Below are 57,671 nucleotides of genomic sequence, written 5' to 3'. Positions count from 1 at the left end.
ACCACTATTTAATGAGTGTTGAGTTTGAATTCTTGGGTCATTGAAGAGCTTGAGCAAACGTTTATCAGTATGCTCTATCTCATCAATTAGAAATGATATCTCATTATCTGATATTATTTGTAATTTATGATTTTTCGACTGGTGATTTTCTGTCAGCGCTAGATGAACAATATTTTCTTTTGTCAGGCCCTGTACATTTGTAGAGTTTTGAGATTCAGTACCACGTAGTTTCTCAAGTTCACTTCCATTTAATGTCAGTGCGGCTAATGTTGTATCAATCGTCAATTTACCTAAACTAGAACTTGCATTCGGGGAGATTTGTGAGATGTTTTCAATTTTCTGTGTTTTTATTGAAAGTTTTTCACTGTGTGAACCTGACCTGATAAAGTTTCGAAGTGTCACGGTGCCAAACTCAACTGTAAGGTTTGCCAGTTCTTGGGGATGGAGTATGGATATTTCACAAGGTTGATCACAACAGTCAAGTATAAGGCCGGATTTTTCATGGTGTAACAGTGCTTGTATGCCCTTTAACTGCTCTATATGATCTTCTGTGTGTGCAGTCAACTTTATTAAGCACCACAATCTGTCTCTAAATATAACTGGAATTGTGATTCCTTTGTTGTTTATATGATTCACTTTGGAGTCTATTAAAAATTTTCTATTTTCTGCATCGAACATTATGGTGTTATGCCAAGGCGTTTTGAATTGCCGTTCCTCAAAGAGGAACAATGAGTATTTTATACCGTTCATAGGGTGTTGATGAATGCTTAAGCGAATACACTGCTCAAGCTTGACTTTTAAAAAGTTATCGAGAGCTCTTCCCTGAACCATCATGCCTTTAGCAATCTCAGAGAGGCGTTTTTGACGCGCCTTATTGGAAAGTTTGGATAACACATACTTCTGATCATGGCTCATGAATTTTTTTAATCCAAGGTATGTGCTATTCATGTTCTTGTTATTTTCTCTTAGTTTGGAGAAGTTATATTCGTAATTCTTGTCCCCATATATTTTTCTTAAACCATCAAAATATTCATGTTCATTAAGTTGGTCGAACTCACTAAAATTTTCAAAATTTAATATTTTCAGTGAATTGCTACAATTCATTTTCTCTACCATCGCTTTGAGACCTTCAGAGTAATCGTAATGGTTTTTCAGGTTGACGGATATATAGTCTGAGAATGTATGGTAGTCAGAGAAAATATAGAAAGTCACTCCTGGCGCATATATAGCCTGAATGTCGCGAATGATCTTAACAAATTTTCTTAACGCTAAATATTCTCCAATATCTGGATTTTTTCCTAAAACTTTATCCGAATTATTCGTTTTACATGGGAATGCAGGTAGCAGAAGCTTTACCTTATTTTGCGCGGCAACAAAGCTCCCAATTTTTTCTTTTAGCTTTGTAAATCCATCAGGTGTCGCATCTGTTTGACTAAGTAGCTGGTCGAGTAGTATGCGTAATATTTTTTCTATGTATATATCATTTTTTGTATGCTGCATAATATTTCCTATAATTATTTTTAGAATTATTGTTGGTGTGACTGAATGTTATTTAAATCACAAGTGGTAGAAAACTGGACTTTACCTTTTAAGAAATTTTTCGGTTTTCGATTCTCTTTGATAACAGTTTGTGTGCTCAGTGCATTTAACAATATGATATAGGTCCTATATCCGAAAGTCCCGCTTGACAGCAATTGAAGGTCGCGGCTGCTGCTTAGCAGCCCTTGAAAAGGACTAAGTTGTTCATTACGAACTGCGCCTAACATCTGTAGCCTTCACGTTTCATAAGACTTTTACAGGGTTATCCAACGGCACTTTAAACCAAATTACCCTATTTTTTGATAACTATTCAATTAGAACATTTTTTAAATGTGAAGTATTTCTAATAGATTGAGTTCATATTTTATGAATCTCATTTTGATAACATGATTTCAGCTGTTGATGCTGTGAAAAGGTCTACCAGAAATTGAATTGATGTAGTCGATGTGTATATAAATTGCGTAACTATATGGACAATCATTCACAGTAGTATAAAGGATTGAGCTCTAATCGATTAATTTTGATGATTTGTGATCTTCAGAGGTGTTCTTACTATTTTTTTACGCGTTAGTGAAGATTAAATATTTTTAGTATTTGATCATCGAAATTTTGATCTCCATCAGCGGAATAATATGAAATGACAGTTTAACGGCTCTCTACTGCAATTTAATATTTAAAGGAGAGCTCGTGAGTCATGTGCACACTCTCTAAGGTGCTTATGAATTAGCATGGTATCTACACTTACGAGTACGTCTAAGAGTTACCATTTTGGAGGGATATCATTAATGAATGATGAATAATTCAACGTAGTGGAAATGATAAAATATGCTTTTTAGAAGTGCTTTTATGTGGCCTTTAGCTTAAGCGGGGCATTTAAGTCGATATTTAATCTTATCGAAAAGTTGCCTAACACAAACTCAAGGCGAGCTCAAACGTTGCGTCTATTTTTTTCTTTATTTGTCTTGTTTATTATTGTATATTCTAAATAGTCAAGCGTACCAATTATTTACTTTTCAGACGGTCATCCTTCTCTTGACTGCCCTTTGTGGTTGGGCATTCTATTTAATCAATTTTCGATTTTTCAGGGTTTGATGTTTCATATTGATATCGTAAATATGAAATATGTTTTCAAGTTTACTGGCAGATTGTAAGTTTTTATAAGTCTGTTTCCGAATTCTACCAGGGCCACTAGATTCACAAGCTTTTGAGGTTTGAGCGTTTTCTCAATTTACAATTTGTCTATTCGTGTATGTTTGTAATTGTTTGTAATTGAATGGATGTTTGAGGGTGTTGATAACTGGTTTATATAGTTGAATGCTACCTATTAGTGAGACTCCTTAAGTCCCTAGCCGGAAAATTAATGTAACTATATGGACAAAATTACTATCTTTTAAAGATATTTTTAAAAAAATTTTGTCCTGATTTTTAAGGATGGTTGAGTATCAGACTTAGAGGTAATCTTAGTGTATAGGATTGCTGTCGATTGGATTTTAGGAAAGGGAAGTTTAGATGGTGTTGAGTAATTTATTTTCGGCAAGAATAATCATAAAGAGCCTACTAGCAATATCTATTGCTTTACAATCTAGCATGGCATTGCCTGATAGTAATCGTACTGATTTCGATGTCGATGATGATGGCCTTATTGAGATTTTTGATGTGGTCGATCTCAATGAGATTCGAAATAGCTTAGATGGTGCGTCGTTATATGGTGTCAGCACTGGTTGTCCATCTACGGGATGCTCTGGATTCGAGTTGGCTTCGAATCTAAATTTTGATACTGATGACGATGGAACTTTCGATAAAGATGACATTTACTGGAATAATGGAGCTGGTTGGGAGTTAATTGGAAATATAGATAACCCGTTTACAGCAGTGTTTGAGGGAAATAACTTTACAATTTCCAACTTATATATCAGGGTTGAGGATGAACTCTCCTTTTCAGCAGGTGAGTACTCTTTATTATTTGGGGCTCTCCTAAATGCAGTTGTACAAAATACAGTTATTAATGGCACTATATTTTTTGAGGGAGGAATTATTGTAGAGGACTCTTTACCTCAAGTGGTGAGTAGCCACTCCTCTAACAGTAATGTCATTTTATGTAACTCTGTTGATAACTTTGCAGAAGATGGACTGATTTGGGGGGGGCGCTCTTAGTTCAGAGAGCATAGGAATCGGAAATGTAGAGGTTGTGGATGCTTGTAGTGCCGGAATAATAGTCATAGGAGGTTCAGTTGATGAGGTGAGCCTTTCTAGTGAGGAAGGTGAGGATAGAGTTATTGCATCCGTAAGTAATGAAATTAATGATTGTGTAGGTGTTATTGGAAATATTCCGGACCCGGATCCCTCGATTATTGGTGATATATCCAATTTTCCTTGGAATTTTCCAGTGGAGTTAACCCCTAATAATGTTAATTTTATTCCGAACTTTTCTATATTATTTTCACAAAATGGAATTTCTCCAGCACTATTTTATAGTGATGCTGGTGAAGTTATGTTAGAAGCAGAGGTATTTGACTTTGGTAATACTATATAACTATAGCTGGAGTAGTCCTATGCTTACACCGCTTAATGGCTATAGTGAGAGTGCTTTTACCTTCGACCCGACTGACTTGCGTGGAACTTACAAGGTCGGTTTAACAGTTACGAATACTCGTGGAGGAGAGACAACTTCCAGCATACTTATTCGTATCGACAAATCAACTCCTTCTCTGGGTGAAAACTCAGATACCGACGGTGATGGTCTCAGTGATATTTTGGAGAGCGTAGCGGATTCGGATAGAGATCGAATACCTGATTACATAGATAAGAAGGGGCCTGCTAACCTTTTGCCAGTCAGTGTTACCGGAGTTCATATGCAAAGTGCAAAGGATACTACCCTTTCTCTTGGGGATAGCGCTTATGCGGCTGGTAAACATATAGGCGGTATTACTCTGAAAGATATTGATCAATTCTATAATGACAACCTTGCTAGCCAAAATAGCTATCAATTTCTACACGGAATTTTTGATTTTATCGTACGGAAGATTGAGATCGGAGAGAGCACCCAGGTTGTCATTCCGCTGAATGCGGCACTTTTGGCTGATTCAAAATTTACAACATATCAGCAAGGTGTAGGCTGGATGGATTTTGTTGAAGATGAGAAAAATAGTGTTGCTTCAGCACCAGGTTCTCTGGGTGATTGCCCTGAGCCGGGTAGTAACAACTACGGGTCCGGCTTGGTTGAGGGGTATCATTGTATTCAGCTTACCATTCAAGATGGTGGTCCTAACGATACAGATCGAGCGATGAATAACGCTGTGGTAAGCCTCGGAGCGATAGTTACAATCGGAGTAACTTTTCCGGATATCACTATCAAGTCTGAATGGATGGAGAAGACCGAGTTTCATGGAAAAGGTGAGAACGTGGTATTGGCCCTGATACTTGAAAGTGATTCGCCGGATGCTTTACTGAATGGCTTTACTTTAAAAGCCAAGGGAGAACTGAATGAGGTCAATGATCTGGAAATGGTTCACTTATATTTTGATCGTAATAGTAATAGTAATAGTAATAGTAATAGTAATAGTAATAGTAATAGTAATAGTAATAGTATACCGGAAGGCTCTGAATTGGTGAGTAGTGCTCAGTATGCGAATGATGATGGAATCCTGACTTTTACACTGGCTAAGGATTATCAGCTTCCAATCGGTGAAACACATTGGCTGGTCACCTACACTTTTTAGGTTCAAAATAGCGGTTTTAATAGCCACTTAGGGGCAAAATTCAAGGAAAAATAATGAGTTTGAATCAGTTGGGATTAAATATCTTATTCAGTGTGCTATTGATGTATACCTTAACAGCCTGCAGTGATTCTTCTAATGATACTAGACAATTTGAACCTGCTTCCCCATCTGCTAGTAAGATGTTCTCTGTCGGTGTGGAGTCTGTCGTAATCAAACGTCTAAGCACCAATGAGGAAGTGGGTGTGGATACCTCGGCAGCTAAAAGTGAAGGTCTAATTTATGAGTCAAATTTATAGTGACAGCTACTATCTATGATAAATTACATTTATTGATTGAAAGCCTCAAATTTTGAGGCTTTCATATTCATTCATCATGCATGGGTACATTAGCCTTATAGAAGCCAATTTTTCCCAGGAGTGTCTCGTAGAATTACTGTAAATTCTTGTGTTAAGCGGGGCCGATCAGGCAGCGCTGTGGTCTGCGATTGTTGCTTCATCTCCTTCCGTGAATTTTTTACCACAATATATGGCGTATTTAGCTGTGAAGGGTATGTCTCGGAAGTCTCTTTCGGTAGACGGCAACCTCTCAGTGACTTTCGTTTTTTGTATTGAGGTGTGGGACTTTGGATTCATTACGGTGGGCCAAATTTCATCTTTACAAACGCATGGGCGTTACCAGCCTTTATGAAATAATTTACACCTATGGAAGCAAAATACTATTTGGATTTTTGTGCCTTTGACCTTCATGGATAAATCGACTATCAAAACTATGTAGTTGTCGTTAGGAAGTTAGCTGAATAAGCAGGTCGATTTTATTGAATTCGCTCTTTATTCCTAAGACTACTCCTTTTGGGGTAATGTACTTCATCGAACTAGATGGTAAGTTATTACATGTGTTACGGGTTGGCTTTTGGCGAGTGCTAACAACACCCTACCTTAGCATCTTTTATTTATCCTTGTATTTCCAGGGATAAACTGACGATTGAAAGTCGTTGGATCTGATTTTTGGGGTGGAAATGTTTGCAGGCTTGCAATAGCCAGTCAACAGGTTTTGTACTGTACGAGTGCAAAAGGCCAGCAGTCGGAGTCTCTGCCTGCTGGCCACTTTTTGACAACGTCCGTTTTTGCAAGGCCTGCTTCAACATTAGCTTGAGCTTTGTCCGGATGGGGATTTTTCAAGCTCCTCTCGGTATCGCTCTCTGATTTTTTCCAGTCCCTTTTTTTAGATAATCTTCTGATATGTGAATTGAGATCACACACCATTGTATTTGGTAGACGATGTACTGATTGATTTATTCACTGATAAGGCTTTACCTGCTATCGAGCTTTCTTCAGGAATCTTTATTCTCCCTGTGGGCTAGTGATTTCTGACAGCGTATTCAGATTCAGCAGGGAGTAAGCTCAACGATAGGCATTATAAATAGAATTTAGATCTTGATAGTATTACGCTCTTACTAAAAAGAGGGAAGGAAAGAATACACTGTGCTCGGGACCGTATGAGGCATGGATGCCGATTGCGAGCTTACAGGGATGTATTCACAGCGCGTCTTGAGTGTAGTGTATTCTTTCCTACTGACATAGTAGTAATTAAGCGCATACACAAAAAAGTCGCCCTTTGCCCAGATAGTGGGAGTTAGTGGCGGGATTTAATGTACCAATTGATCAGGATTTGCGCTGGCGTATCTCAGAAGGTAGTGACCTGATGCTTCACTCCAAACATATCCACGGCTGCCAGTTTCGGCTGGTTAAGTTTATTGAGAGTTCTCCGTCGGCATCTATGTGTGGGTGGAAAGATACAGCACCGATATCGAATGGAGGTAATGTAGAAATTTATGTACGCTCTCCATAGGAGGCGATGCCATATATGGTACACCGTCATGTACTGTAACATGAAGATTCAGGAATGATGATGGAGTTCGCCGTATCCTGCAAGAGTACTCTCAGTCCAGCATTTCTTTAATGGCGTTTACCTGGTTTTAACGATTTTACTTTGCGGTCTTCTTTATATTGTAGTTTCATAGCCTTTTTAATCAGGTTCTGGAAGTTTGGGCACTCCAGCTGGTTATCCTCCGGGCAGTTCGCCACGTGCCGCAGACCGTCGCGCATGGCCTTCAGGCGACGTATGTTTTTATCCAGCTCATCGGCTTTCTCGATCAGCTGCTCCCGATCAATATTCGCTTTCCCGCTATAAGTGAACATAGTGGCTATTTCTTCTAGCGAGAAGCCCGCATAACGCGCGAGTGAGATTAACGAAAGTTGTTCAACTGCGCTGATAGAAAATACTCTGGTGAGACCACGTCTGCGGATGGACTTAATTAGTCCTTTTTCCTCATAGTATCGCAGTGTTGACGAAGGCAGTCCGGTACGTTGTGACAGTTCACGAATGTCGATTTCCTGTTGATCACCCATCTATATTGACCTCAAGTTGACTTTAAGTTGTATCCTAGTTTTCATTGTGACGCCTGACAAGAGGGGGAGCGGGGAAAAGCAGTGAAAACTGGTAGAACGGAATGGAAAATGTGAAAAAAATGTATATTTAACATTTTATCATGAAGTCTAGAGAATCTAATTACAGAAAAAGTAATGGCACGGTATCTCGGGTGGTTTAGGTACCTACTCCTCAATTAATAGCCTACGCAAGCCATATTAATGCCTTATGTTTATAGTAAAAAGACTATTTGAATCATCCGCAAAACGCAAATCCAGTGAGTCCTTCAGCAGGGGAATCCTTATCGCTTTGTGCCTGGCCACTTTACTCAATGCCCTGGCAATAAGTAGCGTTAACATCATATTGCCTAAAATGGTTGCCGAGTTTGAGACTACCTATGAGCGGGCACAGTGGATCATTATTGCATTTATGATTTTCCTCACGGCTACCCTGGCTGTCGCTGGGAGGGGCAGTGACACCCAGGGTAGAAAGAAAATATTTATGCTGGGTATCATGATGTTTACACTTTCGACTTTTCTTTGTGGTATATCGTCGGATATTTGGATTTTAGTTTTTTTTCGCTCACTGCAAGGAATAAGTGCGGCGATGTTCACTGCTGTTTCCATGGCGATTGCCAGCGACACTTCGCCCAAAGCGAGAGTGGGAATGGTTGTGGGACTGCTAGGTAGTATCTCTGCTCTAGGAACTGGCACAGGCCCTTTGCTTGGTGGGTTGCTGTTGGAAATTCTCCCATGGCAGGCAGTATTCCTGATTAAAGTGCCTTTCGGCGTTATTATTTACTGGCTAGCGCAGAAGTATTTGCCTGAGGATGGCATATTTATTAAAAATGTCCAAGGGAAAAATACAATTTGCTCGAGACCTTATGGGGTATGGATGACGATTACGCGTGTGCAGAGATGTATTCATACCGTGTTATCAGAGAAATGCATTCCTTACCTCCGGTCCATTATTAATAAAGCAGAGCAGGGCCATAGTCCAACCAATACTTTAGCGGCTCTCTATATTTTTATGGCGGTTCTTTTTTACACTTTATCGATAAAGCCGGTCAGTGGCGATTATGGTATTTCCAATGTTGTTACAGGAGCACTTTCGGGTTTATCGCTGTGGCTTTTTTGTTTAATTAGGCAGAAATTGCTACATGATAATTCGATACAAAAGCCCATCGCGTATGCACTATACACTAATTTTGCAACTAATTTTCTTGTCGCTACTTCGGTAGTGAGTTCCTTGGTTGTCGGTCCTTTCTATTTGACACTTGCGCTGAGTTTGGATTTTTCTCAGGCAGGGATGGTAATGTCTGTTGGCTCCTTCGTTGTCGCTATTTGCTCGAGTATTGGCGGACGCTTGGCAGATCGATTCAGGTCACGTAGTACTGTGATTGCTGGGCTGGTTTCTCTGTCGTTAGGCGCTTTAGGTATGACCAACTTAGAAGTTGCACACGGTATACCAGGTTATTTGATTTGCTCAGTAGCAATGGCTATAGGTTATGGTATTTATCTGTCTTCCAATAACGCCTTTACCATGAATAGCGTTGACGACAATGTAAAGGGCAATATTTCCGGGTTGCTTAACCTATCCAGAAATTTGGGGTTGCTCACGGGTGCATCGCTAATGAGTGTAGTTTTCGAAGAAACCTCACAGTTGTCATATATAGATAATGCCAATACGGAACTGATGGTGGCTGGTCTCAACCGAGTGTATTCCATTGCCTTTCTACTCCTGGTGATTGCACTTGTTGCCCAGGCGACATCAATATTGGTTAGCCATAGAAATAGGAGGGCGGATTCATCTTAGTTTCTTTTACCTTCTTTGTGTTTCTGTTCAAGGATATATCTCAAATTATCCAGCTGCCAGCTTATTTTCCTAATTTTTAACATCATTTTTAGGGTGAATTTACAACCTGTAACTTATTTGGATAATGGGTTGACTTAAAGTTTACTTTAAGTTTTATCCTGTTTTTCTTGTGATCAGCGTTTGCTGTGTCGGTGTATTTTTTATTTATTGAACTGCAAATACTTATTTAATCCAGATCACTATTTTACTAACTGCACAAAAGGAAAAAGTTTATGCCTAACGATACGTTGAGCAGCTGTATCATAGATCTACGTAAATATTGGAGTGGTTTAAATTCAAACACTATCATACGCTGCCGCGAAGTGCTTACTAGGCTAGCAGCTACATCAATTTCAGAACATTGGCTTGCAGAGCTGCACGAAAGGCGGGCGGCCGCAACAGAGTTGTATCGGGATTCTGAGCAGGGGTTTATTTTGCTAGCACATGTAGAGCCATATGACCTTTATCGGGATCCTCATAACCACGGTAATGGCTGGGTGTTTTATGCACTTCAATATGGAGAGGTGCAGATGTCCACCTATGGCGCTGTAGGCGGAGAAGGGGCTGAAGGGCAGCTAATTAGTCGCGGTGCATATATTATGACTCCGGGAGAGTGCAGTGTTTTCCTTCCGGGGGATATTCACGATACCCGCTGCGTGTCCGAGTACTCCCTGATGTTTCGTTTGACCAGTTGTGATTTTTCCGAGGAAAAACGACGAGGGAGGTTACAAAAATATAACACCGCTAAACAATGCCCTGATTAGGTCGTTAACCAGACCGAAAAATAATTTTTATGCTGTATATCTAATTGAGCAATCAACCTCTAAAGCTAAAGTGCGACTTTAACTTTGATCAAGTAACAGGTGATGATTTCAGGTTGGCTTTGAAGGGTTTTGGATCAGTGCATTCAATAAATGACTGCCTGGTTTGGTGGATAACCCATAATCACATAGGGTTATTAATTAAAAAACTATGATATCTACCTATTAACTATTGGTCTCAATTGAGTGAAAATAAACACTTCGATCAAAGTTGGAGTGGGATATCCGGGGCGGTTTCGCTTTTCGGTTATTTTAAGGTCAAGTAATTGAGCGAAACCAGGATGTGCCTTCATTGCTAGGGCTGGTTGTCGACCGAGTTACCAATAAGGATCGGTAACAGGTTTAGATTCTGTGAGTCGGGAAAACCCTTTCGATTGCTGGGTTAATTGTCTCGGGAGAAATAACCTCCCATTTTGTAAGGAGAAAGGATTGTGATACCCATTGTTGACCGCGCCAGCGCGGAGTCCATTGCCCCAATTTGGCGAATGCCATTTCGCCCCTTTTTTTGGGGAGGGGCCCTTTGGAGTATGATCGCCCTGTTGGTCTGGCAGCTGCAGCTCTCCGGTTGGCAACTTCCGGCACTGCGACTAGGTGTTATCTGGCACTCCCATGAAATGTTGTTCGGGTTTGCGGCGGCGGTGGTTGTAGGTTTTCTCGGTACCGCGATGCAAACCTGGACTGGAATACCTTCGCCCAAAGGCCCCCAGTTAATAAGCTTGGTGGGGCTATGGTTACTGGCGCGTCTGGGCTATCTGTTTGCAGTTGTGCCCCTGTGGATGCCGGTCTGTGCAGAAGTGGCGTTTTTCCTGTTGGCGGCTTTCCTACTGGGGGCGCGGGTCTTGCGTACCCGGCAGTGGCGTAATCTGTTTGTGCTGCCAGCGATGTTGGCATTTGCTGGTTTGTCGGCCAGTCATTGGTTGTTGCCCGGTGCGCAGAGCAGGGTAGCTATGGTGGCGCTATTACTGGTCACAGCGATTATTGTGGTAATTGGTGGTCGAGTCATTCCCTTCTTTACCGCTAGACGCTTTCAGTTGAGCCAGCGCGATAAACTTCCGGTAGTTGAATGGGGAACGCATATCGCGGCGATCTCACTACTATTGTGCGTAGCTATAGATTTACCCCAGGTTATTTGGGCTGTTTTCGCCCTGACACTTGGTGTCTTGCAGTTGATACGGGTGTTGCGCTGGCATCCAACCAAGATCTGGGGGGAGCCCATGGTTTGGTCCCTGCACCTGAGTTATTGGCTGGTGGTCTTGGGGTGTTTTTTGGCTGCATTGGCCTGGAGCGGGGTGGCCCCCGGCTGGCAAAGTCCCGCATTGCACGCGTTTGCAGTGGGAGGAATCGGTGGATTGATCCTGGCTATGGCAAGCCGTGTGAGCCTTGGGCATACAGGTCGACTGTTAAAGGCTCCGCGCCTGATGCCACTAGCATTTGCCGCACTGATATTATCCGCGTTGGCCAGAATTTTCTGGGCGCCGGCTCCTAGCGGTTTCCTCGCTGCAGTTATCGCCTGGATCGTGGGTTACTCTCTTTTCCTGATATATTACACCCCGGTGCTATTCCAGCCACGTACAGATGGCCATTCGGGATAATAAGGTGGCAGTCCGCTGAGGGGGTGCTCCAGCGGACATGATCCTGTTTGGTTAATTGCTGTCGGCTTTGTCAGTTTGGGGGAAGGTTTCAAACTTTAACGCCTTTTCCAGGTTCTGATCCCAGTCAGCCTTACTGGCCATAAAAATATGTGCGGTGGGTTCAATGGGGATTTTGCAGTCCAGGCTACCGGCAGGTACTGCCAAGTAGCTCCCCTCTTTATCTATAAATGGAAGTGCCGAGCCGCAGTTACTACAAAAGCTTTTCATATGTCGGGTTTTGGGGAGTTTGAACACCATAACTCGCTGTTCTCCTGCAGTCCATTTCAGCTTTGCCGAAGTTGAGAACAGGCTGGCCGCATGAGCGGAGCCTGTGTCTTTACGGCAGTGGCTACAGTGGCATAAAAAGAAGCTTTCAAAATTGCCTTCCACTTCGAAGTGAACTTCACCACAGAGGCACGAGCCTTTTTTGTTCATGAGGGGATTCCTTGTCTTTACATGGGGGTTAAGGGTAGTGGTAGGTAAAAGATGGCAAGCCTGCTGCCCCAACAGGTTTTTAGATTGGTAAATTGTGGAGAAGGGGCGTCGAGCTGGTGCGACCTATGTTGGATGCGGGCTGAGGGCGCTCAGCTCATATAATTATCAGGTTTAGGCTAGCAGGGTAAATGATAAATAGCAATTTAGTTATACCTCAATAATACCTTTGAGGTATTGGATGGCCTTGCCGGAGATGATTACCCTGTCTCCCTTTAATTGGCAGAAAATCAGACCACCTCGCTTGGATGCTTGAAATGCAATGAGTTCAGGCTTGCCCAACTTTTCAGACCAGTAGGGGGTCAGCCCAGTATGAATAGACCCCGTTACTGGGTCTTCTGCTCCTCCATTCGATGGCCAAAAGTATCTTGAGACAAAATCGTATTCTTTAGAGTGGGCTGTGACCACCACATCATAGGGCGCGAGATTTTTGAGCACTTCTGGGTGCTGCTCTAGCTGGTAAATATCCTCTTCTTTCTCGTATATGGCGAAATAAGCTTGGCTGTTGCGTAGGACCTCGGTAGGTTGTATGGATAATCCTTTAATTAGGTCATTAGGCACTTGCTCTACCGGCTTTGGTGGCCGGTTGGGGAAGTCCATAACAACCCGCCCATCGTGACTACGAGTAATTGGCATTTCCCCCACGGCTTCCGCGAAAAATCGCAGCGTATTTATTTTGGGATTCTTTGAGAAAATTACAAAAGCTGAGGCTAGGGTTGCGTGCCCACAGAAATCGATTTCGGCCACTGGAGAGAACCAGCGAATTTGGTATTCATCTGGGGCTTGCTTGAGTAAAAATGCGGTTTCCGACAAGTTGTTCTCTGTCGCGATAGCCTGCATCAGGTGATCTCCCAGCCACTGGTTTGTAATAATTACCGCAGCGGCACTGCCGCCAAACCGTGTATTCGTAAAGGCATCTATTATATTTATTTCGAGTTCCATGAGTTAGTCTTTTGGTGGTTGGCTTTCTCAATTAAAAAGGTCAATTATGAAAGAGCAAATATGGCGCCCCAGCTATTTAAACAATTGTTTGGCAAGCGGAGAAGTATGCTGGTTTCCTGATCTGTATCAGGAATGTCGTAGGCGTTCTTTTTTAAAGTTTGCGACAATCTAGGGTTGCAATGCGCTTTACTGGATAAAAATCTGGTGCTTCATGTTATTGCTGACTGGATATCATTATTGTTGTGGAATGGGGCTTGCTCTAGGGGGGCAGATGTTGCAAACAGATGTGGCTATTGTAGGAGGCGGCCCCGCAGGCTTGGCTTTGGCTGCGATGTTGGCCCGGCGCGACTGTAGGGTAACGCTTTTGGAGCGTCAGGGCGAGGAGGGCTTGGTCAATCCTGAGGATGATGGTCGTGAAATAGCACTCACCCATAAATCGGTTAGAATTCTGGAAAGCCTCGGAGCCTGGCAGAGGCTTCGCGGTGACGAGATCGGCGTCCTGCAATCGGCGCAGGTAGTTGATGGGAATTCTCCCTCCAGCCTGAACTTTGATACCCATGGCCGTGGGCCTTTAGGGTTTATTGTACCCAACGCGGCGATTCGACGTGTCCTTTTCGAGGTGGTAAGTGAGGGCAGTGGCGATATTCAACTACGTAGCGACTGTACGGTAATCGCCACTAAAGCGGATGGCAGTCGCCGGTTGTTGAGCATTGATGGCAAGGATGACCTTGGCGCGGCACTGGTAGTGGCGGCGGACAGCCGTTTTTCAGAAGTGCGACGCATGGCGGGAATTGGCGCGGATATGCGTGATTTCGGCCGTGTGGCAGTTGTTGGTCGAGTGCGCACTGAGCAGGAGCATGGCGGGATTGCACGGGAGTGCTTTCGATATGGCTCTACCCTGGCTCTTTTGCCCCTGGCGGAGCCCAATATTTCCTCTGCGGTGGTTACGGTTCCGGCCAGTCGCGCGGAGGAAATGATGCGGTTTTCCGATGCGGGTTTTGCTGCCCATGTACAGCGCGAAAGTGCAGCAACGCTTGGTTCGATAGAGTCCTGTAGCAAGCGTCACAAGTACCCACTGGTAGCAGTGTACGCACACCAGTTTTTTTCCGAGCGTTTTGCCCTGATTGGGGATGCCGCTGTGGGAATGCATCCGGTGACTGCGCATGGGTTTAATTTGGGGCTTGCTGGGGCGGATACACTTGCCCGTCAGTTGGGGGGCACCGCTCGCCTGTACCAGCCAGCCCGGCTTAGGCGTGCGCTATCTCGTTATCAGGTCCAGCATCGCCTTGAGTCTCATCCTATCTATACGGGCACAAATCGGGTGGTTGATCTGTTTACTGACGATCGCCTTCCGGCAAAGCTTTTACGCAAGGCTGTGCTGCGGGTCAGCGAGCACTTGCCACCTGTTCGGCGAGCTATAGTGCACCAGCTCACCCGCTGATTAGTGTGTGGGAAGCTTGAATGGGCAGTGCAATGATATGGGAGTGCTGGAGCTTGTTTGTGTAGATGGGGTTTTTCTATACGATTTAATCCACGGGTTTTGCGGTGGGAGTAGTTTGGGCGACAGGGTTTAGTTGTTCAGGGGCGGGGGCGAATGACTGTTTGTGTCCCGGTGCCTGATAATTAAAGCTTAAGTTGTTGGCCATCTGATGGCGATGGGTGCCTGTACACTCCCGGGTGATGTGGAAATAGCGAAAGGGCCTGCTTGCGGGATTTTCTTCCTTTTCTATACTCATCTGCGAGGCGTATAGAGAGGGGTTCTACACGCAAAGTAAAAACAAATGCCAATTACGGCTTGACTCACCGGGGTTGTAAACATAGAATGCGCAGCCTCTTGAGTGGTTGGGTTAGCCCCGCCGCAGGGAAACGAAGGTCAACCAGGCTTCGTTTCTTGGAGTTGTTGCGGGGTGGAGCAGCCTGGTAGCTCGTCGGGCTCATAACCCGAAGGTCGTAGGTTCAAATCCTGCCCCCGCTACCAAATTTGCTTATTAAGCAAATAATCTGATTGCGCATTTGTTGTTGCGGGGTGGAGCAGCCTGGTAGCTCGTCGGGCTCATAACCCGAAGGTCGTAGGTTCAAATCCTGCCCCCGCTACCAAATTTGCTTATTAAGCAAATAATCTGATTGCGCATTTGTTGTTGCGGGGTGGAGCAGCCTGGTAGCTCGTCGGGCTCATAACCCGAAGGTCGTAGGTTCAAATCCTGCCCCCGCTACCAAATTTTGCATTTACGCATACTGGCTGCGTGAATGTGCGGTCAAAGCCCCGTCAGGGGCTTTTTCGTATCTGCAAAAAAAGTTGCAGATATTTTTCGAAGTGGGCCGCAGGCCCATTTTTTGTATGTGGTGACGTAAATGGCGAGCAAACGCGAATTGCTGGAAGAGCTTCTGGCGCCGGTGGTGGCATCGCTGGGGTGCGAACTGTGGGGTATTGACTACCAAACCCATGGTCGCAACGCGCTGCTGCGCATCTATATCGACTCCGAAGACGGTATCGCTGTAGAAGACTGCGAAAAAGTAAGCCGTCAGGCTAGTGCTGTGTTAGATGTGGAAGATCCCATCAGCAGCAAGTACACGCTTGAGGTTTCTTCGCCAGGGCTTGATCGCCCCCTCTATAAACTGGAGCAGTACGAGCGCTTTATTGGCGCCCAGATCGAAGTTCGCCTGCGCATGCCGCTGGATGGCCAGCGCAAGTGGCGTGGACTTCTGGCCGGTGTAGAGGGCGATGAAGTGGTTCTGCGCGTGGACAGTGAAAATGAATACCTGTTGCCGATCGATAGTATCGAGAAGGCAAACATTATTCCCCAATTTACCAAGTAACCTGTAGGAGCCTGAGCTCAGGCGATTTTGAGGCACAGTTGCATGAACAAAGAGATCTTGCTGGTAGCCGAGGCGGTATCCAACGAGAAGGGCGTTGACCAGGAGATTATTTTCCAGGCCATCGAAGCGGCACTGGCAACGGCCACGAAGAAGCGCTACGACGAAGATTCAACCATTGAGGTAATCATAGATCGCCGCAGTGGCGACTATGAGACTTTCCGCAGCTGGGAAGTGGTCGACGATGAAACCCTGGCGGAGTTGGGTACCCAGTTCACCCTGGAAGAAGCTCACGAGAAAGATACCGAGCTGAAAGCAGGTGATGTCTACCGCGAGCAGGTGGAAAATGTTGAGTTTGGACGCATTGCTGCGCAGACTGCCAAACAGGTGATCGTACAGAAGGTACGTGAAGCCGAGCGCGCTAAGGTTGTTGACGAGTACCGCGATCGCGTTGGCGAAATGGTTAGCGGCACCGTAAAGAAGGTGACCCGCGACTTTATTGCCGTAGACCTGGGTAATAATGCCGAAGCGCGTCTGCCCCGCGACCAGCTGGTAGGCCGCGAGATCTTTCGACTGGGCGATCGCGTACGTGCAATTCTGCTGGAAATTCAACCGGAAACCCGCGGCCCACAGTTAATGTTGAGTCGCTCCTGCCCTGAGATGATTATCGAGTTGTTCCGCATCGAAGTGCCGGAGATTTCCGAGCAGGTTATTGAAATTAAAGGTGCGGCTCGCGACCCCGGCCTGCGCGCCAAGATTGCTGTAAACACCAATGATGGCCGTATCGATCCGGTAGGTGCTTGCGTAGGTATGCGCGGCGCTCGCGTCCAGGCGGTCTCCAATGAACTGTCTGGTGAGCGCGTGGATATTGTGTTGTGGGATGATAACCCAGCGCAATTCGTAATTAATGCTATGGCGCCGGCAGAAATCGAATCCATCGTTGTCGACGAAGACACTGGCTCTATGGATGTGGCAGTAGCCGAAGAAAATCTCGCTATGGCTATCGGCCGCAGTGGCCAGAATGTACGCCTCGCCTCCGAACTGACCCAGTGGCAGATCAACGTCATGAGCAGTGACGATTGGCAGAGCAAACAGGAAGCTGAGTCCAGCTCCATTATGCAGGTGTTTATCGACCGTTTGGATATCGATGAAGACGTGGCTGGTGTCTTGGTAGATGAAGGCTTCACCTCCCTGGAGGAAGTGGCCTATGTACCGATTGAAGAGATGATCGGGATTGAGGGTTTCGACGAGGATATCGCTGAGGAACTGCGCGCTCGTGCCAAGGACTCCCTGCTGACTCAGGCGCTCGCTTCTGAAGAGAAGCTGGATGCTTCCGAGCCCAAGGAAGACTTACTCAATATGGACGGCATGGAGCGCCACTTGGCCTTCCAGCTGGCCAGCCGCGGAATTGCCACTATGGAAGACCTGGCTGAACAGGCGGTGGATGACCTGCTCGATATCGATGGTCTCGACCAGGAGCGCGCTGCAGCGCTGATTATGAAGGCGCGCGAGCCCTGGTTTGCTGATGACAGCGGCGACCAGGCTTAAACGCAAAGACACAAGACATACGTATAAATAACCCCCTCCGACCAAGTGACTTTTAGGAGAGAGAATGGCCGAAGTAACAGTTAGCGAACTCGCCAAATCGGTTGGTGCCACCGAAGACCGTCTGCTTAAGCAGATGAAAGAAGCGGGTTTGCCTCACACCTCTGCGGATGCGGTGGTGTCAGATGAGGAAAAGCAGGTCCTGCTCAGTTTCCTGAAAAGCAGTCACGGGGAGCAGGGCGCGACCCCGCGCAAGATCACCTTGAAGCGCAAAACCACGACTACGCTGAAAACCGGCTCTGGCACCGGCCGCAAGACTGTGAACGTAGAAGTTCGTAAGAAGCGTACTTACGTGAAGCGCCCGCAGGCGGAGCTTGAGGCCGCAGCGAATGTTGCTGAGGGTGCGCCTGAAGCGGAGGAGGTGATTTTGAATTCTGAGGCGGAAGCCGAGGCAGCCGCAGAAGCGGAAGCGCGGGCAGCGGCGGAAGCCGAGGCTGCCCGTCGCGCGGCTGAAGAAGAGGAGGCACGCCTGAAAGCTGAAGCTGAAGCCAAAGCCGCAGCTGAAGCTGAGGCCAGGGCGGCGGCTGCAAAGAAAGCAGCGGAAGAGGCGGAAAAAGCCAAAGAGAAGCCCACAGAAAAAACTGAGAAAAAAGCTGAACCTGCAGCGCCAATTCGCTCGAGCTATGTAGATGATATCGAGGCGATGCGCATCGCCGCGATGGAGCGCCGCAAGCAGCAAGCGGAGCAGGAAAAGCGCGAGCTTGAAGAGAAAAAGGCTAAAGTAGAAGCCGATCGACGCGCGGCTCAAGAGAAAAAACAGAAAGCGGCTCAGGCTGCCAAGGTGAAGCCAGCGAAAGCTGCTGAGAAAACTGAAGAGGTTAAGCCAGCCCTGCGTCGCAAGCTGGAGGCTGCCCCAACTGAAGCAGAGCGCACCGAGGATGAACCGCGTAAACGTCGCGGGCGCCGCTCCAAGTCCGGCCCGAAAAAGTCCAGTAAGACCGCATTGTATGAGCAGGCGCTGGAGGTATTTGAAGAGGATGAAGCAAGTAAACGTAGTACGCGTTCCCTGTCCCGTCCGAATCTGAAGATTAAACCGACACACGGCTTTAAGCGGCCCACGGAGAAGCAGGTGTACGAAGTACAGTTGGGCGAAACCATTACTGTAGCCGAGCTGGCCAAGCAGATGAATGTAAAGGCGGGTGAGTTGATCAAACGCCTGATGAAGATGGGCGAGATGGTCACCATCAACCAGAGCCTGGATCGCGAAACCGCTCAGTTGCTCATTGAGGAGCTGGGTCACAAGGTTGTTCTACGTTCTGAGACCGAACTGGAAGACAGCCTGCTGGCTCAAAATGAATCCCTGGAAGGTACTGAAGTTAGCCGTGCGCCTGTGGTTACTGTGATGGGTCACGTAGACCACGGCAAGACATCGCTGTTGGATTACATTCGTAAAACCAAGGTGGCCTCTGGCGAAGCCGGCGGTATCACCCAGCACATCGGTGCCTATCGGGTAAAAACGAGCCAGGGAGAGATTGCCTTCCTGGATACTCCGGGCCACGCCGCCTTTACCGCCATGCGCGCCCGCGGAGCCCAGGCTACTGACGTGGTGATCCTGGTTGTTGCTGCCGATGATGGCGTAATGCCACAGACAGAAGAGGCGGTTAACCACGCCCGCGCTGCCGGTGTACCGCTAGTCGTTGCCGTAAACAAATGCGATAAGGAAGCGGCTGATCCAGACCGTGTGAAAAACGAACTGGCGGCGAAAGACGTGATCCCGGAAGACTGGGGTGGCGATACCCAGTTTATTAATGTCTCTGCGCACACTGGCCAGGGTATCGATGAGCTGCTTGAAGCGGTTTCCCTTCAGGCGGAAATGCTGGAGCTGCAGGCCAAGGTGAACGTACCGGCCACCGGTGTAGTGATCGAATCCCGTCTGGAGAAGGGGCGCGGCGTGGTCGCTACCCTGCTGGTGCAGAACGGCGAGCTGAAGCGCGGAGATATCGTACTGGCGGGCCAAAGCTACGGTCGCGTTCGTGCGATGACCAACGAACTTGGTAAGCAGGTGAAAGAAGCTGGCCCCTCCACCCCGGTGGAACTACTGGGCCTCGATTCAACTCCGAATGCCGGTGATGAATTCATGGTCGTTGCCGATGAGCGCAAGGCTCGTGAAGTAGCCGAGCAGCGTGGGGAAAAAGAGCGTCGCGAACGTATGCAGCGCCAGCAGGCCGCCAAGCTGGAAAATATGTTTGCAGACATGGAAGCTGGCGAGCGCAAAGTGCTGCCAGTTGTGATCAAGGCCGATGTGCGCGGCTCCCTGGAAGCGATTTTGGGTGCACTCGCAGATATTGGTAACGAAGAAGTATCTGTAAACGTAGTGTCCAGTGGTGTGGGTGGTATTGCCGAAAACGATATCAACCTGGCGCTGACCTCCGGCGCCATTGTTCTGGGCTTCAATACTCGTGCCGATGTTGCGGCAAGAAAAGTGGCTGAGACTGAAGGGGTGGAGATTCGCTACTACAGTGTGATCTACAACCTGCTGGATGAGGTGAAGCAGGCTCTGTCTGGCATGCTGGAACCTGAAGTACGTGAAGAGATCGTGGGTATTGCCCAGGTGCGCGATGTATTCCGTTCTCCGAAATTTGGTGCTATTGCTGGCTGTATGGTTACCGAGGGCACTGTATACCGTAATAAGCCGATCCGCGTTCTGCGCGACAACGTTGTAATCTACCAGGGTGAGCTGGAATCTCTGCGTCGCTTCAAAGACGATGTGCAAGAGGTGCGCAACGGTATGGAGTGTGGTATCGGGGTGAAGGACTACAACGATGTGAAGCCCGGTGACCAGATCGAAGTCTATGACATCGTCAAGGTTGCCCGCGAACTGTAAGATTTACAGCCCGAATGATAAACAAACCCGCCCGGCTGTTGCCGTGCGGGTTTTCCTGTCTTTGAACCGCCATTCGCTATAGGTAAAAAATGGCAAGAGAATTTCACCGCGCTGACCGGGTTGCCGATGCCATGCGCCGCGAACTGGCGCAGCTGATTCAGCACGAAGTGCGCGACCCGCGTTTGGGTATGGTCAATGTCAACGATGTTGAAGTTAGTCGAGACCTGACTACAGCCAAAGTATTTGTCACCTTTGTTGGGGAGGATGATCGCAGCAAGATCAATACTTCCATCGAAGTATTGAATAAGGCTGCAGGCTTCCTGCGCAGCCAGTTGGCGCGCTCAATTCAGATGCGAAGCATTCCGCGCCTGCAATTCCGCTACGATGAGACTTCGGTACGCGGCCAGGCACTTTCCGCACTGATCGATAAGGCGGTGCGCGAGGACCGCAGGCATCAAGATGACGAAAGCGATTCCAAGGAAGATTGATCCATGGGACGCAGACCAAAATGGGGCCGGCCAGTGCACGGCGTGCTGTTACTGAACAAGCCCGCCGGTATTACTGCCAATGACGCCCTGCAGAAAGCAAAACGACTCTTTTTTGCCAATCGCGCTGGGCATACAGGAGCGCTGGACCCGCTGGCGACCGGAGTGCTGCCGATTTGCTTTGGTGAAGCCACCAAGTTTTCCCAATATCTGTTGGATGCAGATAAGCGTTATCGCAGCACTTTTGTTTTCGGTATGACCACTACCAGTAGTGATGCCGATGGAGACGTGCTGGAAACCAAAGATGCTTCCGGCCTTACTGAGAAAGATGTGGTAAAAGCCATGGAGGCATTTCGCGGTCGCATCAAACAAGTCCCCTCCATGTATTCTGCCCTCAAGCACAAGGGGCAGCCGCTATATAAGCTGGCCCGTCAGGGGCTGGAAGTGGAGCGCGAGGCGCGCGAAGTGGAGATATTTGAATTTGAGTTGCTGAATTTTACTCCCGGTATCGAGCCCCGTGCGGAAGTGGAAGTGCACTGTTCCAAGGGCACCTATATTCGCAGTATTGCCGAAGATCTTGGGCGGGCTTTGGGCGTCGGCGCCTATGTTGAGCAGTTGCATCGCAGTGCTGCGGGCCCCTATGACGAAGCGGATGCATTCACCCTGGATGAACTCACTGAAGAGCGCGGTGAGGGCAGGGCGGAAGTACTGGATCACCACTTGTTAACAGTGGACTCCCCCGCCTCCTCTCTGCCAAAGCTCACTCTACCTGACGACTCTGGTTACTATGTACGTCAGGGGCAGCCGGTAATGGATTTACAGGTCTATCGTATTGGTGCGGAAGGTGATATGGTGCGCCTCTTCCTGGAAAATGGCGATTTTTTGGGCGTAGGAGAAATTACTGACGACGGGTGCGTAGCGCCTCGGCGTCTGGTAAGTGGTACTTAAGCAGAAAACGCTATATTGGTGAGAGCCGATAGCGGTTGAGGCGAGGGTATCGCAGTGGGCTAAGTCCACAACAGTGAGTAGCTGGTCTGTAAATATGCACGGGCCAGCCGAATCTTTAAAGCATATTACGACGAGGTTATTCGTTATGGCACTGACTGCAGTAGAAAAAGCAGCCATCCTGAAAGAGCACGGCCAATCTGAAGGCGATACCGGTTCTCCGGAAGTCCAGGTAGCCCTGCTGACTGCCAACATCAACAAACTGCAGGGTCACTTCTCTGCGCACAAGCAGGATCACCACTCTCGCCGTGGTCTGATCCGCATGGTAAACCAGCGCCGCAAGTTGCTGGACTACCTAAAGCGCAAGGATCTGAGTCGTTACGCACAGCTGATCGCTAAGCTCGGCTTGCGTCGCTAAGACCCTGGAATGCCCGCCTCTGGCGGGCATTCTTTTTTAATGCTTGCTGAAAAGTGACGATGTTGTCATTTTTCGGAAGTTGCACTGTACAGGCCGGCAGGAAAGTTTCAGCTGACGGTGCAGTGCTTGCACCAGCCCCCCTGGCTGGCGGCGGCACATCCCCGTGTCGTCCTGAGAGAGGCGTTTGGATACCTCGCTCGGGCAACCATTGTAGGGGTTACTGGAATGGGCCAGTAACCGTAAGGAAATAGGAAAAAAACTAGTGAATCCAGTAAGCAAAACTTTCCAGTACGGACAACACCAGGTGACTATTGAAACTGGCCGCATTGCTCGCCAGGCTACGGGCTCAGCCCTGGTTACCATGGGTGAAACCATTGTTCTGTGTACCGTTGTAGGTGCCAAAGAAGCTAAGCCTGACCAGAGCTTCTTCCCTCTGTCGGTGCACTACCAGGAAAAAGCCTACGCGGCTGGCAAGATTCCCGGTGGCTTCTTCAAGCGCGAAGGCCGCCCGTCTGAAAAAGAAACCCTGACTTCCCGTCTGATCGATCGCCCGATCCGCCCGCTGTTCCCGAACGGCTTTATGAATGAAGTTCAGGTGATGTGTACCGTTCTCTCCGCGGAGAAGGACATGGACCCGGATATCGCTGCCATGATCGGCACTTCCGCAGCGCTGTCTGTTTCCGGTATTCCCTTCGCTGGCCCCATCGGTGCTGCGCGTGTGGGTTACACCCAGCAAGACGGCTACCTGCTGAACCCGGGCTACGAAGCTCTGAAGACTTCGGAGCTGGATATGGTCGTTGCCGGTACCAAAGACGCCGTACTGATGGTGGAGTCCGAAGCCCAGGAGCTGCCGGAAGACATCATGCTGGGTGCCGTACTCTACGCACACCAGGAAATGCAGGCCATTATCAAGGTTTGTGAAGAGCTGAAAGCGGAAGCGGGCAAGCCCCAGTGGGACTGGCAGGCTCCGGCGGAAAACACCGAGCTGAAAGCTGCCCTGGACGCTCAGTTTGGCGAGAAGGTTGCCGAAGCCTACCGCATCACCAACAAGCAAGAGCGCAGCACCCGCCTGGCGGAACTGCGCAGCGAAGCTGCTGAAGCCCTGGCTACTGAAGAAATTAGCGCCGATCTGGTAAAAAGCTACTTCGGCAAGCTGGAGAAGAAGCTGGTGCGCGGCGCTGTAGTGCGTGGCGAGCCCCGTATCGACGGTCGCGACAGCAAGACTGTACGTTCGATCGCTGTGGAAGTTGGCGCTCTGCCCAAGTCCCACGGCTCTGCGCTGTTCACCCGTGGTGAGACCCAGGCTCTGGTAGTGGCTACCCTCGGTTCCACTGGCGATGCACAGATCATCGACGCCCTGGAAGGTGAGCGCAAAGACTACTTTATGCTGCACTACAACTTCCCTCCCTACTCTGTAGGTGAAGCGGGTCGTGTCGGTGCCACCGGTCGTCGCGAAATCGGTCACGGCCGCCTCGCTCGTCGCGGTATCGCTGCAGTTCTGCCGAGCCCGGACAGCTTCCCCTACACCGTGCGTGTGGTTTCCGAAATCACTGAATCCAACGGTTCCAGCTCCATGGCTTCCGTTTGTGGTTCCAGCCTGGCGCTGATGGATGCGGGTGTTCCGCTGAAGGCACCGGTAGCCGGTATCGCTATGGGCCTGGTGAAGGAAGACGAAGGCTATGCGGTTCTGACCGATATCCTCGGTGACGAAGACCACCTCGGCGATATGGACTTCAAAGTAGCGGGTACCGCTTCTGGTGTGACCGCGCTGCAGATGGACATCAAGATCGAAGGTATCACCGAAGAGATTATGGAAACCGCACTGGAGCAGGCCCTGCAAGCGCGTCTGCACATTCTTGCGGAAATGAACAAGGTGATCGACTCCTCCCGCACCAGCGTGAATGAGAACGCACCGCGCTACGCGACCTTAAAGATCCATCCGGATAAGATCCGCGACGTGATCGGTAAAGGCGGTGCGACTATCCGTTCCATCACCGAAGAGACAGGCGCCTCCATCGATATCGAAGATGACGGCACTATCAAGGTCTTTGGTGAAGACGGCGAGAGCCTCGAGGCGGCAGTTACCCGCATCGAGGAAATCACTGCGGAAGCTGAGATTGGCGCTATTTACGAGGGTACTGTGGTACGTATCGTGGATTTCGGAGCATTCGTTAACTTCCTGCCGGGTAAAGACGGGTTGGTGCATATCTCCCAGATCGCTGAAGAGCGTGTTAACGCAGTGACTGACTATCTGAGCGAAGGCCAAAAGGTATTCGTTAAAGTGCTCGACGTAGACCAGCGTGGACGCATCAAGCTCTCCATCAAGGAAGCCAAAGCCGACCAGGCCGCTTCTGCAGAGGAGAAGCAGGGTTCTGAAGAAGCATAAGCCTTTAGAGACCCGAAGAACCCGGCTTTGAGCCGGGTTTTTTTTTGCAGTTTTTTAGGGTGGTTAGGGCCCTTATAGGCATTTGGTCGGGAGGTTTTTCGGTTAGAATTCCAAGAAAAAAGGGGAACACCTTGCACAATTTTTGGCTTCTCGACCTTCTGCTGGGACTCGCCTGCCTGCTGGTGGCCAACCAATACTGGTACTTTACACGCGAGCGCTTCCAGTCCGCTGCCTTGATTATTGTCGCTGCGCTTTTGTGTATGTCCCTCGCCGCGTTGGTGGGTGCCTACCGCTACGGCATTGATCCGGGAATCACTGAATTGCATCGGGCACTCACACGGCTTTCCGGCCTCGCTTCTTTTCTGCTAATCGGTTTGGGCTTGCTATGGGCGCGGATGGCACTTTCCTGGGGCGCGGATAATCGAGCGCCCGCCTACATAGTAATGGTGTTGGTCTTGGCCAGTGCGATTGGCCTCAGCGAGAGCGGCATGTTGATGCCCCAGGCGGTTGTTGATCTCTACTCGGCCCTGGGATTATTACTCTGGATATTGGTAGCCCTACTGGAACTAATGGCGCGGGGTAAGCTTTCGCGTAACCAGGCTATATTGCTCGGTGGTGGAGCGGCACTGGTTGCGGTAAACGCGCTATTAATTGGCACTGGTTCTTCGCGGCTACTGGGTTTGGCGCGTACTAACTGGTTCCATCTGCTTTTGGCTGTTTCAGTATTCTCCCTGCTGTGCGCACGGCCTTTGTTTACTATGGATAAATCTAGCGATGAGTGAGATAACAACCCAACTGCAAGGGGGGTGCCATTGTGGCGCCGTGCGTTTTCGTGCGCTGCACCGGCGCAACGACGATGAAGCTCTGGTGGTCCATGCCTGCAACTGCTCTATGTGTGAGAAGCTTGGTTACCTGCATCTGATAGTGCCCGCTCAGAACTTTGAACTGCTCAGTGGAGAGGAAGCCCTTAGCTGTTATACCTTTAATTCTGGTGTGGCTAAGCACTATTTTTGTCGGTGTTGCGGAGTAAAGCCCTTTTACATCCCGCGCTCAAATCCGGACGGTTACAGTATCAATGCACGCTGTTTGGATGAACAACCTCAGGGGCTCCAGGTAGAGCCCTTCGATGGGCAGAATTGGGAGCAGCATGCGGCGGCGCTGGCCCACTTGAGTCAAACTCAATAATAATCCACCGCCTTCTAATTTTTTACAGCACAGCAGCTAAATGGAGCTAATTTAAAGCTATCTGGTATTCCCTTTGGAGTCTTTGAGGGGAGCATAACGAACGGAAGCTTATGGCCAAGAAACCTGGGCAAATTCGTGCAATATTGCTTGATCGAAAGGGCTCAGGCCGTGAAATAGGTTGGCCTGAAGTAGAATCCTGGCACCCCCGCCAGGGTTTGCTGTGGCTCCATTTTGATAACACCGATGAAGATGCTGTCGATTGGATACGTGACTACAGTGGATTGCAGTCAGTAGTAGCCGAGGCTCTGTTGGCAAAGGAGATACGGCCGCGCACCCTGGCTGTCGATGATGGGCTTTTCCTGGCGTTGTGTGGGATTGACCCGAAACACAAATCGCGGCGGGAAAGTCGTGTCTCTATCTGTCTTTGGGTCGAGGAAAACCGGGTTATTAGTAATGGCAAGAGGCGCCTGTTGGCGGAAGAGGATTTAATCTCCCGCTTACACAGCGGTTGCGGGCCGCGGGGAAGTGCGGCGCTGGTGGTTTTCCTGGCAGATCTACTTGTGTTGCGCATGGGGGATCGGGTTGATGACTTTGAGGAAAAGGTCGATGAACTGGAAGATCAATTGCTGGATCGGGCAGTAAAGGGGATGGGCACTAACTTAGTTCAGTTTCGCAAGAGGACGATCGCCCTGCGTCGTTATCTGTGCCTGCAGAGAGAGGTTTTGACGCGAATGCAGCAGGAGTCGGCTCCCTGGTTTGATGATGGGAGCCATACCTTACTGGCGGATATCAATGAGCGCCTACAACGGCACATTGATGATATCGATACTGTGCGAGAGCGTGCTGCTATCGCTCAGGAGGAGCTGCTAAACCGTACTTCCGATGAATTGAACAGCCGCATGTATGTCTTATCGGTGGTAGCGGCGGTTTTTCTACCGTTAAGCTTTTTAACCGGGTTGTTTGGAATTAATGTTGGTGGGATTCCATGGGCGCAATCCCAGCAGGGCTTTTTAGCGTTTTGTATTTTGCTGGTAATTGCTGTTACCGGGCAGATTGCCTTTTTCTACTGGAGAAAATGGCTGTAGGTCCACTTTCCTCAGACCGCTTCCTGGCCTGTTTCAGCCAAAAATAGTCACCATCTGTCGGGACAGTGCGACAAGTCGGCCATCTTTATCCCATAGACGCGCTTGGATAACCGCGTAGCCATCCTCTGCCTGTTCCACTTCCGCTAAGTACTGCCACCAGTCGCTCGCCTTATGATTGGGTAGTGGCTCCATAAACTCCAGGGTCCAGGTTAGAGAGCTGGCCGGAGCAGGTGTTTTAAGCATCGGCAGGGTGGCGGGTGGCCAGGCGTCGATCAGGGCCAGGAGGTGGCTGATGCCCACTGTATTTTCACTGCCATCCTTAAAACGCACCCAACCGCCTAGCTGGCGTTCTTTTGTGCCACTGAAAGGCAGTTGGCCGATAGCGATACGGTAATCAAATTTCTGAGTGAACTCCGGCACTATACCTTCGAAGTAGGGCAGGGCCACGCATTTGTTCGGCTCATCAAATTCCGCTGCGGCTGCCTCATTGACCTCTACTGAGGAATCCCTGCCTCGACCATAGCTAGCCAGCCCCGCGAGCACGACCGCGTCGTTTTGGCGCAGATGGCCCTGCATTTGGGTAACAGAGCGCCCGGCACGTAAAATTTCGGCTGAGGTTTGCACGGCCTCTGCGCCCACCGGGGCAACAAAAGAGAAGGTCACTGAGCGCAGACTGCTGTCCTGGGCTACCTCTATTGCCATTTTTTCGTGGAGCATGGCAGCTACTAATCCGCCAAATGTGGCGCGCCCCTGGGTCCAGCCCGGCGGAACTGAAATGCCGTCCTGGCCCAGATTCCACTCGAGGAGAAGTTGATCGAAAGTCATAGTGTTACCGCTGGGAGGGCAGCCCCTGGGGGAGCTGCCGGGAAGGGTACCGGGATAGTTTGGGCCCCGGCTTAATGAAAATATTAATTGAAAGAATGTGAGTCGTCAGGGAAGACGCCGAGCTTGACGTCTTCGGCATACTTGCGCAGGGCCCCGGGAATATCTTCGGCTTCCACCAGAAAGTTCTTGGAGAACTTCGGCGGCTGTTCTGTGAGACCGAGAATATCGTTAATAACCAGTACCTGGGCATCGGTGTCGCGACCAGCACCAATACCGATAGTGGGCATAGAGACCGTTTCGGTAATGCGCTTTGCCAGTGTGGATGGGACACACTCGAGTACCAGCAGGTCAGCGCCCGCCTGGTCTAGTAGGATGGCATCCTCAAGCATTTGCTCAGCATGCTTTTCATCGCGGCCCTGTACACGGTAACCACCGAGTTTGTGAACCGACTGAGGTGTGAGGCCTAGGTGGGAGCAGACGGGGATGCCGCGGTCGGTGAGCATTTTGACGGTTTCGACTAGCCAGGCGCCACCTTCAATTTTCACCATATGGGCACCGGCCTGCATGATACGCGTAGCATTGGCGAGTGCCTGTTCTGGGGTGGCGTAGGTCATAAACGGCATATCGCCCATAATCAGGGACTTTTTATTACCGCGGGCCACCGCTTCTACATGGTAAATCATCTGTTCCATAGTCACTGGTACAGTGCTGTCGTAGCCGAGTACGGTCATACCCAGGGAGTCACCTACCAATACTGTTTCTACTCCGGTCTTCTGTGCCATGGCTGCCATAGGCGCATCGTACAGAGCGACGGTAATAAATTTCTCGCCGTTCGCTTTCATCTTGCGCAGGGTCTGAACGGTAACGAGCTTTTCTAATTCAGAGGGTGCATACATAACGATTAACTTCCCGGGTTGTAGTAGTGTCGGCCCTTGGTCACTGTGAGCATGTACTCGACCAACCGGCGGTAATCCTCTGGGCGATCGACAATATCGATCTCCTCACTATTGACGATCAGTAGCGGCGAACTGTCGTAGTAGTGAAAGAACTGTGTGTAGGCGTCGTTGAGTGTCGCCAGGTATTCGTTGCTGATAGCGCGTTCCGCAGGGATGCCGCGATTGCGGATACGGGCCTGCAGGACTTCCAGTGGGGCTTGTAGGTAGATCACCAAGTCCGGCTTTGGCGCTTCCAGAGTGAGGTGCTGGAATACCTGTTGGTAGAGGGCGAGTTCATCGGCATCCAGGGTTACCTGGGCGAACAGTTGGTCCTTCTCAATCAGGAAATCCGCGACCCGCACCGGCTCGAACAAGTCGTCTTGGCGCAGCGCCTGGATCTGTTGTGAGCGCTGCAATAGGAAGTGCAGTTGGGTCGGCAAGGCTGCATTCTTGGGGTCGCGGTAGAAGCGTTCGAGGAAGGGGTTTTCTTCCGGTAACTCCAGTAGGGTGTCGTAGTTGAAGGTGGTGGCGAGCTTTTTGGCCAGCGTGGTTTTGCCCACGCCGATATTGCCTTCCACGGCAATAAATTTCGGTAGCGTCCTGTCTGACAGGCCGAATTCACACGGATTGGTTTCGCTATTGTCGATAACCACGTGTTCGACTCCTCTTGTTGGGGCGTCTTCCCTGATGGGCTGCAGGCGCAAAAGTACTATCAAGCGGGGCTTTCAGTCGAGTACTTTTACCGCAGTGTTGAAGACCGCTCAGATTTTGTTCAGGCGGTTGTGTGGGCAGTCTTGTAGAAGTCGCTGCAGAGTCTTCCCGGTTGGCAGTTTCAACTTGGGTTCCAGTTCGGATAGTGGCAAGAGGACAAAGTTGCGCTCAGCTATACGGGGATGGGGTACTTGCAAGCGCACCTCATCAATCTGCTTTTCTCCAAACAGCAATATATCCAGGTCGAGAGTGCGCGCTCCCCAGCGCACAGAGCGTTCGCGCCCGTGGGCAGCCTCGATGGACTGCAAGTGGTTTAGAAGCTCAATGGGGGAGAGCGCAGTTTCCAACTCTGCTACAGCGTTGACGTAGTCCGGTTGTTCGCCTGGACCTATAGGTGCACTGCTGTAGAAACTGGAGCAGCGCAGCAGGCGGCTGCTGGGGATTTGATCTATGGCTGCCAGTGCGCTACGCAATTGATTCTGCGGTTGCGCCAGGTTGCTGCCGAGCCCGATAAATACTTTTTCCATTACTCGGCCGCCTTGGGCCTGCGTCGGCGTCCGCCACGGGAGTTACGCCCGCGGCGATTGCCTCCGCCATTGCGCTGTAGCTTCCGTACCATCTGTTGGCGTTGCTCGTCGTCGGCCTGCTGGAAATCGGTCCACCATTGGCCCAGCCCAGCTTCAATTTCACCGCTCCCCTCGCGCAGCAATAGGAAGTCATAGGCGGCACGGAAACGCGGGTGTTCCATCAGACGCTGCGCACGACTACCTCCGCGCTGAGGCAGACGGTGCTGAAGGTCCCAGATTTCGCGCATGGGGATGGAGAAACGTTTGGGAATTGCGGTATGTGCTAGCTGACTACTGGTGATTTTCTGTGCGGCCTGCGCCAGTGCCGGCGCCGGCGGAATGCCTTTGCCTACCAGTTTGCTCTGTTCCTCATTCACCGCAGGCCAGAGCAGGGCAGCGTAGAGGAAGGCGGGAGTAACGCGCATATCCGCCTGTATACGCTGATCAGTATTACGTAGCGCGCTTTGGGCCAGCTCCAGCGCCGCGGGGCTCTTCTCTATTTGGGTGGCGTTATCCGGGAATAGGTGCTGCCACAGGTGGTAGCGGTGTAGTAACTTAAAAGTGCGCTCGCCCTGCCCGCTCATAAGCAGCTTGAGGATCTCATCAAAAAGCCGGGCTGGAGCGATATTGCGGAGCAAGGGGGATAGCTCCTGAAGTGGGGCTTCTGTATTGTGCTCAATAGCGAAGTCCAGCTTGGCGGCGAAGCGCACTGCGCGCAGCATCCTTACCGGATCTTCTTTGTAGCGGATGATCGGGGCTCCAATCATGCGAATCAGGCGTTTCTCGATATCCTCCACACCACCGGTGTAATCGTGGATTGCAAAACCGTCGGTAGTGTAATAGAGCGCGTTGACGGTGAAGTCCCGGCGCATGGCATCGCTTTCGAGGTCGCCGTAGACATTATCACGCAACAACATGCCGTGCTCGGACTGCCTAGCCTCGTGATCCTCTCCTTCGCTGTGGTGCCCACGGAAGGTGGTTACTTCAATGACTTCACGACCGATGCGTGCGTGCAGGATGCGGAACCGCCGCCCCACAATGCGCGCGCCGCGAAAGAGCTCTTTAGCCTGCTCGGGGGTGGCGTCAGTAGCCACATCGAAGTCTTTGGGGTGGCCGCCGAGCATCAGGTCGCGGACACCGCCGCCAACAATATAGGCTTGGTATCCTGCCTCCTGTAGACGCTTCATGACCGTCAGGGCCGCGCGACTGATGTCCCGGCGGGAGATGTTGTGATCGTTGCGGGCGATAACCCTGGGGCCTTTGGTGGCCGGCTTGCGCCAGCGTTTGATACTACTAATCAAATTATTGAGCATACGGCTGTCTGTCTTGACTACTGCCATTCGAAAATGACCGGAAAAGCCCTGCTGGTGCTCAGGCCACACTTCCGGTGGCGGCAGGCTCTATACCCGCTCTTTCCTTGCCCCTTTTGATAAGGGGATTGTCTGCGGCACTGCTGGGGCCTCATATACCTGGGCGTGCCCAGGGGCAAAGTCCGTAACCAGAGGTGCCAGAGGGGCATCTGTCGTCAGTGAGTCGGACTTGCGGGCGCGATTCTAACACACGCAAAGGAATGCGCCCGCAATCTGCGGGTGCCGGGAAGTTTGAGGAAAAGGTTATGGGAATTATTATTACCAGTATGAAGGTAGCGGCTTCCTTGCGCTCTTAATTTGCTATCAAGCAAACACCCTCTCCCAGGTACAATTCAGTCAGTTTGCAACGCGCTTGTTGTTATTTTTATTCTTCTTTGAAGTTTATTGTTATTATTTATTGTTGTTCTTTCGGTTTTGGCCTCTCATTGCTTTTATTATCGGCCTCCCCATTATTCTTATTGTGTTTCGCCCGCTTATTGTGAGTTGTTATAGGGCTTTTAACGGTCATTTATTTTTATTGTTGGCCGTTTTTAAATTTTGTACTAAGGATAAAGCACTTAGTGTGCCAACTTTTAAAAATCCTTAATAATCAATAAGTTATATTCTTTACGAAATTTGACGGAACTTTTTCCGGGCCCATTGCGTTACGGAAGGTGCGGCAATTGTTACTTGTGGGGCAGGCTGGGTAACACTTTCAATTGTTACCTAGTGGGGATCGCTTGGTGTGTCGGGGGGCTAGAAGGTGCTGGAGAAGATGGGAATGTGCAGGTAGGAGTACCTGCACAGGGTGCAGATTAGAGTTTCTCAGACTTCGGCGACCGCGCTACGGCGGGCCTTCTTGCGGGGAATCCCCAGCTTTTGCCGACGCTCCCACAAGCACTTGCGGCTGACCCCCAGCTTCTTTGCCAGGTCCGTTTCGCTCATGGTGTCCTGATGCTCGATCACGAAGCGGGCAAAATAGTCTTCCAGAGACAGATCTTCGCGAGGGTCTGTATGTGAGTTCCTGGGGCGCGGGACATCGGCAGTTTCGTCTATCGGCACCAGGTCCAATTCAATATCCAGGGTTTTGTGGTCAATTTCCCGGCTGTTGCGGTCAGTTAGGATCACAGCGCGCTGGATAGCGTTCTCCAATTCGCGCACGTTACCGGGCCATGTATAGGTTGTGACTGCTTGGATTGCCTCTGGGGATAAACGCAGTAATGGGCGCTCAATTTTGGTGCAGAACTTTTCCAGCAAGTGCTCTGCCAGTGCTAGCACGTCTCGACCGCGCTCGCGTAGGGGAGCCAGGGTCATTTGCACCACATTGATACGGTAGTAAAGGTCCTCACGGAATTTGCGTTCCACAGCCAGTTGGCGCAGGTTGCGGTGAGTCGCTGTTACCAGGCGCACATTCACTTTGCGCGATTCAATGGAGCCGATAGGACGGACTTCACCCTCCTGGATTACGCGCAGCAGGCGCGCTTGGGCCTCCAGGGGCAATTCACCGATCTCATCGAGGAACAGGGTGCCACCATCGGCGGCAGCAACAAGGCCCTCGCGGGCGCTCTGGGCGCCGGTAAAGGCGCCTTTCTCATAGCCGAACAGCTCAGACTCAATCAGGGTTTCGGGGATAGCGGCACAGTTCACTGAAATCAGTGGCTTGCCGGCACGGCGGCTCTCTTCGTGGATGGCTCGGGCCACCAACTCCTTACCGGTACCGGTCTCACCATGCACCAACACAGTGGCGTCGGTGGGGGCTACCTTGTGAATACGGCCGTAGAGCTCGCGCATCACTTGGCTAGTGCCGATCATGCCAGCGATGGTGCCGGTGTTTCCTTTGTCGGTGGAGGTCTGGGCGCGGCTCTGTTCAGCCTTGCCGATTACCCGACGCACCGTGGCTATCATTTCGTCGTGATCGAAAGGCTTGGCGATGTAGTCAGCGGCCCCCATGCGCATAGAGTCCACCGCAGATCTGAGGCTGGCGTAGCTGGTCATGATCAGCACCGGTACTTCCCCCGCATGTTTGAGCAGGTCGGTGCCGGGAGCACCAGGCAGGCGCAGGTCAGAAATTACCAGGTCTACTTCATTGACCCGATATTTACTCAGGGCCTCGCGTACGGAGCCTGCCTCACTGATCTTGTAGCGATGTCGCTCTAGTAGTTTGCGCAGCGCCGTTCGAATAATGGCTTCATCTTCGACGATCAGGATGTGGCTCATGTGTTACGCCTGGTTACAAAACACTCAATAAGCGCCTAGTTTTACCTGAGTGCCGTTTCTATGCAACTCAAAAACTGCGAATTGGGATGATTTTGCACAAAATATGATCAGTTTGGCTGCCGATGCTCAGGCTGCCAGTGGTAGCTGAACGATAAATTTGGCGCCTCGGCCTGTCTCCCGGTTGGCCGGGCTCACCAGCTCCAGCTGTCCTTCATGCTCCTCAACAATGCTGTATACCATCGCCAATCCTAAGCCTGTGCCCTCACCGGGCTCCTTGGTGGTGAAGAAAGGTTCGAGAATTCGGTCGCGATTTTTGGCGGAGATTCCGGGGCCATTATCTGTGACAGAGACGCAGGCACTGCCGTTTGCAACATAACCCTCGATTAAGATGTGTCCGCCATCGGGACTGGCGTCCCGGGCATTGCTGAGTAAGTTGATAAACACTTGGATCAGGCGTTGGTTGTCACCTGGGGCGATCAAGTTCTCCGGCACTGTGTTATCGAAGCGCACTTCGGTCTTATCCCTTTGCAGGGACAGCAGGTGCACTGCTTCCTGCACGCAAGCATACAGATCCACAGGGGCACGTTCGCTCTCCTGGCTGCCGCTATGGGAGAAGTTGACCAGCGAGTGCACTATGCGGCTGATGCGCTGGGTCTGGCTAAGAATCTGGTCGGCGGTCTCCAGTACCTCTGGATTATCGCTGTCAAACTGGAGGTTTTGCGCCAGACAGGCGATGCCGGTTACCGGATTACCCACTTCGTGGGCGACTCCGGCGGCAAGGCGTCCCACCGAAGCCAAGCGCTCGCTGTGAATCAGCTCCTGCTCTAGTATCTGGGTTTCGGTGGTATCTTCGAGCAGTAGCATCTGGCCGTCGCCGCGGTCATCGCCGGTGCGGTCGTTGCGGCTGCGCCTTTGGCGGGTCTTGTGCAAATTGAGCCAGTGGCTGTTGCCCTCCAGGCTCACCTGTTGCTTGAAACGGCTGGCATCGGTGGATTCCGCGAACTCCGCCAATAGGCTGCGCCAGGGTTGCACCAGATATTCCAGCTTGGAGCCGATTACCTCACTGGCCGTGATGCCGGTGAGGTCCTGCATCGCGTAGTTCCACAATAGGATTTCGCCATCGCGCCCAAGAGAGCAGGCGGCCATGGGAAGTTCTTCCAGCATCTGCCGGTGGTAGAGGCGCAAGTTATTGAGTTCGGCGGCGAGTCCAGTGAGCTGGTGCTTGTAGCGGCCCAGGCGGGTCTCGATCAGGTGGATATCCTTATTGGCAGGTTGATCACTGTTTTGGAAGGGGAAGTGGCGATCGATAATCTGGCCGGCCAGAACTCGTCCGAGCAGTCCTGATAAGTTGGCCTCCAACCGGTTGCGCAGTTGGCGTAACGCGTAGGGGCGGCGCTCATTGTCCGGTAGCTTGAGCTGGCTGAGAGCGCGTTTAACCTCTTTATTGGCTGTGGCCGCTCCGAGGCTTTCCGACAGGCGCAAGCGGAAGTCCGCCGCAGACTCCACATCGAGCCCGAGGCGAAGAGCCTGAGCGATGGTATCGTCACTGCACAGATCTGCGGCGTACTGCTCCAGGCTGCTGGTATGGGTGAAGAGAGATAGCCCGATAAACAGCAGGATATTGACCCCAAGTGAAAGTGTTGTGACCTGGGTCCAGATGGACATCCCCAGCGGTATCTGTATGGCGGTACCGGGCAAGCTGATGCCACTCATATCGAAAATTGAGGGTAGCATCAGGCCACAGCCCCAGATCAACATGCCCCCCAGCAAACCGCCAATAAAACCACGCCGATTACCACGAGGCCAGTGGATTACTGCGAAGATACCCGGTAGGAACTGCAGTGAGCCAATAAATGCCAGTAAGGCCAAGTTTGATAGGGACAGACGATTGTTTAACAGCAAGTAGAAGGCGAACCCGGCGATAAATAGCGCGGCAATCAGGGCGCGACGCAGCCATACCAGCTGGCGATACATATTGTCTTCAGAGTGCCAGCGGGTACCTGGTAGTAGCCAGTGGTTCATTACCATGGTGGACAGTGCCAGGGTGATCATGATCAAAGCGCCAGTGGCGGCAGAAAGACCGCCGATAAAAGCGAGGGTGGTAAGTAATGTCGATCCACTGGCACGCGGCACCGCCAGGGAGAAATACTGCACTGGCTCGGCTACATCGAGAGCGAAGCCCGCCCACATAATCGGGAAGATCGGCAGTGCCATCAGCAACAGAAATAACGGGAAGCCCCAACTGGCGGTGCGCAATGCCTGTCCTGTGGGGCGCTCGGCAATGCTCAGGTAAAAAATATGCGGCATGGCCACAGCGGTGGCGATAAATACCAGCAGCAGGGTGTGTGAAGAGCCCTGCTCAATGGGGGTGTAGAGCAGCTGCTGCATATCATTGTTTTCCAACAACCACTGATCGAGGCCTGCGAAACCGCCGAAAACACCATAAACTGCATAGCCGCCCACCGCAGTGAGAGCAACCAGCTTCACCAGGGATTCCAGCGCCATGGCACTGGCGAGCCCCTCGCCGCGCTCACGGGTGGCGCCGTACATGCTGGTAAAGACCGCCAAGAGAACACAGTAGAAAAAGGCGATCAGGTTCTTGCTGGAAACACCACTATCCGGTAGCCCCAGGGCGGTGACACTGTCCCGAGATAGCAGTGCCAAAGTTTCTGACACCGCTTGGATTTGCAGTGCTACCAGCGGTAGCAGAGCCAGCAGCATAAACAGGGTGGCAAGGGTGCCTACTTGACGGCTGTGATAGCGAAACACCAGTAGGTCCGCGGGGGAGTAAAGCTGGTAGCGTTGTGCCAGGCGAGCCAGGGGTTCGAGTGCTACCGGGGCGAACAGAAACATGGCGCCGGTGCCCAGATAGTAGGCCAGTACGCCGTAGCCATACTGCCAGGCTAAGTCGACAATGCCGTAGAAAGTCCAGGCGGATAGGGATACCCCTAGAGAGAGTACGTATACCAGGGGGTGGCGTACCCAGCGTGAAGGCAGCCAGCCCTTTGAAGTTGCAAAGGCCACAAAGAACAAGGTGGCTATGTAAGCAACGCCGATCAGGGCGATATGGGCTATCTCAAAGCTCATTCGACTTGCGCCTCCACTGGATAAAAATCGCCAGCAGGATCAAGGCAAACCAGAGGATAAAGGGTCGATACCAGGCGCCAACAGGATTGATCATCCAGGTAAATATGGTGGGGGAGAATACATAGCCCACCAGCACAAATAGAATTAGCAGGGTGCGGTTGCTCATAGTTAGCTTTGGAAGCCCGCCTAGGGAAAAGAAGTTATTGGTCTATCAAGTTCACTTGGGGCATAGGAGCAATCCCATTGCCATGGCAAAGGCGCATCACTTTGGAGCGGACGCCGCAAGCGCAAAAATGTTAATTGTCCCCGAAGCTTAGTGCAATTGCCGGTCGCGCTTATCAACTTGGTGGCGCTGCCAGCGAGCCGTGGCCCACCTTAGGATATGCTCCGGGGCTTCCTGCTCCAACGAGTTGGGCACATGAAAGCCGAGAAACCTCAGGGCTGCACACAGGTTGCCTGCTGCTTTTTTGTCGTCAATAGCCGGCGCGTGGTTTTGCTTACTAAGCTTTTGCTGGCCGCCAGGCCCCATTACCAGCGGCAGGTGCCCAAAGGTCGGTGGCTCGGCGCCGAGTATACGAAACAAGCGTATCTGTGCGCCGGTGGTGTCGAGTAGGTCGGCGCCACGAACAACTTGAGTAATGCCTTGGGCAATATCGTCCAAGACCACTGCCAGTTGATAGGCGTAGAGGCCGTCGCGGCGCTTAAGGATAGTGTCTTCGCGTAGCGACTGGCGCTGTTTCCCACACCATATATCCTCAAAGCGTTCCTCGCCACCGGCGCATTGCAGTCGCAGGGCATAGGCTCCAGTGGTTGCAGGTCTTGCCCGGCAACCCAGATTGTCATGCCCACCATTTTGGCGAATCTGATTGCGCGAGCAGTAGCACGGGTACAGAAGTCCCTGTTCGCGCAGCTCTTCAAGGGTCCCCTCATAGAGTGCGTGGCGTTGACTCTGCCATTCGACTGCGCCGTGCCAGTGCAGGCCGTGGGCTTCCAGGGCATTCAGGATACGGGTAGCTGCACCGGGCTCTTCGCGGGGGGGATCCAAATCCTCCATGCGCAGCAGCCAATGGCCACCGTGGGAGCGGGCATCGAGATAGCTGCCGAGCGCACACACCAGCGAGCCAAAATGCAGGGGGCCGGTCGGCGAAGGGGCGAATCGACCGATATAGGGAGAAGTACTTTTCAAAATGACAGAAGGCGGTCCTGTCGGCCGCCGAATCGAACTGGGCGATCATTAGTGACCGCCGTTATGTAATCGGAAGAGATCAACCTGAAAGCTGTTTTTCCTTGATTTCCGCCAGAGTCTTACAGTCGACACAGAGCGTCGCTGTAGGGCGCGCTTCCAAACGGCGGATACCAATATCAACCCCGCAAGCTTCACAAAAGCCGTAGTCATCCTGGTCAATTAGCTCCAGGGTGGCGTCGATCTTCTTGATCAGTTTGCGCTCGCGATCACGGGTGCGAAGTTCAAGGCTGAACTCCTCTTCCTGACTGGCGCGATCGGCGGGATCGGGAAAGTTTGCGGCCTCGTCTTTCATGTGGGAAACGGTGCGGTCCACTTCCGCCATCAGTTCGGCCTTCCAGGCTAACAGCAAGTTGCGGAAATGCTCCTGCTGCTTCTCATTCATGTACTCTTCGCCCTTAGTCTCCTTATAGGGCTCAAAGCCGTGCAGAGAATCGGTGCTCGCAGCAGTTTTGGGCATAGTCGTTGCCTCTCTTTCTATACGGGCCCCCGATAATGGGGGCGATACCACCAAATTCAATCTAGCCTAGACCGTAATCTTTTTGATTGGTGCTTTTTTCACCTGTCAAAAAGCTCATAGCGGCAGGCTAATCCTTATTCCGGTTGCCGATACCGCTGGCGACCGAGAGCGAGGAAGCTATCAAATCTGCGCGATTCGCGCCACCAATAGTTGTCTGCTATTTTGTGGCGCCGAAATGTACAAGAGTGCCAGCCCGTGAAGTTTATTCCCCAGTTTCAACAGGCAAGCCTGTTACGTCGCTACAAACGTTTTCTCGCCGATGTGGAGTCGCCCGAGGGTGAAGTTTTTACTATTCATTGCCCTAATACCGGCTCTATGAAGAGTTGCTGGGTTGAGGGTGCCGCTTGTTGGTACTCGGATTCCGGCAACCCCAAACGCAAGTATCGCCATACCCTGGAGATCACCACTACTCCCGAAGGTGCTCTTGCTGGTGTGAATACCGGGCGCGCTAATGCCTTGGTAGAAGAGGCAATACTTTCCGGAGTGATCAGTGAACTACAGGGCTATGAATCTCTGCGTCGGGAAGTGCGCTATGGAGACGAAAACAGCCGTATTGATTTCCTGTTGTCTGGTGATCAGGGCGACTGTTATGTGGAGGTCAAGAACGTCACCCTGGCAGATGGGGCCCGTGGTTATTTTCCCGATGCGGTAAGTGCTCGAGGCGCCAAACATCTGCGCGAATTACAAAAACTGGCGGAGAGCGGCGTGCGCGCAGTACTTCTCTACTGTGTGCAACACAGTGCTATTGAAACTGTGGAGGCAGCGCGAGAGATTGACCCCACTTATGCTGATGCCCTCGACAGTGCTGTATCTGCCGGTGTGCAAGTGCTCGCTTATAAGGCGCAGATAGGTGCTGAAGAAATTGCCCTGGTACAGCCTTTACCATTCCGTTGATATGGGGCCTGGCGGGGCCGCTTAAGCTAGCCTGGCGACTGTCCCCTATTGTGGCAGCAGGGCGTAGAGCCCATCCTGGGCATACTCAACTGGCACTGGAGTTAGGGCATCACCGGTACAGGGGCCGGCGATGCACTCGCCAGTTTCTATCAGGAATAGGGCGCCGTGGGAGGCACACTGGATCAGCGCGCCATCCGGATCTAGAAATTGGTTTTCCTGCCAGTCGAGATTGATGCCGCGATGTGGGCAAGTGTTGCGGTAGGCATAAACCTCGCCATCTTTCATTACGGCAAATACATTGTCAGTACCGGCGGCGGTATCGCCGAGGGAAAAGCCCTTGGATTGTCCTTCGGTTAATTCATCGTAGCGGCACAGGAAGTATTTCTGCATAAAGTCGGCTCTGGACTCTGTTATTAGTTTATTGCGGCGCCGCGAGTGTAATCGACGTATAGCGTATTGTCCCGTCGCGCATGATGCCCAGGGTAATTTCGTCACCAACTTGATGCTTCTCCAAGGCATTCAACAGATCGTCGTAGCTGCGGATGGGTTGCTGCTCAATCTCGACAATCACATCCCCCAGCTGCCAGCCCCCCTGGCGAGTGCGATAAATGCCTTGTAAGCCCGCCCTTTCGGCAGGTAAGCCGGGCGCTGTGCGCAATACCGCCACGCCCTCAAAGCCATAGCGACTGCTCCACTGGTCCGGTGCGGACTCAATACCAATTATTGGGCGCACCAAGCGGCCGTGGTCGATCAGCTCCGGTACGATTTTCTTGACGGTATCCACCGGGATGGCAAAGCCGATACCCACACTAGTGCCACTGGGGCTGTAAATTGCGGTATTCACTCCGATCAAGCGGCCGAGAGAGTCCAGCAGTGGGCCGCCGGAATTGCCAGGGTTAATAGCGGCGTCGGTTTGTATCACATTACGGATAGTGCGATTGTTGGCCGCTTGAATTTCGCGGCCCAAAGCACTCACCACTCCGGTAGTAAGGGTGGTGTCCAGGCCGAAGGGATTGCCGATGGCGAGTACCTTGCGCCCAACAGCTAGGTCACTGGAGCTGCCAACGACCAAAGGGTTAAGCCGTTCTTTTGGCGCTTCAATTTTCAATACGGCCAAATCTTTTTCCGGTGCTGACCCCACCAGGTTGGCCGGCCACTCGCTGCGGTCTTGCAGGGTGATGGTGACCTTGCGTGCACCTTCAATCACATGGAAGTTGGTTACCACATGCCCTTGTTCATCCCAAATAAAACCGCTGCCGGCCCCTTTGGGTACCGCTTGCAGCCGCAGGGTCCTGCGATCGCGCACCAGGGTTTCATTGGTGACATAGACCACAGACGGGCTGGCGAAATTAAACACCTGCATGGTGTTGCGTTCGTCGTCGGTGGCAAAGTCCTGAACCTGTGCAATAGGGGAGGAAGTGAAACAGAGAAGTAGGGCGGAGAAAATGATTGGCAGAGTTTTGTGCGCTGTCATGGATGGCAATCTTTGCTTTGTCACTTTGCCGGAAAGTTTACCTCGCTCGCGGTATTGGAGAAAAGATAGCGGCGTTATTGCAAACCTGTATCTGCCAAGGGCATATTTATCCACATGCCTTTATGCGCCAAACCCTCTTTCCTGCCTGTGGATAAATATGTAGTTAATGACTTTACTCGGCGACTCAGATTTTACTTACGGAGGTTCTGTAAAGCCAGGATTCGGTCATCCAGAGGCGGGTGGGTGGCCATCAGTGCACCCATATTTCCGAAAATGCCGAAGGCTTTCATATTGCCTGGCAGCGGTTCTTCGTGGCCCCGTTCCGATTCCACCTTGAGCCTCTGCAGGGCGGCTATCATGGAGTTGGGGCCGGCCAGGCTGGCGCCGGCGTGATCTGCCCGGTACTCCCGGCGGCGACTGAACCAGGCAACGATAATCATGGCGAAGAAGCCAAAGACAATATCCATCACGATAGAAGTGACGTAGTAGCCGATCCCGAGTCCCTGCTCGTTGCGCAATATAACCCGGTCCACAAAGAAACCGACCAGGCGTGCAAAGAACATCACAAAAGTATTCACCACGCCCTGTATCAATGCCAGGGTCACCATGTCGCCGTTGGCCACGTGGCCGATCTCATGTCCGATAACCGCCCGTGCCTCTTCACGGCTGAAACGCTGTAACAGCCCGGCGCTTACGGAAACCAGGGCGCTGTTGCGGTTCCAGCCGGTGGCAAAGGCGTTAGCCTGGGGCATAGGGAAGATACCCACATCCGGCATACCGATATTGGCTTTGCGCGATAGCTCTCGAACCGTTTCCACCAGCCATTGTTCATCGGCGCTGCGGGGTTCGGTGATGATTTGAGTACGGGTGCTCATTCGCGCGATGGTTTTAGACAGCAGCAGGGAGATAAAAGAGCCGCCAAAGCCGAATAGGGCGCAGAGGAGAAGCAGAGCACCCAGATTCAGGTCGATACCATTGGCTTGGAGGATACCTCCTATGCCAAAAATATTGAAAATAATGCCAACCAGAACCAGGACCGCTAAGTTGGTCAGTAGGAATAGCCCAATTCGCAACATCGGCTCTCTCCGTCTAATAGTCCTTAGGCAAGTTTAGATAGGCTAGGGCATTTTGTGTGACAGTCGTGCGGTGAGCTGTTTTTTGAGCCAGGGCTCCCAGCGCCCCCTGGGCAGGGGAGAGAGGGCGCCATTACATCGGTGATATGCTGATTAATCGGAGTTCTGCGTGGCCAGCAGGCGGTCGGCCTCGTTGGCCAGTTGTTGTTTTAGGTCGGGGTCAAGGTCGTTCCAATGTACATCCATCAGGGCACCTTGCAGGGCGTAGAGCATCACCCGGGAGGCATTGATACCGCGGTTTCGAATACTGATGAAGGCCTCTACCGGGCCTATGCGGTGCAAGTCTTCATAGGAGCGGATACCGATAGAGTGCAGGATATTGACGGAGGCGAGGCCCAGGTTTTTCAGTTTCAGTAATTCTGATTGACTCGGATGCATTCAGATTTCCCTACATAGGTTAACGTCCAGTTAATACGATCACTCCTTCGATCGCGCGGCTGAACTTAGCATAAATTGACTGTCGGCCCACAAAAGATAACCGTCGGTGCCTGAAATACAGCGCTTGTTGCCCTCTCCAGCAAATCCTAGTCGACGTGCTTATTCCTTGCCGCTATTTGATAGAGTAGGCACCTGGGGTTTTTTCACTTTAGCCTGCATTACAAAAATCGCCTGCTTACGGGAGTCAAATGTTATCCGCACCGCTTCAGCGCATTCTCTTTGGGCTCACTGATGAGCATGTCATTCTCGATCCCGTTTCGGGTCAGTTGCTACACCCCGAGGCCCTGGTGGCTTTCCAGCGCTTGCGGCGCGATGCTCTCGATGCGGGCTTTGATCCAAGAATTGTCTCAGGTTTCCGTAGCTTTGAGCGCCAGCGTACTATCTGGAATGGTAAAGCGCAGGGGCACAGGCCCGTACTCGATAGCGAAGGGCTAGCGCTGGAAATTTCCAGTCTACAGCCGCGGGACCTGGTTATGGCCATATTGCGCTGGTCGGCGCTACCGGGCGCTTCCCGCCACCATTGGGGCACCGATTTCGACATGATCGATGCAGCTGCCCTGCCTGCAGGCTACGACGTACAGTTGACTCCCCAAGAAGTGGCCGATGATGGCATCTTCGGCCCGTTTCACCTTTGGCTGGATCAGCGTATCACCGCCTCGCAGAGCTACGGCCTTTTCCGCCCCTTTGCCCTGGATCGTGGTGGTGTGGCTCCGGAGCGCTGGCATTTGAGCTATGCGCCGCGCGCGCGGGAATTGCAGGAATTACTGACTATCGAGCGCCTGCAAGAACAGCTGCGCCGCTGTGATCTGGCTCTGTGCGACACTGTGTGTGAGCAGCTAGAGGAAATCTATACGCGTTTTGTGTGGGTTCCGGATCACTGCTATCCAACAAATATGCCGCTCTGAAAGCGCAGCTGACGCTGCCCCGTCACCTGCCGTGACGGCGCTTGAAAGGACTTGGTATTCCTGCCAAGCTGCGCCTGCCTGTAGCTTTTGACAGGTGCGGTAAGTGCCGTGAAAACTTGTAGGAATAAAGTGGAAACGACCGGCGAGGAGTTCATTATCGATAGCCAAACCGAGCCCCGTGATGTCTGGAAAGCCATGCGTGCAGAGGCCGCTGCAGCCGCGAGTGGCGAACCCATTCTGGCGAGTTATTTCCACAACACCATCCTGCGGCATAAGTCACTTGAGCACGCAATTGCAGACCAGTTGGCAGCAGTGTTGGACCACAATGCATTGACGGCTACGTCTTTGCAGGAAGTGATTGCCACTGCCATGGAGAGTGATCCCGCAATCTCCCGCAGTATGCATGCCGATATTTGCGCCTGGTACGATCGGGACCCGGCCTGTGATCAATACCTGACGCCGTTTCTTTATTTCAAAGGCTTCCATGCATTGCAGTCGCACCGAATTGCCCACTGGTTGTGGAGTCAGGGACGTTTTACCCTGGCGTTATATTTCCAGAGCCGCGTGTCAGAGCAGTTCTCTGTGGATATCCACCCGGCCGCCAAGTTTGGCAGTGGCATTATGGTTGACCATGCAACAGGCCTGGTGGTGGGGGAGACCTGCGTGGTGGGTGACAATGTCTCCATCCTGCACTCTGTGACTCTGGGTGGCAGTGGTCGAGGCTCAGGGGATCGCCACCCGAAAATTGGCCATGGCGTGATGATAGGTGCTGGAGCCAAGGTGCTGGGGCCAGTCAGGGTAGGTGCGGATGTTAAAATTGCCGCAGGCAGTCTGGTCTTACACGATGTGCCCGATCACACTACGGTTGCGGGTGTGCCGGCGCGCCAGGTTGGCGGTCGCATAGAAGGGGCCCCGGCCTTTAGCATGGACCAGACCCTGGGCCCGGACGAATAACATAGGGATTGAGTGATGTCACAATCTACCTACAGCCTGGTTTTCCGCGGCGACCTGGTTGCTGGATTTACCGCCAGTGATGTGAAAACCAATATGGCGCGCTTATTTAAGAGCAACCCACAGGCAGTGGAAAAGCTCTTCAGTGGCCGCCCACTGATCTTGCGAAAAGGGCTTAGCCGAGCCCAGGCGGAGCAATTCCAGGTTACTTTGGCCAAAATCGGTGCCCAGGTCACTTTGCGGAATGAGAGAGGGGCTGAATCCGTCATATCCCAAACCGTGCAGCAGCCGGCCGCCGAGCCTAAGGAAACGCCTAAATCAGATGGGCCCACGGTACCCAATTGGACGCTTGCGCCCATGGAGGGCAACCTGGTCAAGGATCATGAGCAAGACCAGGTGACGGCTGTACAAGTGTCGACCGATCATATCAGCCTGCGTGCGGCAGAAGGCCTTTTGCTCGATAAGAGTGAGCGGATTGAGCCTGAGCCTACGCCGGTCAATATTCCCCAGTGGGATTTGGATTAGATTTATTTGGTTACTCAGCGGAAGAATTCCCAAGCATAAAAAAACCGGCATGCAGCCGGTTTTTTTATGCTTGTCAGCCCGGCAATTCGCTGTATCGCCGGGTTAAAAGAAGTGACTCTTAGCCCTCTTCTTTCAGGTAGCGCTCGCGAGAGGAAAGTACTTCTTTGCGGGCTTCTTCAGCATCGGCCCAACCTTCCACTTTCACCCACTTGCCTGGCTCCAGAGCCTTGTAGTTTTCGAAGTAGTGCTCGATCTGCTTGATCAGCAGTTCTGGCAGGTCACCAATATCCTGAACGTGATCATACAGCTTGGTCAATTTGGTGTGCGGCACTGCCAGCAGTTTGGCGTCAACTCCGGATTCGTCGGTCATTTTCAGTACGCCGATAACACGGGAGCGCACTACGGAACCGACCATTACCGGGTAAGGGGCAACTACCAGTACATCCAGAGGGTCACCATCTTCAGACAAGGTCTGGGGCACATAGCCGTAGTTAGCCGGGTAAAACATCGGAGTGGCAACGAAACGATCCACAAATACGGCGTCTGAGTCCTTGTCCACCTCGTATTTGATGGGGTCGGAGTTGGCAGGGATCTCGATGATTACGTTGATATCGTTGGGCAGGTCCTTACCTGCGGGGATCTTGTCGAAGCTCATTGCTGGTCCTGGCTGGGTAAAACGAAAAATTTGCAGCGCGGATTATATATGCAGTTAGGCATGGCTGAAAGTCGCGCCCTTAGGGGACAGATCGGGCGTCAGGAATTGGCTGGCGGGTCTATCCTGTAAGTCACTGATAACAACAATGGGGCAGGGACGGCCATGGTCGAAGCTCGGGAGGTTAAAACCGTTCAGGAGGCCCGTGCGATTGTGGAAGGGCGTGGCCTGAGTCATGTCAAAGTGGGCCTGTTTGATGTCGACGGGGTCATGCGTGGCAAATACATGAGCCGCGAGAAGTTTTTCTCCTCCCTGGAAAAGGGGTTTTCCTTCTGCGACGTGGTGCTGGGCTGGGATGTGAAAGACCAGCTGTATGACAATACCCGCTATACCGGCTGGCACACTGGCTATCCGGATGCGCCGGTGCGAATCCTGCCGGATAGCTGTCGGGATGTTCCCTTCGAGGAGAATATGCTGTTGTTCCTGGCTGAGTTCGATGGGCGCGCCCAGGCAGTGTGTCCCCGCGCGGTCCTGCGACGAATAATAGAGCGCTGTCGCTCAATGGGACTGGAGCCCTTTGCCGCCCTGGAATATGAATTCTTCCTGTTCGATGAAACCCCCGACTCAGTGCGCGATAAGGGATTTCGCAATCTCAAACCCTTCACGCCGGACTGGTTTGGTTACTCCATGTTGCGCAATTCTGTGCACTCAGAACTGTATCGGGAAATCCTGGATATGGGGGAGCGTATGGATTTTCCGTTGGAAGGCCTGCATACGGAAACTGGCCCCGGAGTGTTGGAAGCTGCAATTGCAGTGGATAATGCAGAGTCAGCTGGGGATAGGGCCGCACTATTTAAGACCTTTATGAAAGTCTTGGCCCAGCGCATGGGACTGATGGCGACCTTTATGTCGCGTTGGTCCAGCGATTATCCCGGGCAGAGTGGTCATATTCATCTTTCCCTGCGCGACGTAAGTAGTGGCAACTCAGCTTTTTTAGACGAAAAACGGCCCCAGGGAATCAGTGAAACGATGCGCCAGTTTATTGCCGGCCAGCAGCGGCTTATGGCGGAATTCCTGGCTTTGTTGGCCCCTACCGTCAATAGCTATCGCCGTTTGGTTCCGGGCTTCTGGGCACCTACCGGTGCGAACTGGGGAGTGGAAAATCGCACTACTGCACTGCGGGCTATTCCCGGCAGCGCAAAGTCCCAGCGAGTGGAATATCGCTTAGGGGCGGCCGATGCCAACCCATATCTCGCCCTGGCCGCAGCATTGGGCTCAGGTCTTTATGGCGTTATGCAACAGTGGCAACCCAGCGACCCGATTGATGGCAATGCCTATGCTTTGACGCCGGATGCAGAGCAGGCCTTGCCGGCCACCCTGTGGGATTCAGCCCAGAGACTGAAAAGTTCAGAGGCCGCTAAGGAGTTATTCGGCAGCGAATTTATCGAGCACTTTGCCGCAAGCCGTGAATGGGAAGAGCGTGAATACCGGCGCCATGTGAGTGACTGGGAATTGGACCGATATTTCGAAATTATTTAAGCCAAAATTAATACCCTTATTTCGTCGCTAATTAAAGTAGGCGCCGAATTTTTAGTGTCGCAATAAAAGTGTGTTTCCGGAATTGAAATGCACTGGTTTTAGGCAAATAAGCGCCGGTTATCAGGGAGTGATTCAATATGCACCACTTGCGATGTATTTCCCCTGTTGATAACAGTATTTACCTGGAGCGAGCCCTGGCTGGAGAAGCGGAAGTTCGTGTGGCTCTGGATAGGGCTATCGCCACCCAGCGAGCTTGGCGGTTAACGCCGATTTCTGAGCGTGTTGAAATTGTGCACAGGACGGTGGAATTCTTTCTTGATCGAAAGAATCGTCTGGCAGAGGAAATCTGCTGGATGATGGGGCGTCCCATTCGCTATGCACCGGGGGAAATTGAGGGCGTTGCCGAGCGCGCCTCAGCCATGGCAGATATTGCGGAAGAGGCCCTCGCAGATATCCAACTATCAGCCAAGTCGGGATTCTCCCGGTTTATTCGTCGAGAACCTTTGGGGGTTTCCCTGGTAATAGCCCCCTGGAATTATCCTTATTTGACTGCTGTAAATGCCGTAGTGCCGTCATTATTGGCGGGTAATGCAGTAATTTTAAAGCATTCAGCGCAAACCCCTCTTTGTGCAGAGCGTATGGTTGAGGCTTTTAGGGAGGCGGGATTGCCCTATGGAGTGTTCCAATTCCTGCACCTGAATCATGCGTATACCCAGAGGCTGGCATGCGCTGAGGAAATTCAGCATATCGCATTTACCGGATCTGTAGATGCTGGAGCGAAATTGGAGCACTCAGTGGCGGGCCGCTTTATCCAGGTGGGTTTGGAATTGGGCGGGAAAGACCCAGCTTATGTGCGAGAAGATGCGAATCTTCAGCAAGCGGTCGAGGCAGTGGTCGATGGCGCATTTTTCAATTCTGGACAGTCATGCTGTGGCATTGAGCGTGCCTATGTTCAAGAAAAACTATTTGATGAATTTGTAGAGCGAGCCGTTGCTCAGGTTAGCAAATATCAGCTCGGGCGTCCGGATAATCCACACACCACGTTGGGGCCTCTGGTTCGTGCTGAAGCTGCTGACCGGGTACGTGCTCAAATTGACGAAGCGGTCGTGGAGGGTGCCCAGCCCCATCTGAGCACCAGTGACTTCCCCCTGGATAAACGCGGCACCCAGTATATGGCGCCACAGCTCCTCACTGGAGTACGCCACAAAATGCGATTGATGCGCGAGGAATCTTTTGGCCCGGTATTGGGGGTGCAAAAAGTGCATGATGATGGTGAGGCTCTAGAATTTATGAATAACAGCCAGTTTGGCCTTACCGCAGCAATTTTTTCACAAGATGAAGAGGTCGCCCTGGCAATTGGGGATCATTTACAGGCCGGCACAGTTTTCCTTAATCGGTGTGATTACCTCGACCCAGAGTTGGCCTGGACCGGGGTAAAGCGGTCCGGAAGGGGGTGTACTTTGTCCCGGATTGGATTTGAGCAGTTAACTAGACCTAAGTCCTTTCACTTTAAAATTCAAGGCTAGGGAACCGTTAAAGAGGGAATTTCTGTGAGGTTGATTAAAAGTTGTGTTGCAGGGTTACTTTTACTCAATTCACTGGTGCTAAAAGCGGAACCTTATCTTTATAAAAATATTACTTTAGATGTTCCCGGTGGGTGGTCAAGGTACAAAGACCCTTACAACAATATAGGAATTCAATTTTGGCAGAAAGGTACCGGTAACTTAATGGCTTACATTTTGAGAGAAGGATTATTAAAAGATGGTGGCGATCCTGACGTATTTTTAGAACAACATCCATTGGAACATCCGGTTTCTTCAGTGCAGATTGGTAATTATTCCGGTTATTTCGTCACTTTTAAATCGAAAGGAAAGTGTATGGCAAACTGGTTTTTAGGCGATGGAATCGATTTACTGGTTGCGCACTTTCAAAGTGACTGTAATTCGGTGGATTTCTCGCCGGTAATCGAAGTGGTTGAATCTATCACAATGAAAGTTCATACAGTTTAATAGTTAGTGAGTTACAAGTTATATAGAGTGGATATTTGGGTGGAGGTGTTGAGGTGAAGTACATATATTGTTGCATAGTATTGTCATTTTTTTCTCCGTTATTGATTAGTGCCGCAGAATACGAGCTAGAAAATTATTCAATAGACCTGCCGGAAAAGTGGTACATACAGACGGTTGATGGAGAATGGGGCATGGAGCTAAGGAAACGGTGTAGCAATGCGCAACTGAAAATAGGGTTTTCTCAAGGGATAACTGCACAGAAACAAGCTGAAACTTTCCTGAATGACTACGACGAGGGTGAGGCAGCCCTTACCGCAATTCAACTGGGACAATTTTCCGGCTATTTTCTGAGCTATGAAGATGAAGGGATGTGTGGAGAGATTTGGTCTATGGCAAATGGTGAAGATCATTTTGGAATAGGGTACTGGGAAGATTGTAACTTGATAAACCGTACTTTGGTTTTTAATTTGGTTAACTCAATAAAGCCCCGTTTACAGGTTGCAGATTAGCTGTTTTCAGAAAGTCATTGAGGGCATTGGTTGGACTGGATAAATAGAGAGGCAAGTGTGGATAAATACCGGGTAAACTGGAATTTCCCTACCAATATTTGGGTTGGACCCGGGCGAATAGCGGATCTTGCCAAGGCCTGCGCTGAATTGAATATACAGCGCCCCTTACTGGTGACAGATCCCGGTCTTGCCACTATGCCACTGATTGAGCGTGCCTATACTCCCTGTCGGGGAAAAAGCCTAGAACTAGAAGTTTTCTCAGCGATAAAAGGCAACCCTAATAGTGAGAATATTGATCAAGGCGTCGAGCTTTTAAGGGGTAAAAATTGCGATGGAGTCATTGCCTTTGGTGGTGGCTCAGCGATTGATGCCGGCAAGGCGATCGCATTAATGGCGGGGCAGAGCCGGCCCATTTGGGACTTTGAGGATATTGGTGATAATTACAAACGTGTTGATCCCAATGGTATGGTGCCTGTGATTGCCGTACCCACCACTGCCGGAACCGGTTCGGAAGTGGGGCGTGTAGCTGTGATTACCGATAAAGCTGCACAAATCAAACGACTGATTTTCCATCCCAATATCTTGCCGGATATTGTGATTCTGGATGCTGAACTTACCTTGGGATTACCACCAGAAATTACCGCAGCGACCGGGATGGATGCTCTTTCCCACAACTTGGAATCCTACTATTCCACTATGTACCACCCCATGGCTGAGGGAATTGCCCTGCAGGGTATGCGGCTGGTTAAGGAATACCTCCCGCGAGCCTACATGATTGGTACCGAATTGACGGCACGCCAGCAGATGCTGGTCGCCTCCTGTATGGGGGCTACAGCCTTCCAGCGTGGTTTGGGGGCCATTCATGCACTCGCACATCCACTTGGTGGCCTTTACGATAAACATCACGGTTTACTCAATGCCATTTTGATGCCCTATGTCCTTGTTGCGAACAGGCCCGCTATAGAGGTTCCCATGGGACAATTGGCGCTCTCTTTGCAATTGACGGGGAAAGAGATGTTTGAGAACGGCTTTGATGCAGTGCTTAACTGGGTTATTGGCCTGCGTAAGCAGCTGGGTATTCCTCATACTTTGGAAGAAATTGGTATTGGTAGCGATGATGCCGATAAGATTGGACGTATGGCTGCAGAAGATCCGTCTGCAGCCAGTAATCCCATGTCTTTCAATGCAGTAGAATATCGCGAAATTTTCCTGCGTGCCTGCCAGGGCACTGTCACACTGTAAGAGTTTCACATTGTAAGCCGACAGAAGATTACCTATCAATAGAATTGTCCACAGGAATTAGTTATGCGCGGCGTCTTTGCTCTGTTTATCCTTCTGGCTGCCACCCTCGGATATGCCCAGGATTCCCCAAATATCCGTACCGCTATTTTTGCCGGTGGTTGTTTCTGGTGTATGGAACCGCCATATGACAAAGTAAATGGCGTGCTGGAAACCACCTCAGGTTACAGCGGTGGTCACGTGAAGAATCCCACTTATGATCAGGTCTCCGCTGGTGATACCGGTCATGCTGAGGTGGTTCAGGTTAAGTATGATGCTAACAAAGTGAGTTACTCAGATTTACTCAATATCTTCTGGCACAATGTGGACCCATTTGATGCTGGTGGACAGTTCTGTGATCGGGGTGACCAGTATCGCGCTGAAATTTTCTACGGCAATGAAGAAGAGAAACAACTGGCCGAGGAAAGTAAGAAGGAAGTAGAGGCAGATCTAGGCAAGAAAGTGGTGACCCAGATAAAACCCGCAGCTACATTTTATCCTGCGGAAGCTTACCATCAGGATTATTACCAGCGTAATCCATTGCGCTATAAATACTACCGATTCCGTTGTGGGCGAGATCAGCGACTAGAGGAAGTCTGGGGCAAAGCGCCGGGTTAATCAGGCTGGTGCAGCATCTCTATAGTGGTTTCTTTAATCCTGTATCGAAGCGTGCCTGTAGGGCTTCAGTCTTGGTAACGGCATGAAAAAAATACAGCCTGGGATATTGCAAGAAGGGGAAGTCTTGGGCTCTGCAGCTGGCTTTCCTGTTCTTTACCGATATATTGCTGCGGAAAAATCCAAACCTTTAATGGTGTTCATACCGGGTAGCTCTCATCTGGCACGTATCTTCTATGGCTGTCCTGAGGCCAGGGAAGAGGATTTTATCAGTTACTGGGTTCATCGCTCAGGCCATCCCTTCCTGGCTGTCTCTTTCCCAATTGCCAATAAGGTTTTTGATGGCTTCTATCCCAGCTTTACGATTGCCGATTGGGGAAAGCAAGTCGCTGAAGTGATTGACGAGGTGGTTTCTAGGAATAACTTACAACATGAGGTGATCGTTTGCGGCTGGAGTATGGGATGTAAGATTGCCGGAGCTCTTGGGAAGGAGGTTATTGGAAAGAAGATTTCAATTGCTATGTTTGTCGCAATGTCTGGAGATCCTGCAGTTCCCGGCTTTATGCCAAAAGCTAATGCAGAAAATATCACCATGACACCCGAGGGCTTAGCCAATCGAGAATGTCTATATCCTTGGTTTTTTCAAGCTTTGGAAGATCAAGGTAAATATAATGGCCATCCTATTCTAAAGAAAGAAGTCTATCGAGAGCGTATGCTGGGGGCCACACCAGTAGGCTTGATTGGCACCGGTTTAATGTATAAGAAGAACCGCTTTATTGATGATATTCAAGGAAGCATCCAGTCAGCTAATACTTTTGGTTATGAAGATTATCCCTTTCCTGTAGTTATCCACGGAGATTCACTTTGTGATGCGGAAAACGTACTGCTAAATACAGCCGACTGGGCATTTATTAGAAGTCGAGTTTTAATTAGGGAAGTGCTAAGAGATAAGAGCTTTAAGGAGCTTTCTCTAACACGTTGGGAAGAACTAAAGCGCTTAGTTAAGACTTCTGAAAACTATCTCTCAGAGTCCCTTCCGGGAGGCCATTTTTTCTTTTTGGGTAAAACTGGGGCGAGATCAACCATTGATAAAATTCTGCTACTTTCTAAGCGAATGCGAAATCTTTTAGAATTGCGAAGTGTCTAACTTAGTCTCATAACTTACTATATCTTCTTCTAATTTTAGTTTGATTTTCCTGGAATGCAGACTGATTACAATATTTTCTATATTGTTTCTTAGCTTAAAAATCGCTTTTATTCGAAGCTTATGTCGTCGTGTTATGTTTAATTTAAGTGGTTACACCTGCGTATCTTCCATTTTCTGATATATCGGGTCTAGCTTGGTGGTTCTGTTATCTTTGTGAGGTATTCGTCAGTTTTAAGTTATTTTTCTGGATCTACTCAATTAAAAAATAATCGAATTAAAATCAAGTATGATGATGGAATCAATATAATTTTAGATTAAATGTAAAAAAGGATGCTGGGAAAATGAATATTCGATCTAATTTTAAATTTATATTGTTAGCTGCAGGGTTGGTTTGCGCCAGTCAATCAAAGGCTGCAGGTGTGGGTGTTGATAGGGTCTATCTCGTCAGTCCTTCTGGGACTTATATGAAGACCAATGATGAGGGTATTGGCTTGCCCGAAGTGGTTGATACAAAGACGGAAGCTGATAGGTATGATCTTAATTTACACTTCAAGGGATTCGGAAATAATAATCAAAATTGCTTGGAAGATAAAGACATAATTAAGGTCAAACAGTATCTGGCAGATCAAATATTATTTGTTGTAGATGAAAAAGAGCCTCTGATAGACACTGCCGAATTTTATGATGACTTACCAAAAACGAGTGGAGAGATATCAGATTTATTCTATATCGTTAGCGATACAAGCGGCTGTATAGGTGTAAACAGTACTGTTAAGCTTTCGGCAGTTCCACTCTCCGGCGATTACTATATTTATTTCCCTGACGTTAATCCCAGTGCCCGCTGGACCTGGGTTGATCAGAGTGAAAGCGGCACAGAAATTACGCTTATCAGATAATTTTTTTAAAAATTCTTTATGTGCTATTTGGCAGGTATCAATAGATATTTGCCTTTAAAAGTGGTTTTATAGCATTAGTTTGTTCTAGCTAAAGTAGCGGCTTATCAAATGGGGTGCTTTATCCTCATGTTGTATTTTTAACGAATTTTTTTCTACGGATTAAATATGTGAATGATAAAGTGAGGAGTTGAGCCTGGCCAGATATCATTTTAACCAAGTTTAAATCTAATTGATGGTTAGAGCTTTGTGATATCTTTTCTAACGATATCTATAAGTATCAATATATAAAATAAAGGAATCAGTGCGAGTGCTGCAAAATGTAATGCCAGTATATCGTTTTCTTTACTGATGGCTCCTTCAGAAAATAAAATTATTTCCAAGATGAAAAATAAGACAAAAAGTAGGCGTTTATCCAGGTTAGATATGGATTCAAACACCTTGGAGCCAAGCAGCCAGTAATGCCAGGATTTGTATTTCAAAGCATCAAAAAGATAGTAGAGGCCACAGGTTAAGCTCACTAACGTTGTGAGTAGTAGCTCAAACACCCAGGCCGGGGGCTTGCCAGGTGCTGGGGGCCAAATATTGGTTACTCCGAATTCGGTAAAGGAAAGAATGGCGAATAGCCCGGTGGTCAATAGAACAATAGGGAAACGAAAAACTAATATGACCATGCAGATTGCAGCAGAGACTTCGAAAACCCTTTGAATGGGCATAAAAATATTGGCATGTTCTGCAACCCAAGCTAATGCGTTGCGAAACCATAACGGGGTGTTTCCGTACTCTACATAGGAGTTCACCAGTCCCCTATAGCCCTCTACGGTAAACCAGTTCAGTAAGCTGTCTTCATAAACCTGGAAAATCAACATAACACCAATGGTGATGGTGAACAGGTTAATCCAACGCCCTACCAGCAGATTGGATTGTTGTGTCTGTGCGACTACGCGATATCGGTCTAAAAATTTCGAAAGTATTGCTAAGACGGCAATGGTGATACTGGATAATAGGCTGGCTAGAAGTATGTGATTGCCGCCATTGCGCGACATCAAAAATATCGCAAACAGCACGCTAGATGCCACAATCACCCAGAAGCACCAGGACAAAAAGCTTATATCGGGTGCCAGAATACCGCCCAATAGACGCTGGTAATAGGGCGTTGGATGAGATGAGGGGTGATCGGATGGTTTCTGAATATTTGGGGTGAGGCTATAGCTGCTTACCGCTAAGACTAATGCATACAACGCCGGTGATAAAAATTCAAAGAACCAGCTATTTTCGCCCGTATAAGTAAAGCCCCATAATACTATGAAGCTCACAAACATGAATAGGGCGCCTAGGGGCATTAATATCCGCAATATCAAGAGTACCCCGGCAAGTAGAATGAAAAAATGCAGTGAGTAGGTCAGGCTGGTGATGTGCGGGGTAAAAAATATGGCTAAAGATTGAATGGTTGCGGGGGCTTTTTCCGTTCGAATAAGTTGCTCTAAGGTGGCTGCAAAGGCCTGCGGTGCCACCTCGCCATTAAGGTAGCGCGTAATGACCAGTTGGACACAGGCGGCGCCTAAAAAAAGGCTTATCATGGCTAGCCATGCAGTTGACGAGGTTGCCGTTTTTGTTTGGCTAGTATCTAAAGTTTGGCTGGAATTGTGCATAAATCCTATCCTAGTTGAATTCGATTCCCATAGATCAATACTTGTGCCAAAAAAAGTTCGCTATTTCAGCGTGTATCTATCCCAGTTGTTGTCTTTATCGGCAATAGGAAAGTGTGGATAACTTCAGGCTAGGGTTGATCAGGCATGTGCAGGGTGAGTGTGCATAGGAGGTGCACTAACAGTATTTTCTATTGGTCATAACATAGAAATGCTGTTGCCAATAATAGTGATATTGAAAGTTTGCTAGCTGGATGAGTTTGTCAAAAAACTCTGCAGAAGATCTATACAGTCCTCTCGCTGCTGTTTACTGGTATTGGCAAACCCTAATACCAGGCCATGGTTCAAGGATTTTCCGGGATAGAAAAAAGAAAGTGGAGTGCTACCGATGCGGTGTTCGGCTAATTTCTTTGACAGTTCTAGGTCATTCCTGCCGGGCGTGGCGAGTACCAGGTGCATTCCGGCACTACTTGCGATGAGTTGCGCCTGGGGTTCAAGTTTATGTCGTGCCAAATCGCAAAAATGCAGCCATTTTTCCCGATAGTTGATGCGCATTTTACGCAGGTGTCGTACGAAATGTCCCTCTTCAATAAAGTCGGCAACTATGGCCTGGGAAAGAAGGGGTGAGTGACCAGATAGCATCTCTTTGGCGTGGTTAAATACCTGTATCACTGATTTGGGAACCACCATATAGCCCAGACGAATACCGGGCTGAAGAGTTTTGCTAAAGCTGCCCATATAAAGTACAGGTGTGTCCTCCGCCATTCCTTGCAGCGCTGCCACGGGTTTGTGTACAAATGAGAATTCGCTGTCGTAGTCATCCTCCAATATCCAGGCTTCAGAGCTTGCTGCCCAGTCCAGCAGCCTTAAGCGGTCACTGGCAGGCATTACTCCACCCATCGGATATTGGTGTGTAGGGGTGGTATAGAGAAGCTTGGCGGTGTGATTGTGCTTTGTCAGTGATTCTACATCCAGAGAGCCATTTTTTAGTCCTGCCAAATGGAGGTCTGCGCCGGCAGATTGAAAAGCGATGCGTGCTCGTCTGTAGCCGGGGTTTTCCATGGTTACGGTATCCCCCGGATTTAGTATGATTTGTGCACAGAGACTCAAGGACTCCTGGGCACCGTTAGTAATAATGATTTGCTCGGCGCTACAGCGGACTCCCCGGGAGTTACGTAAGTATTCTGCCAATGCCTGTCTTAATGGCTGATAGCCCTGACTGGGGCCATAGCCGATGAGTGCCGTTCTGTCTTGATGCCGCCGATAGAGGCGATTCCATAGATGAAAAGGAAAGCTATCGAGATCCGGTAATCCCGGTGTAAAGGGCAATAGCTTCTCCCTGACAAGCGGTGCATTTCTTAACGATTCGCCGAAAGTTGACAGCTGTGGCGGATGATCAGTATCCGATTGCCAGCTCATTCGCTGGGGGGCTTCCACATGTGGCGGCAGTGATGCACAGACAAACACGCCTTGACCAGATCTACTGGTGAGGAAGCCTTCGGCCTTTAACTGTTCCAATACCTGCGTAATGGTATTGCGACTCACTCCCAGAGACGCCGACATTCTGCGGGAAGATGGCAATTTACTGCCGGTGCTCAACCGACCACTGCAAATGCGCTGTACAAGCATTCGATACAGCTGGGCCTGTAGTGGTTGGGCCCGATCCAGGGTTAGGTCAGTGAAGTCTGGAACACTCAAAACTGGCACCATGAAAGAGCAAAAACTGGACCTTTTCAGAGTACCAGTAACTTCTTAGATTGGCGATATAGATTGAATGAGCAGCGGTTAGTAAGGAGGTTTCTATGGACACTACCAATCATTTTGGCCCTGAGTTGCCTGCCACTGCAAAGAGCAGGATACGCCGGGCGGCAAAGAGAGCCAGCTATCAAAGGGAGGTTGTGTATCAGCTGGTAGATGAGCTAAAGCTCGGCCATGTTGGATTTATACAGAATGGGGAGGTGGTCATTATTCCATTGACTGTATGGCGGAAGAGAGACTTCCTGTATTTCCATGTGGCAAATAAAAGCCGTTTGCAGAAGCTGGTAGATGCGGGGGAAACAATCTGTATTTCATTTGCACAATACGATGAATGGGTGCTGGCAAAATCTGCTTTTCACCACAGTGCCAACTATCGCTCGGCAGTGTTGTTTTGCCGTGGGGAACGTGTGCATGACTCCCGGGAGTTCGATGAGGCTTTTAAAGTCATAATGAACGATATTGAGCCTGACCGATGGGAGCAGGTCCGCCCTCCCAACATCCAGGAACGCAAGGGCACAGCGCTAATGCGATTGACTATAGAGGAGGGCTCTTTTAAGAGCCGGAGTGGAGCGCCTACCGACAACAAGGAAGATCAGAGCTTAACCGTTTGGAGCGGTAGTGTTCAGAATTCTGTGTCATTTCTTTACCATTAACAAAAAAGAGATGACCCATGACCA

At 50.3% G+C, this 57,671-nt stretch carries 53 protein-coding genes and 3 tRNA genes (1 of these 56 running past the window's edge); 35 read left to right on the top strand and 21 right to left on the bottom strand.

The genetic code is table 11. The features are described 5' to 3' along the window. Nucleotides 1-1,500, bottom strand: the 5' portion of a protein-coding gene (locus ACCI49_RS13435; protein WP_371839524.1) for an L-tyrosine/L-tryptophan isonitrile synthase family protein. The gene continues 105 nt to the left of window position 1, outside the view; only the first 1,500 of its 1,605 coding nucleotides appear in the window; its start codon is at nt 1,498-1,500; the stop codon falls past the left edge of the window. 1,548 nt (nt 1,501-3,048) lie between these two features. Between ACCI49_RS13435 and ACCI49_RS13430 the strand changes: the two genes are divergently transcribed. From ACCI49_RS13430 to ACCI49_RS13410, 5 genes are all read left to right on the top strand, one after another. Then, nucleotides 3,049-3,693, top strand: a complete 645-nt coding sequence (locus ACCI49_RS13430) for a hypothetical protein (RefSeq protein WP_371839523.1) — start codon at nt 3,049-3,051, stop codon at nt 3,691-3,693. Between the two features lie 34 nt (nt 3,694-3,727). Further along, the gene (locus ACCI49_RS13425) at nt 3,728-4,072 is read left to right on the top strand and encodes a hypothetical protein (protein ID WP_371839522.1); all 345 of its coding nucleotides are present in this window, start codon (nt 3,728-3,730) and stop codon (nt 4,070-4,072) included. A gap of 19 nt (nt 4,073-4,091) precedes the next feature. After that, nucleotides 4,092-5,258, top strand: a complete 1,167-nt coding sequence (locus ACCI49_RS13420; protein ID WP_371839521.1) for a hypothetical protein — start codon at nt 4,092-4,094, stop codon at nt 5,256-5,258. A gap of 53 nt (nt 5,259-5,311) precedes the next feature. Then, the gene (locus ACCI49_RS13415; RefSeq protein WP_371839520.1) at nt 5,312-5,554 is read left to right on the top strand and encodes a hypothetical protein; all 243 of its coding nucleotides are present in this window, start codon (nt 5,312-5,314) and stop codon (nt 5,552-5,554) included. A 1,339-nt stretch (nt 5,555-6,893) separates the two neighbouring features. Continuing rightward, nucleotides 6,894-7,106 (top strand): multicopper oxidase domain-containing protein, encoded by a 213-nt coding sequence (locus ACCI49_RS13410; RefSeq protein ID WP_371839519.1) that lies wholly within the window; start codon nt 6,894-6,896, stop codon nt 7,104-7,106. A 107-nt stretch (nt 7,107-7,213) separates the two neighbouring features. Here ACCI49_RS13410 and ACCI49_RS13405 read toward each other — a convergent pair whose 3' ends face one another. Then, the gene (locus ACCI49_RS13405) at nt 7,214-7,666 is read right to left on the bottom strand and encodes a helix-turn-helix domain-containing protein (protein WP_371839517.1); all 453 of its coding nucleotides are present in this window, start codon (nt 7,664-7,666) and stop codon (nt 7,214-7,216) included. 247 nt (nt 7,667-7,913) lie between these two features. On the opposite strand from ACCI49_RS13405, the gene ACCI49_RS13400 reads away from it, so the two are divergent. The 3 genes from ACCI49_RS13400 to ACCI49_RS13390 all read left to right on the top strand — a co-directional run bounded on the left by ACCI49_RS13400 (nt 7,914) and on the right by ACCI49_RS13390 (nt 11,952). Further along, on the top strand, nt 7,914-9,500 hold the full coding sequence (locus ACCI49_RS13400) for an MFS transporter (RefSeq protein WP_371839516.1): 1,587 nt from the start codon (nt 7,914-7,916) through the stop codon (nt 9,498-9,500). Between the two features lie 272 nt (nt 9,501-9,772). Then, complete coding sequence (locus ACCI49_RS13395; protein WP_371839515.1) at nt 9,773-10,303, top strand: hypothetical protein; 531 nt, start codon at nt 9,773-9,775, stop codon at nt 10,301-10,303. Between the two features lie 488 nt (nt 10,304-10,791). After that, complete coding sequence (locus ACCI49_RS13390; protein WP_371839514.1) at nt 10,792-11,952, top strand: NnrS family protein; 1,161 nt, start codon at nt 10,792-10,794, stop codon at nt 11,950-11,952. 51 nt (nt 11,953-12,003) lie between these two features. Here the strand turns inward: ACCI49_RS13390 and ACCI49_RS13385 are convergent, their stop codons facing one another. After that, nucleotides 12,004-12,426: a GFA family protein gene (locus ACCI49_RS13385; RefSeq protein WP_371839513.1), complete on the bottom strand. Its 423-nt coding sequence runs from the start codon at nt 12,424-12,426 to the stop codon at nt 12,004-12,006. A 207-nt stretch (nt 12,427-12,633) separates the two neighbouring features. Further along, a complete protein-coding gene (locus tag ACCI49_RS13380) occupies nt 12,634-13,425 on the bottom strand; it encodes a PhzF family phenazine biosynthesis protein (RefSeq protein ID WP_371839512.1) in 792 nt (263 codons plus the stop codon). Nucleotides 13,426-13,696: 271 nt separating this feature from the next. Here ACCI49_RS13380 and ubiM point away from each other — a divergent pair, with 271 nt between their 5' ends. From ubiM to ACCI49_RS13310, 14 genes are all read left to right on the top strand, one after another. Next, complete coding sequence (ubiM, locus tag ACCI49_RS13375; protein WP_371839511.1) at nt 13,697-14,866, top strand: 5-demethoxyubiquinol-8 5-hydroxylase UbiM; 1,170 nt, start codon at nt 13,697-13,699, stop codon at nt 14,864-14,866. 460 nt (nt 14,867-15,326) lie between these two features. Continuing rightward, nucleotides 15,327-15,403 (top strand) — tRNA-Met (locus ACCI49_RS13370). A 42-nt stretch (nt 15,404-15,445) separates the two neighbouring features. After that, nucleotides 15,446-15,522, top strand: a tRNA-Met gene (locus ACCI49_RS13365). 42 nt (nt 15,523-15,564) lie between these two features. Beyond that, nucleotides 15,565-15,641 (top strand) — tRNA-Met (locus tag ACCI49_RS13360). A 136-nt stretch (nt 15,642-15,777) separates the two neighbouring features. Beyond that, nucleotides 15,778-16,242: a ribosome maturation factor RimP gene (rimP, locus tag ACCI49_RS13355; RefSeq protein ID WP_371839510.1), complete on the top strand. Its 465-nt coding sequence runs from the start codon at nt 15,778-15,780 to the stop codon at nt 16,240-16,242. A gap of 42 nt (nt 16,243-16,284) precedes the next feature. After that, nucleotides 16,285-17,787 (top strand): transcription termination factor NusA, encoded by a 1,503-nt coding sequence (gene nusA / locus ACCI49_RS13350; protein ID WP_371839509.1) that lies wholly within the window; start codon nt 16,285-16,287, stop codon nt 17,785-17,787. A gap of 64 nt (nt 17,788-17,851) precedes the next feature. Next, nucleotides 17,852-20,668, top strand: coding sequence for a translation initiation factor IF-2 (gene infB, locus ACCI49_RS13345; RefSeq protein ID WP_371839507.1), 2,817 nt, complete (start codon nt 17,852-17,854; stop codon nt 20,666-20,668). An 89-nt stretch (nt 20,669-20,757) separates the two neighbouring features. After that, complete coding sequence (rbfA, locus tag ACCI49_RS13340; protein ID WP_371839505.1) at nt 20,758-21,156, top strand: 30S ribosome-binding factor RbfA; 399 nt, start codon at nt 20,758-20,760, stop codon at nt 21,154-21,156. 3 nt (nt 21,157-21,159) lie between these two features. Beyond that, a complete protein-coding gene (truB, locus tag ACCI49_RS13335; protein WP_371839504.1) occupies nt 21,160-22,101 on the top strand; it encodes a tRNA pseudouridine(55) synthase TruB in 942 nt (313 codons plus the stop codon). 145 nt (nt 22,102-22,246) lie between these two features. Further along, a complete protein-coding gene (rpsO, locus tag ACCI49_RS13330) occupies nt 22,247-22,516 on the top strand; it encodes a 30S ribosomal protein S15 (RefSeq protein ID WP_143730633.1) in 270 nt (89 codons plus the stop codon). Between the two features lie 262 nt (nt 22,517-22,778). Next, nucleotides 22,779-24,902: a polyribonucleotide nucleotidyltransferase gene (gene pnp / locus ACCI49_RS13325; protein ID WP_371839503.1), complete on the top strand. Its 2,124-nt coding sequence runs from the start codon at nt 22,779-22,781 to the stop codon at nt 24,900-24,902. Between the two features lie 131 nt (nt 24,903-25,033). After that, nucleotides 25,034-25,684 carry a hypothetical protein gene (locus ACCI49_RS13320; protein ID WP_371839502.1) on the top strand — a complete coding sequence of 217 codons (651 nt, stop codon included), beginning with the start codon at nt 25,034-25,036 and terminating at the stop codon, nt 25,682-25,684. Further along, nucleotides 25,677-26,087: a GFA family protein gene (locus ACCI49_RS13315; RefSeq protein WP_371839501.1), complete on the top strand. Its 411-nt coding sequence runs from the start codon at nt 25,677-25,679 to the stop codon at nt 26,085-26,087. The genes ACCI49_RS13320 and ACCI49_RS13315 overlap by 8 nt, the downstream gene beginning before the upstream one ends. 110 nt (nt 26,088-26,197) lie before the next feature. Next, a complete protein-coding gene (locus ACCI49_RS13310) occupies nt 26,198-27,172 on the top strand; it encodes a zinc transporter ZntB (protein ID WP_371839500.1) in 975 nt (324 codons plus the stop codon). A 33-nt stretch (nt 27,173-27,205) separates the two neighbouring features. On the opposite strand, the gene ACCI49_RS13305 is transcribed toward ACCI49_RS13310, so the two are convergent. The 10 genes from ACCI49_RS13305 to dksA form a co-directional block, all read right to left on the bottom strand. Further along, nucleotides 27,206-27,997: a thioesterase family protein gene (locus tag ACCI49_RS13305; protein WP_371839499.1), complete on the bottom strand. Its 792-nt coding sequence runs from the start codon at nt 27,995-27,997 to the stop codon at nt 27,206-27,208. A gap of 83 nt (nt 27,998-28,080) precedes the next feature. Continuing rightward, nucleotides 28,081-28,893 (bottom strand): 3-methyl-2-oxobutanoate hydroxymethyltransferase, encoded by an 813-nt coding sequence (gene panB, locus ACCI49_RS13300; protein WP_371839498.1) that lies wholly within the window; start codon nt 28,891-28,893, stop codon nt 28,081-28,083. Between the two features lie 5 nt (nt 28,894-28,898). Next, nucleotides 28,899-29,585, bottom strand: coding sequence for a deoxynucleoside kinase (locus tag ACCI49_RS13295; protein ID WP_371839497.1), 687 nt, complete (start codon nt 29,583-29,585; stop codon nt 28,899-28,901). Between the two features lie 108 nt (nt 29,586-29,693). Further along, the gene (folK, locus tag ACCI49_RS13290; RefSeq protein ID WP_371839496.1) at nt 29,694-30,170 is read right to left on the bottom strand and encodes a 2-amino-4-hydroxy-6-hydroxymethyldihydropteridine diphosphokinase; all 477 of its coding nucleotides are present in this window, start codon (nt 30,168-30,170) and stop codon (nt 29,694-29,696) included. Next, nucleotides 30,170-31,549: a polynucleotide adenylyltransferase PcnB gene (gene pcnB, locus ACCI49_RS13285; RefSeq protein ID WP_442928491.1), complete on the bottom strand. Its 1,380-nt coding sequence runs from the start codon at nt 31,547-31,549 to the stop codon at nt 30,170-30,172. Before pcnB ends, folK begins: the two co-directional genes overlap by 1 nt. 834 nt (nt 31,550-32,383) lie before the next feature. Then, nucleotides 32,384-33,775: a sigma-54-dependent transcriptional regulator gene (locus tag ACCI49_RS13280; protein ID WP_371839495.1), complete on the bottom strand. Its 1,392-nt coding sequence runs from the start codon at nt 33,773-33,775 to the stop codon at nt 32,384-32,386. Nucleotides 33,776-33,901: 126 nt separating this feature from the next. Continuing rightward, nucleotides 33,902-36,862 carry an ATP-binding protein gene (locus ACCI49_RS13275; protein ID WP_371839494.1) on the bottom strand — a complete coding sequence of 987 codons (2,961 nt, stop codon included), beginning with the start codon at nt 36,860-36,862 and terminating at the stop codon, nt 33,902-33,904. Then, nucleotides 36,852-37,028: a hypothetical protein gene (locus tag ACCI49_RS13270; RefSeq protein WP_371839493.1), complete on the bottom strand. Its 177-nt coding sequence runs from the start codon at nt 37,026-37,028 to the stop codon at nt 36,852-36,854. Before ACCI49_RS13270 ends, ACCI49_RS13275 begins: the two co-directional genes overlap by 11 nt. 147 nt (nt 37,029-37,175) lie before the next feature. Continuing rightward, a complete protein-coding gene (gluQRS, locus tag ACCI49_RS13265; protein WP_371839492.1) occupies nt 37,176-38,048 on the bottom strand; it encodes a tRNA glutamyl-Q(34) synthetase GluQRS in 873 nt (290 codons plus the stop codon). Nucleotides 38,049-38,127: 79 nt separating this feature from the next. Then, nucleotides 38,128-38,565, bottom strand: a complete 438-nt coding sequence (dksA, locus tag ACCI49_RS13260) for an RNA polymerase-binding protein DksA (RefSeq protein ID WP_152454721.1) — start codon at nt 38,563-38,565, stop codon at nt 38,128-38,130. 255 nt (nt 38,566-38,820) lie between these two features. Here dksA and sfsA point away from each other — a divergent pair, with 255 nt between their 5' ends. Further along, complete coding sequence (gene sfsA, locus ACCI49_RS13255; protein ID WP_371839491.1) at nt 38,821-39,519, top strand: DNA/RNA nuclease SfsA; 699 nt, start codon at nt 38,821-38,823, stop codon at nt 39,517-39,519. A gap of 45 nt (nt 39,520-39,564) precedes the next feature. Here sfsA and ACCI49_RS13250 read toward each other — a convergent pair whose 3' ends face one another. The 4 genes from ACCI49_RS13250 to ACCI49_RS13235 all read right to left on the bottom strand — a co-directional run bounded on the left by ACCI49_RS13250 (nt 39,565) and on the right by ACCI49_RS13235 (nt 42,504). Beyond that, nucleotides 39,565-39,909, bottom strand: a complete 345-nt coding sequence (locus ACCI49_RS13250; RefSeq protein WP_371839490.1) for a Rieske (2Fe-2S) protein — start codon at nt 39,907-39,909, stop codon at nt 39,565-39,567. Nucleotides 39,910-39,937: 28 nt separating this feature from the next. Then, nucleotides 39,938-40,993 carry a S1C family serine protease gene (locus ACCI49_RS13245; RefSeq protein WP_371839489.1) on the bottom strand — a complete coding sequence of 352 codons (1,056 nt, stop codon included), beginning with the start codon at nt 40,991-40,993 and terminating at the stop codon, nt 39,938-39,940. Between the two features lie 191 nt (nt 40,994-41,184). After that, complete coding sequence (htpX, locus tag ACCI49_RS13240; RefSeq protein WP_371839488.1) at nt 41,185-42,069, bottom strand: protease HtpX; 885 nt, start codon at nt 42,067-42,069, stop codon at nt 41,185-41,187. Between the two features lie 150 nt (nt 42,070-42,219). Then, the gene (locus tag ACCI49_RS13235) at nt 42,220-42,504 is read right to left on the bottom strand and encodes a TfoX/Sxy family protein (RefSeq protein WP_371839487.1); all 285 of its coding nucleotides are present in this window, start codon (nt 42,502-42,504) and stop codon (nt 42,220-42,222) included. Nucleotides 42,505-42,752: 248 nt separating this feature from the next. Between ACCI49_RS13235 and ACCI49_RS13230 the strand changes: the two genes are divergently transcribed. From ACCI49_RS13230 to ACCI49_RS13220, 3 genes are all read left to right on the top strand, one after another. Further along, the gene (locus ACCI49_RS13230) at nt 42,753-43,469 is read left to right on the top strand and encodes a M15 family metallopeptidase (RefSeq protein WP_371839486.1); all 717 of its coding nucleotides are present in this window, start codon (nt 42,753-42,755) and stop codon (nt 43,467-43,469) included. Nucleotides 43,470-43,598: 129 nt separating this feature from the next. Then, nucleotides 43,599-44,423, top strand: a complete 825-nt coding sequence (cysE, locus tag ACCI49_RS13225) for a serine O-acetyltransferase (protein WP_442928490.1) — start codon at nt 43,599-43,601, stop codon at nt 44,421-44,423. 15 nt (nt 44,424-44,438) lie between these two features. Continuing rightward, nucleotides 44,439-44,945: a hypothetical protein gene (locus ACCI49_RS13220; protein WP_371839485.1), complete on the top strand. Its 507-nt coding sequence runs from the start codon at nt 44,439-44,441 to the stop codon at nt 44,943-44,945. 118 nt (nt 44,946-45,063) lie between these two features. On the opposite strand, the gene ppa is transcribed toward ACCI49_RS13220, so the two are convergent. Further along, nucleotides 45,064-45,600, bottom strand: a complete 537-nt coding sequence (gene ppa / locus ACCI49_RS13215; RefSeq protein WP_371839484.1) for an inorganic diphosphatase — start codon at nt 45,598-45,600, stop codon at nt 45,064-45,066. 162 nt (nt 45,601-45,762) lie between these two features. Here ppa and ACCI49_RS13210 point away from each other — a divergent pair, with 162 nt between their 5' ends. From ACCI49_RS13210 to ACCI49_RS13175, 8 genes are all read left to right on the top strand, one after another. Further along, nucleotides 45,763-47,136: a glutamine synthetase family protein gene (locus ACCI49_RS13210; protein ID WP_371839483.1), complete on the top strand. Its 1,374-nt coding sequence runs from the start codon at nt 45,763-45,765 to the stop codon at nt 47,134-47,136. A 137-nt stretch (nt 47,137-47,273) separates the two neighbouring features. Further along, nucleotides 47,274-48,662, top strand: coding sequence for an aldehyde dehydrogenase family protein (locus tag ACCI49_RS13205; protein ID WP_371839482.1), 1,389 nt, complete (start codon nt 47,274-47,276; stop codon nt 48,660-48,662). Between the two features lie 24 nt (nt 48,663-48,686). Further along, complete coding sequence (locus tag ACCI49_RS13200; protein WP_371839481.1) at nt 48,687-49,145, top strand: hypothetical protein; 459 nt, start codon at nt 48,687-48,689, stop codon at nt 49,143-49,145. A gap of 53 nt (nt 49,146-49,198) precedes the next feature. After that, nucleotides 49,199-49,654 (top strand): hypothetical protein, encoded by a 456-nt coding sequence (locus tag ACCI49_RS13195; protein WP_371839480.1) that lies wholly within the window; start codon nt 49,199-49,201, stop codon nt 49,652-49,654. 57 nt (nt 49,655-49,711) lie between these two features. Continuing rightward, the gene (locus ACCI49_RS13190) at nt 49,712-50,896 is read left to right on the top strand and encodes an iron-containing alcohol dehydrogenase (RefSeq protein ID WP_371839479.1); all 1,185 of its coding nucleotides are present in this window, start codon (nt 49,712-49,714) and stop codon (nt 50,894-50,896) included. A 63-nt stretch (nt 50,897-50,959) separates the two neighbouring features. Continuing rightward, nucleotides 50,960-51,550, top strand: a complete 591-nt coding sequence (gene msrA / locus ACCI49_RS13185; RefSeq protein WP_371839478.1) for a peptide-methionine (S)-S-oxide reductase MsrA — start codon at nt 50,960-50,962, stop codon at nt 51,548-51,550. Between the two features lie 82 nt (nt 51,551-51,632). Further along, complete coding sequence (locus ACCI49_RS13180; protein WP_371839477.1) at nt 51,633-52,694, top strand: hypothetical protein; 1,062 nt, start codon at nt 51,633-51,635, stop codon at nt 52,692-52,694. Between the two features lie 341 nt (nt 52,695-53,035). Continuing rightward, the gene (locus ACCI49_RS13175; RefSeq protein WP_353375965.1) at nt 53,036-53,590 is read left to right on the top strand and encodes a hypothetical protein; all 555 of its coding nucleotides are present in this window, start codon (nt 53,036-53,038) and stop codon (nt 53,588-53,590) included. Nucleotides 53,591-53,826: 236 nt separating this feature from the next. Here ACCI49_RS13175 and ACCI49_RS13170 read toward each other — a convergent pair whose 3' ends face one another. Both ACCI49_RS13170 and pdxR read right to left on the bottom strand, forming a co-directional pair. Then, entirely contained in the window at nt 53,827-55,239 is a 1,413-nt protein-coding gene (locus tag ACCI49_RS13170; RefSeq protein WP_371839476.1) for a hypothetical protein, read from the bottom strand. Between the two features lie 243 nt (nt 55,240-55,482). Further along, nucleotides 55,483-56,934, bottom strand: a complete 1,452-nt coding sequence (gene pdxR / locus ACCI49_RS13165; protein WP_371839475.1) for a MocR-like pyridoxine biosynthesis transcription factor PdxR — start codon at nt 56,932-56,934, stop codon at nt 55,483-55,485. Between the two features lie 104 nt (nt 56,935-57,038). Between pdxR and ACCI49_RS13160 the strand changes: the two genes are divergently transcribed. Beyond that, the gene (locus ACCI49_RS13160) at nt 57,039-57,647 is read left to right on the top strand and encodes a pyridoxamine 5'-phosphate oxidase family protein (RefSeq protein ID WP_371839474.1); all 609 of its coding nucleotides are present in this window, start codon (nt 57,039-57,041) and stop codon (nt 57,645-57,647) included. Nucleotides 57,648-57,671 lie beyond the last annotated feature (24 nt).

Origin of the sequence: Microbulbifer epialgicus (genome assembly GCF_041447265.1) — a bacterium.
Lineage (GTDB): Bacteria > Pseudomonadota > Gammaproteobacteria > Pseudomonadales > Cellvibrionaceae > Microbulbifer > Microbulbifer epialgicus.
This window is presented reverse-complemented; position numbering and strand designations above follow the sequence as displayed.

Bases quoted from the DNA above. Each gene is read 5' to 3' on its own strand.
- ACCI49_RS13430 (WP_371839523.1), top strand. From the start codon at position 3,049: ATGGTGTTGAGTAATTTATTTTCGGCAAGAATAATCATAAAGAGCCTA.
- ACCI49_RS13420 (WP_371839521.1), top strand. From the start codon at position 4,092: ATGCTTACACCGCTTAATGGCTATAGTGAGAGTGCTTTTACCTTCGAC.
- ACCI49_RS13415 (WP_371839520.1), top strand. From the start codon at position 5,312: ATGAGTTTGAATCAGTTGGGATTAAATATCTTATTCAGTGTGCTATTG.
- ACCI49_RS13405 (WP_371839517.1), bottom strand. From the start codon at position 7,666: ATGGGTGATCAACAGGAAATCGACATTCGTGAACTGTCACAACGTACC.
- ACCI49_RS13400 (WP_371839516.1), top strand. From the start codon at position 7,914: ATGTTTATAGTAAAAAGACTATTTGAATCATCCGCAAAACGCAAATCC.
- ACCI49_RS13395 (WP_371839515.1), top strand. From the start codon at position 9,773: ATGCCTAACGATACGTTGAGCAGCTGTATCATAGATCTACGTAAATAT.
- ACCI49_RS13385 (WP_371839513.1), bottom strand. From the start codon at position 12,426: ATGAACAAAAAAGGCTCGTGCCTCTGTGGTGAAGTTCACTTCGAAGTG.
- ACCI49_RS13380 (WP_371839512.1), bottom strand. From the start codon at position 13,425: ATGGAACTCGAAATAAATATAATAGATGCCTTTACGAATACACGGTTT.
- ubiM (WP_371839511.1), top strand. From the start codon at position 13,697: ATGTTGCAAACAGATGTGGCTATTGTAGGAGGCGGCCCCGCAGGCTTG.
- rimP (WP_371839510.1), top strand. From the start codon at position 15,778: ATGGCGAGCAAACGCGAATTGCTGGAAGAGCTTCTGGCGCCGGTGGTG.
- nusA (WP_371839509.1), top strand. From the start codon at position 16,285: ATGAACAAAGAGATCTTGCTGGTAGCCGAGGCGGTATCCAACGAGAAG.
- infB (WP_371839507.1), top strand. From the start codon at position 17,852: ATGGCCGAAGTAACAGTTAGCGAACTCGCCAAATCGGTTGGTGCCACC.
- rbfA (WP_371839505.1), top strand. From the start codon at position 20,758: ATGGCAAGAGAATTTCACCGCGCTGACCGGGTTGCCGATGCCATGCGC.
- truB (WP_371839504.1), top strand. From the start codon at position 21,160: ATGGGACGCAGACCAAAATGGGGCCGGCCAGTGCACGGCGTGCTGTTA.
- rpsO (WP_143730633.1), top strand. From the start codon at position 22,247: ATGGCACTGACTGCAGTAGAAAAAGCAGCCATCCTGAAAGAGCACGGC.
- ACCI49_RS13315 (WP_371839501.1), top strand. From the start codon at position 25,677: ATGAGTGAGATAACAACCCAACTGCAAGGGGGGTGCCATTGTGGCGCC.
- ACCI49_RS13310 (WP_371839500.1), top strand. From the start codon at position 26,198: ATGGCCAAGAAACCTGGGCAAATTCGTGCAATATTGCTTGATCGAAAG.
- ACCI49_RS13305 (WP_371839499.1), bottom strand. From the start codon at position 27,997: ATGACTTTCGATCAACTTCTCCTCGAGTGGAATCTGGGCCAGGACGGC.
- panB (WP_371839498.1), bottom strand. From the start codon at position 28,893: ATGTATGCACCCTCTGAATTAGAAAAGCTCGTTACCGTTCAGACCCTG.
- folK (WP_371839496.1), bottom strand. From the start codon at position 30,170: ATGGAAAAAGTATTTATCGGGCTCGGCAGCAACCTGGCGCAACCGCAG.
- pcnB (WP_442928491.1), bottom strand. From the start codon at position 31,549: ATGGCAGTAGTCAAGACAGACAGCCGTATGCTCAATAATTTGATTAGT.
- ACCI49_RS13280 (WP_371839495.1), bottom strand. From the start codon at position 33,775: ATGAGCCACATCCTGATCGTCGAAGATGAAGCCATTATTCGAACGGCG.
- ACCI49_RS13275 (WP_371839494.1), bottom strand. From the start codon at position 36,862: ATGAGCTTTGAGATAGCCCATATCGCCCTGATCGGCGTTGCTTACATA.
- ACCI49_RS13270 (WP_371839493.1), bottom strand. From the start codon at position 37,028: ATGAGCAACCGCACCCTGCTAATTCTATTTGTGCTGGTGGGCTATGTA.
- dksA (WP_152454721.1), bottom strand. From the start codon at position 38,565: ATGCCCAAAACTGCTGCGAGCACCGATTCTCTGCACGGCTTTGAGCCC.
- ACCI49_RS13250 (WP_371839490.1), bottom strand. From the start codon at position 39,909: ATGCAGAAATACTTCCTGTGCCGCTACGATGAATTAACCGAAGGACAA.
- ACCI49_RS13245 (WP_371839489.1), bottom strand. From the start codon at position 40,993: ATGACAGCGCACAAAACTCTGCCAATCATTTTCTCCGCCCTACTTCTC.
- htpX (WP_371839488.1), bottom strand. From the start codon at position 42,069: ATGTTGCGAATTGGGCTATTCCTACTGACCAACTTAGCGGTCCTGGTT.
- ACCI49_RS13235 (WP_371839487.1), bottom strand. From the start codon at position 42,504: ATGCATCCGAGTCAATCAGAATTACTGAAACTGAAAAACCTGGGCCTC.
- ACCI49_RS13230 (WP_371839486.1), top strand. From the start codon at position 42,753: ATGTTATCCGCACCGCTTCAGCGCATTCTCTTTGGGCTCACTGATGAG.
- ACCI49_RS13220 (WP_371839485.1), top strand. From the start codon at position 44,439: ATGTCACAATCTACCTACAGCCTGGTTTTCCGCGGCGACCTGGTTGCT.
- ppa (WP_371839484.1), bottom strand. From the start codon at position 45,600: ATGAGCTTCGACAAGATCCCCGCAGGTAAGGACCTGCCCAACGATATC.
- ACCI49_RS13210 (WP_371839483.1), top strand. From the start codon at position 45,763: ATGGTCGAAGCTCGGGAGGTTAAAACCGTTCAGGAGGCCCGTGCGATT.
- ACCI49_RS13205 (WP_371839482.1), top strand. From the start codon at position 47,274: ATGCACCACTTGCGATGTATTTCCCCTGTTGATAACAGTATTTACCTG.
- msrA (WP_371839478.1), top strand. From the start codon at position 50,960: ATGCGCGGCGTCTTTGCTCTGTTTATCCTTCTGGCTGCCACCCTCGGA.
- ACCI49_RS13180 (WP_371839477.1), top strand. From the start codon at position 51,633: ATGAAAAAAATACAGCCTGGGATATTGCAAGAAGGGGAAGTCTTGGGC.
- ACCI49_RS13175 (WP_353375965.1), top strand. From the start codon at position 53,036: ATGAATATTCGATCTAATTTTAAATTTATATTGTTAGCTGCAGGGTTG.
- ACCI49_RS13170 (WP_371839476.1), bottom strand. From the start codon at position 55,239: ATGCACAATTCCAGCCAAACTTTAGATACTAGCCAAACAAAAACGGCA.
- ACCI49_RS13160 (WP_371839474.1), top strand. From the start codon at position 57,039: ATGGACACTACCAATCATTTTGGCCCTGAGTTGCCTGCCACTGCAAAG.